The organism is Effusibacillus pohliae DSM 22757 (assembly GCF_000376225.1).
GTDB lineage: Bacteria > Bacillota > Bacilli > Tumebacillales > Effusibacillaceae > Effusibacillus > Effusibacillus pohliae.
In genome coordinates this window covers 1-56,001 of sequence record NZ_AQXL01000117.1, presented here as the reverse complement: position 1 = coordinate 56,001, position 56,001 = coordinate 1, and the positions used below count along the sequence as shown (strand labels likewise).

General features: G+C 54.7%; 62 protein-coding genes, 4 pseudogenes and 1 riboswitch (1 of these 67 only partly in view). Of the genes and pseudogenes, 47 read left to right on the top strand and 19 right to left on the bottom strand.

Going from position 1 to position 56,001, the window contains the following annotated elements:
• A protein-coding gene (locus tag C230_RS0108570) for a nitroreductase family protein (RefSeq protein ID WP_018131622.1) crosses the window boundary here: on the bottom strand, positions 1-341 show its 5' portion. The gene continues 181 nt to the left of window position 1, outside the view; the window shows 341 of its 522 coding nt (coding positions 1-341); its start codon is at positions 339-341; the stop codon falls past the left edge of the window.
• Positions 342-360: 19 nt separating this feature from the next.
• A complete protein-coding gene (locus C230_RS22970) occupies positions 361-567 on the bottom strand; it encodes a DUF1450 domain-containing protein (RefSeq protein WP_018131621.1) in 207 nt (68 codons plus the stop codon).
• A 233-nt stretch (positions 568-800) separates the two neighbouring features.
• Here C230_RS22970 and C230_RS0108560 point away from each other — a divergent pair, with 233 nt between their 5' ends.
• On the top strand, positions 801-1,493 hold the full coding sequence (locus C230_RS0108560) for a Crp/Fnr family transcriptional regulator (protein WP_018131620.1): 693 nt from the start codon (positions 801-803) through the stop codon (positions 1,491-1,493).
• Positions 1,494-1,557: 64 nt separating this feature from the next.
• Here the strand turns inward: C230_RS0108560 and C230_RS0108555 are convergent, their stop codons facing one another.
• Positions 1,558-1,911 carry a hypothetical protein gene (locus C230_RS0108555; RefSeq protein WP_156807400.1) on the bottom strand — a complete coding sequence of 118 codons (354 nt, stop codon included), beginning with the start codon at positions 1,909-1,911 and terminating at the stop codon, positions 1,558-1,560.
• Positions 1,912-2,649: 738 nt separating this feature from the next.
• Between C230_RS0108555 and C230_RS0108545 the strand changes: the two genes are divergently transcribed.
• The 11 genes from C230_RS0108545 to C230_RS0108500 all read left to right on the top strand — a co-directional run bounded on the left by C230_RS0108545 (position 2,650) and on the right by C230_RS0108500 (position 8,288).
• Positions 2,650-3,039, top strand: a complete 390-nt coding sequence (locus C230_RS0108545; protein WP_245533975.1) for a rhodanese-like domain-containing protein — start codon at positions 2,650-2,652, stop codon at positions 3,037-3,039.
• A gap of 82 nt (positions 3,040-3,121) precedes the next feature.
• On the top strand, positions 3,122-3,451 hold the full coding sequence (locus C230_RS0108540) for a rhodanese-like domain-containing protein (RefSeq protein WP_018131616.1): 330 nt from the start codon (positions 3,122-3,124) through the stop codon (positions 3,449-3,451).
• Between the two features lie 31 nt (positions 3,452-3,482).
• Positions 3,483-3,878: a DsrE/DsrF/DrsH-like family protein gene (locus tag C230_RS0108535; RefSeq protein WP_018131615.1), complete on the top strand. Its 396-nt coding sequence runs from the start codon at positions 3,483-3,485 to the stop codon at positions 3,876-3,878.
• Positions 3,879-3,951: 73 nt separating this feature from the next.
• Positions 3,952-4,734: a sulfite exporter TauE/SafE family protein gene (locus C230_RS0108530; protein WP_018131614.1), complete on the top strand. Its 783-nt coding sequence runs from the start codon at positions 3,952-3,954 to the stop codon at positions 4,732-4,734.
• Positions 4,735-4,768: 34 nt separating this feature from the next.
• Complete coding sequence (locus tag C230_RS0108525; RefSeq protein WP_040393256.1) at positions 4,769-5,332, top strand: sulfurtransferase TusA family protein; 564 nt, start codon at positions 4,769-4,771, stop codon at positions 5,330-5,332.
• Between the two features lie 35 nt (positions 5,333-5,367).
• On the top strand, positions 5,368-6,498 hold the full coding sequence (locus tag C230_RS0108520) for an MBL fold metallo-hydrolase (RefSeq protein WP_018131612.1): 1,131 nt from the start codon (positions 5,368-5,370) through the stop codon (positions 6,496-6,498).
• A 29-nt stretch (positions 6,499-6,527) separates the two neighbouring features.
• Positions 6,528-6,758 (top strand): sulfurtransferase TusA family protein, encoded by a 231-nt coding sequence (locus C230_RS0108515; RefSeq protein WP_018131611.1) that lies wholly within the window; start codon positions 6,528-6,530, stop codon positions 6,756-6,758.
• 17 nt (positions 6,759-6,775) lie between these two features.
• Positions 6,776-7,162: a DUF302 domain-containing protein gene (locus tag C230_RS0108510; protein ID WP_018131610.1), complete on the top strand. Its 387-nt coding sequence runs from the start codon at positions 6,776-6,778 to the stop codon at positions 7,160-7,162.
• 28 nt (positions 7,163-7,190) lie between these two features.
• Positions 7,191-7,298 carry a YbbN family protein gene (locus C230_RS23880; RefSeq protein WP_407635575.1) on the top strand — a complete coding sequence of 36 codons (108 nt, stop codon included), beginning with the start codon at positions 7,191-7,193 and terminating at the stop codon, positions 7,296-7,298.
• A gap of 111 nt (positions 7,299-7,409) precedes the next feature.
• A complete protein-coding gene (locus C230_RS0108505) occupies positions 7,410-7,670 on the top strand; it encodes a metal-sensitive transcriptional regulator (RefSeq protein ID WP_018131609.1) in 261 nt (86 codons plus the stop codon).
• Positions 7,671-7,718: 48 nt separating this feature from the next.
• Positions 7,719-8,288, top strand: coding sequence for a class I SAM-dependent methyltransferase (locus C230_RS0108500; protein WP_018131608.1), 570 nt, complete (start codon positions 7,719-7,721; stop codon positions 8,286-8,288).
• Positions 8,289-8,377: 89 nt separating this feature from the next.
• On the opposite strand, the gene C230_RS22965 is transcribed toward C230_RS0108500, so the two are convergent.
• The 3 genes and pseudogenes from C230_RS22965 to C230_RS0108490 all read right to left on the bottom strand — a co-directional run bounded on the left by C230_RS22965 (position 8,378) and on the right by C230_RS0108490 (position 9,458).
• The gene (locus C230_RS22965; protein ID WP_026174225.1) at positions 8,378-8,806 is read right to left on the bottom strand and encodes a glycosyl hydrolase family 18 protein; all 429 of its coding nucleotides are present in this window, start codon (positions 8,804-8,806) and stop codon (positions 8,378-8,380) included.
• 59 nt (positions 8,807-8,865) lie between these two features.
• Positions 8,866-9,072, bottom strand: a pseudogene (locus C230_RS23875) (glycosyl hydrolase family 18 protein); the annotation flags it as partial.
• On the bottom strand, positions 9,069-9,458 hold the full coding sequence (locus C230_RS0108490; RefSeq protein ID WP_018131607.1) for a LysM peptidoglycan-binding domain-containing protein: 390 nt from the start codon (positions 9,456-9,458) through the stop codon (positions 9,069-9,071). The pseudogene C230_RS23875 and the gene C230_RS0108490, both read right to left, overlap by 4 nt.
• Positions 9,459-9,553: 95 nt before the next feature.
• Here C230_RS0108490 and C230_RS0108485 point away from each other — a divergent pair, with 95 nt between their 5' ends.
• From C230_RS0108485 to C230_RS0108470, 3 genes are all read left to right on the top strand, one after another.
• Positions 9,554-9,928, top strand: a complete 375-nt coding sequence (locus C230_RS0108485) for a YidH family protein (protein WP_040393254.1) — start codon at positions 9,554-9,556, stop codon at positions 9,926-9,928.
• A gap of 505 nt (positions 9,929-10,433) precedes the next feature.
• Positions 10,434-11,018 carry a TlpA family protein disulfide reductase gene (locus tag C230_RS19860; protein ID WP_018131604.1) on the top strand — a complete coding sequence of 195 codons (585 nt, stop codon included), beginning with the start codon at positions 10,434-10,436 and terminating at the stop codon, positions 11,016-11,018.
• Between the two features lie 144 nt (positions 11,019-11,162).
• The gene (locus C230_RS0108470; RefSeq protein ID WP_211208012.1) at positions 11,163-11,738 is read left to right on the top strand and encodes a prolipoprotein diacylglyceryl transferase; all 576 of its coding nucleotides are present in this window, start codon (positions 11,163-11,165) and stop codon (positions 11,736-11,738) included.
• Between the two features lie 351 nt (positions 11,739-12,089).
• On the opposite strand, the pseudogene C230_RS21950 reads toward C230_RS0108470, so the two are convergent.
• A pseudogene (locus C230_RS21950) lies at positions 12,090-12,324 on the bottom strand (nitric-oxide reductase large subunit); the annotation flags it as partial.
• Between the two features lie 117 nt (positions 12,325-12,441).
• A complete protein-coding gene (locus tag C230_RS0108455) occupies positions 12,442-13,194 on the bottom strand; it encodes a YwiC-like family protein (protein WP_018131602.1) in 753 nt (250 codons plus the stop codon).
• A gap of 160 nt (positions 13,195-13,354) precedes the next feature.
• On the opposite strand from C230_RS0108455, the gene C230_RS23355 reads away from it, so the two are divergent.
• The 12 genes from C230_RS23355 to C230_RS0108395 all read left to right on the top strand — a co-directional run bounded on the left by C230_RS23355 (position 13,355) and on the right by C230_RS0108395 (position 23,556).
• A complete protein-coding gene (locus C230_RS23355) occupies positions 13,355-14,284 on the top strand; it encodes a hemerythrin domain-containing protein (protein WP_018131601.1) in 930 nt (309 codons plus the stop codon).
• A gap of 338 nt (positions 14,285-14,622) precedes the next feature.
• Positions 14,623-15,048: a universal stress protein gene (locus tag C230_RS21325; RefSeq protein WP_018131600.1), complete on the top strand. Its 426-nt coding sequence runs from the start codon at positions 14,623-14,625 to the stop codon at positions 15,046-15,048.
• A gap of 138 nt (positions 15,049-15,186) precedes the next feature.
• Positions 15,187-15,306 carry a respiratory nitrate reductase subunit gamma gene (locus tag C230_RS22475; protein WP_018131599.1) on the top strand — a complete coding sequence of 40 codons (120 nt, stop codon included), beginning with the start codon at positions 15,187-15,189 and terminating at the stop codon, positions 15,304-15,306.
• A gap of 210 nt (positions 15,307-15,516) precedes the next feature.
• A complete protein-coding gene (locus C230_RS19850; RefSeq protein ID WP_018131598.1) occupies positions 15,517-15,978 on the top strand; it encodes a GAF domain-containing protein in 462 nt (153 codons plus the stop codon).
• Complete coding sequence (locus C230_RS0108430) at positions 15,962-17,086, top strand: TIGR04053 family radical SAM/SPASM domain-containing protein (protein WP_018131597.1); 1,125 nt, start codon at positions 15,962-15,964, stop codon at positions 17,084-17,086. Before C230_RS19850 ends, C230_RS0108430 begins: the two co-directional genes overlap by 17 nt.
• Positions 17,087-17,116: 30 nt before the next feature.
• Positions 17,117-18,211 carry a PAS domain-containing sensor histidine kinase gene (locus C230_RS0108425; RefSeq protein WP_018131596.1) on the top strand — a complete coding sequence of 365 codons (1,095 nt, stop codon included), beginning with the start codon at positions 17,117-17,119 and terminating at the stop codon, positions 18,209-18,211.
• Positions 18,183-18,839 (top strand): response regulator, encoded by a 657-nt coding sequence (locus C230_RS0108420; RefSeq protein WP_018131595.1) that lies wholly within the window; start codon positions 18,183-18,185, stop codon positions 18,837-18,839. Before C230_RS0108425 ends, C230_RS0108420 begins: the two co-directional genes overlap by 29 nt.
• Before the next feature lie 128 nt (positions 18,840-18,967).
• Positions 18,968-19,396, top strand: coding sequence for a cupredoxin domain-containing protein (locus tag C230_RS21320; protein ID WP_018131594.1), 429 nt, complete (start codon positions 18,968-18,970; stop codon positions 19,394-19,396).
• A gap of 282 nt (positions 19,397-19,678) precedes the next feature.
• The gene (locus C230_RS0108410; protein WP_018131593.1) at positions 19,679-20,971 is read left to right on the top strand and encodes a methyl-accepting chemotaxis protein; all 1,293 of its coding nucleotides are present in this window, start codon (positions 19,679-19,681) and stop codon (positions 20,969-20,971) included.
• 248 nt (positions 20,972-21,219) lie between these two features.
• Entirely contained in the window at positions 21,220-21,387 is a 168-nt protein-coding gene (locus tag C230_RS23715; protein ID WP_018131592.1) for a cytochrome c oxidase subunit 2A, read from the top strand.
• A 32-nt stretch (positions 21,388-21,419) separates the two neighbouring features.
• Complete coding sequence (locus C230_RS0108400; RefSeq protein WP_018131591.1) at positions 21,420-21,887, top strand: cytochrome c oxidase subunit II; 468 nt, start codon at positions 21,420-21,422, stop codon at positions 21,885-21,887.
• Between the two features lie 28 nt (positions 21,888-21,915).
• Positions 21,916-23,556, top strand: a complete 1,641-nt coding sequence (locus C230_RS0108395) for a b(o/a)3-type cytochrome-c oxidase subunit 1 (protein ID WP_051074233.1) — start codon at positions 21,916-21,918, stop codon at positions 23,554-23,556.
• A 62-nt stretch (positions 23,557-23,618) separates the two neighbouring features.
• On the opposite strand, the gene C230_RS0108390 is transcribed toward C230_RS0108395, so the two are convergent.
• The 3 genes from C230_RS0108390 to C230_RS0108380 all read right to left on the bottom strand — a co-directional run bounded on the left by C230_RS0108390 (position 23,619) and on the right by C230_RS0108380 (position 25,903).
• A complete protein-coding gene (locus tag C230_RS0108390; RefSeq protein ID WP_018131589.1) occupies positions 23,619-24,983 on the bottom strand; it encodes a PFL family protein in 1,365 nt (454 codons plus the stop codon).
• Between the two features lie 12 nt (positions 24,984-24,995).
• Positions 24,996-25,271: an ACT domain-containing protein gene (locus C230_RS0108385; RefSeq protein ID WP_018131588.1), complete on the bottom strand. Its 276-nt coding sequence runs from the start codon at positions 25,269-25,271 to the stop codon at positions 24,996-24,998.
• A gap of 100 nt (positions 25,272-25,371) precedes the next feature.
• Positions 25,372-25,459, bottom strand: a riboswitch (glycine riboswitch).
• Positions 25,460-25,588: 129 nt separating this feature from the next.
• Positions 25,589-25,903: a P-II family nitrogen regulator gene (locus tag C230_RS0108380; protein ID WP_018131587.1), complete on the bottom strand. Its 315-nt coding sequence runs from the start codon at positions 25,901-25,903 to the stop codon at positions 25,589-25,591.
• Between the two features lie 99 nt (positions 25,904-26,002).
• Here C230_RS0108380 and C230_RS19840 point away from each other — a divergent pair.
• A pseudogene (locus C230_RS19840) lies at positions 26,003-26,194 on the top strand (globin domain-containing protein); the annotation flags it as partial.
• Positions 26,195-26,233: 39 nt separating this feature from the next.
• Here the strand turns inward: C230_RS19840 and C230_RS0108370 are convergent.
• Together C230_RS0108370 and C230_RS0108365 are read right to left on the bottom strand one after the other, a co-directional pair.
• On the bottom strand, positions 26,234-27,160 hold the full coding sequence (locus C230_RS0108370; protein ID WP_018131585.1) for a DMT family transporter: 927 nt from the start codon (positions 27,158-27,160) through the stop codon (positions 26,234-26,236).
• Between the two features lie 15 nt (positions 27,161-27,175).
• The gene (locus C230_RS0108365) at positions 27,176-28,501 is read right to left on the bottom strand and encodes a sigma-54 interaction domain-containing protein (protein WP_245533974.1); all 1,326 of its coding nucleotides are present in this window, start codon (positions 28,499-28,501) and stop codon (positions 27,176-27,178) included.
• Between the two features lie 261 nt (positions 28,502-28,762).
• Here C230_RS0108365 and C230_RS0108360 point away from each other — a divergent pair, with 261 nt between their 5' ends.
• The 5 genes from C230_RS0108360 (at position 28,763) to C230_RS0108340 (ending at position 33,337) form a co-directional block, all read left to right on the top strand.
• A complete protein-coding gene (locus tag C230_RS0108360; protein WP_018131583.1) occupies positions 28,763-29,920 on the top strand; it encodes a branched-chain amino acid ABC transporter substrate-binding protein in 1,158 nt (385 codons plus the stop codon).
• Positions 29,921-29,997: 77 nt separating this feature from the next.
• Positions 29,998-30,891 carry a branched-chain amino acid ABC transporter permease gene (locus tag C230_RS0108355; protein ID WP_018131582.1) on the top strand — a complete coding sequence of 298 codons (894 nt, stop codon included), beginning with the start codon at positions 29,998-30,000 and terminating at the stop codon, positions 30,889-30,891.
• A 1-nt stretch (position 30,892) separates the two neighbouring features.
• Positions 30,893-31,861: a branched-chain amino acid ABC transporter permease gene (locus C230_RS0108350; protein WP_018131581.1), complete on the top strand. Its 969-nt coding sequence runs from the start codon at positions 30,893-30,895 to the stop codon at positions 31,859-31,861.
• Positions 31,848-32,621 carry an ABC transporter ATP-binding protein gene (locus tag C230_RS0108345; RefSeq protein WP_018131580.1) on the top strand — a complete coding sequence of 258 codons (774 nt, stop codon included), beginning with the start codon at positions 31,848-31,850 and terminating at the stop codon, positions 32,619-32,621. Before C230_RS0108350 ends, C230_RS0108345 begins: the two co-directional genes overlap by 14 nt.
• Positions 32,618-33,337: an ABC transporter ATP-binding protein gene (locus tag C230_RS0108340; RefSeq protein WP_018131579.1), complete on the top strand. Its 720-nt coding sequence runs from the start codon at positions 32,618-32,620 to the stop codon at positions 33,335-33,337. The genes C230_RS0108345 and C230_RS0108340 overlap by 4 nt, the downstream gene beginning before the upstream one ends.
• A 127-nt stretch (positions 33,338-33,464) precedes the next feature.
• Here the strand turns inward: C230_RS0108340 and C230_RS0108335 are convergent, their stop codons facing one another.
• Positions 33,465-34,844 (bottom strand): sigma-54 interaction domain-containing protein, encoded by a 1,380-nt coding sequence (locus C230_RS0108335; protein ID WP_018131578.1) that lies wholly within the window; start codon positions 34,842-34,844, stop codon positions 33,465-33,467.
• Between the two features lie 240 nt (positions 34,845-35,084).
• On the opposite strand from C230_RS0108335, the gene C230_RS0108330 reads away from it, so the two are divergent.
• Both C230_RS0108330 and pruA (C230_RS0108325) read left to right on the top strand, forming a co-directional pair.
• Entirely contained in the window at positions 35,085-36,005 is a 921-nt protein-coding gene (locus C230_RS0108330) for a proline dehydrogenase family protein (RefSeq protein WP_026174221.1), read from the top strand.
• Positions 36,006-36,025: 20 nt separating this feature from the next.
• A complete protein-coding gene (pruA, locus tag C230_RS0108325) occupies positions 36,026-37,567 on the top strand; it encodes an L-glutamate gamma-semialdehyde dehydrogenase (protein ID WP_018131576.1) in 1,542 nt (513 codons plus the stop codon).
• 249 nt (positions 37,568-37,816) lie between these two features.
• On the opposite strand, the pseudogene C230_RS19835 reads toward pruA (C230_RS0108325), so the two are convergent.
• A pseudogene (locus C230_RS19835) lies at positions 37,817-39,033 on the bottom strand (amino acid permease).
• A gap of 396 nt (positions 39,034-39,429) precedes the next feature.
• Between C230_RS19835 and C230_RS19830 the strand changes: the two are divergent.
• From C230_RS19830 to C230_RS0108305, 3 genes are read left to right on the top strand one after another with little or no spacing between them, the layout of a single operon-like run.
• Positions 39,430-40,032: a TetR/AcrR family transcriptional regulator gene (locus C230_RS19830; protein ID WP_018131574.1), complete on the top strand. Its 603-nt coding sequence runs from the start codon at positions 39,430-39,432 to the stop codon at positions 40,030-40,032.
• Positions 40,033-40,084: 52 nt separating this feature from the next.
• Positions 40,085-41,680 (top strand): acyl-CoA dehydrogenase family protein, encoded by a 1,596-nt coding sequence (locus tag C230_RS0108310; protein ID WP_018131573.1) that lies wholly within the window; start codon positions 40,085-40,087, stop codon positions 41,678-41,680.
• A gap of 31 nt (positions 41,681-41,711) precedes the next feature.
• A complete protein-coding gene (locus tag C230_RS0108305; protein ID WP_018131572.1) occupies positions 41,712-43,223 on the top strand; it encodes a class I adenylate-forming enzyme family protein in 1,512 nt (503 codons plus the stop codon).
• A gap of 413 nt (positions 43,224-43,636) precedes the next feature.
• On the opposite strand, the gene C230_RS0108295 is transcribed toward C230_RS0108305, so the two are convergent.
• Positions 43,637-45,010: a sigma-54 interaction domain-containing protein gene (locus C230_RS0108295; protein ID WP_018131570.1), complete on the bottom strand. Its 1,374-nt coding sequence runs from the start codon at positions 45,008-45,010 to the stop codon at positions 43,637-43,639.
• A 214-nt stretch (positions 45,011-45,224) separates the two neighbouring features.
• Between C230_RS0108295 and C230_RS0108290 the strand changes: the two genes are divergently transcribed.
• The 3 genes from C230_RS0108290 (at position 45,225) to pruA (C230_RS0108280) (ending at position 48,962) form a co-directional block, all read left to right on the top strand.
• A complete protein-coding gene (locus tag C230_RS0108290; RefSeq protein ID WP_018131569.1) occupies positions 45,225-46,454 on the top strand; it encodes an ornithine--oxo-acid transaminase in 1,230 nt (409 codons plus the stop codon).
• A gap of 5 nt (positions 46,455-46,459) precedes the next feature.
• Positions 46,460-47,359 (top strand): arginase, encoded by a 900-nt coding sequence (gene rocF, locus C230_RS0108285; protein ID WP_018131568.1) that lies wholly within the window; start codon positions 46,460-46,462, stop codon positions 47,357-47,359.
• A gap of 61 nt (positions 47,360-47,420) precedes the next feature.
• Positions 47,421-48,962, top strand: coding sequence for an L-glutamate gamma-semialdehyde dehydrogenase (pruA, locus tag C230_RS0108280; RefSeq protein WP_018131567.1), 1,542 nt, complete (start codon positions 47,421-47,423; stop codon positions 48,960-48,962).
• Positions 48,963-49,193: 231 nt separating this feature from the next.
• On the opposite strand, the gene C230_RS0108275 is transcribed toward pruA (C230_RS0108280), so the two are convergent.
• A complete protein-coding gene (locus C230_RS0108275) occupies positions 49,194-50,234 on the bottom strand; it encodes a DUF2334 domain-containing protein (protein WP_018131566.1) in 1,041 nt (346 codons plus the stop codon).
• A gap of 138 nt (positions 50,235-50,372) precedes the next feature.
• Between C230_RS0108275 and C230_RS0108270 the strand changes: the two genes are divergently transcribed.
• The 5 genes from C230_RS0108270 to C230_RS0108250 all read left to right on the top strand — a co-directional run bounded on the left by C230_RS0108270 (position 50,373) and on the right by C230_RS0108250 (position 52,876).
• Positions 50,373-50,756, top strand: a complete 384-nt coding sequence (locus C230_RS0108270; protein ID WP_018131565.1) for a VOC family protein — start codon at positions 50,373-50,375, stop codon at positions 50,754-50,756.
• Between the two features lie 6 nt (positions 50,757-50,762).
• Positions 50,763-51,188, top strand: coding sequence for a DUF4760 domain-containing protein (locus C230_RS0108265; RefSeq protein WP_018131564.1), 426 nt, complete (start codon positions 50,763-50,765; stop codon positions 51,186-51,188).
• A gap of 152 nt (positions 51,189-51,340) precedes the next feature.
• Entirely contained in the window at positions 51,341-52,228 is an 888-nt protein-coding gene (locus tag C230_RS0108260; protein WP_018131563.1) for a PhzF family phenazine biosynthesis protein, read from the top strand.
• Positions 52,229-52,240: 12 nt separating this feature from the next.
• Positions 52,241-52,456 carry a hypothetical protein gene (locus C230_RS0108255; RefSeq protein ID WP_018131562.1) on the top strand — a complete coding sequence of 72 codons (216 nt, stop codon included), beginning with the start codon at positions 52,241-52,243 and terminating at the stop codon, positions 52,454-52,456.
• 84 nt (positions 52,457-52,540) lie between these two features.
• Positions 52,541-52,876 carry a L,D-transpeptidase gene (locus tag C230_RS0108250; RefSeq protein WP_018131561.1) on the top strand — a complete coding sequence of 112 codons (336 nt, stop codon included), beginning with the start codon at positions 52,541-52,543 and terminating at the stop codon, positions 52,874-52,876.
• Positions 52,877-52,999: 123 nt separating this feature from the next.
• Here the strand turns inward: C230_RS0108250 and cbpB are convergent, their stop codons facing one another.
• Complete coding sequence (gene cbpB, locus C230_RS0108245; RefSeq protein WP_018131560.1) at positions 53,000-53,443, bottom strand: cyclic-di-AMP-binding protein CbpB; 444 nt, start codon at positions 53,441-53,443, stop codon at positions 53,000-53,002.
• On the bottom strand, positions 53,440-54,198 hold the full coding sequence (locus C230_RS0108240) for a DUF1189 domain-containing protein (protein WP_018131559.1): 759 nt from the start codon (positions 54,196-54,198) through the stop codon (positions 53,440-53,442). The genes cbpB and C230_RS0108240 overlap by 4 nt, the downstream gene beginning before the upstream one ends.
• A gap of 183 nt (positions 54,199-54,381) precedes the next feature.
• Here C230_RS0108240 and C230_RS21315 point away from each other — a divergent pair, with 183 nt between their 5' ends.
• On the top strand, positions 54,382-55,692 hold the full coding sequence (locus C230_RS21315; protein WP_018131558.1) for an LCP family protein: 1,311 nt from the start codon (positions 54,382-54,384) through the stop codon (positions 55,690-55,692).
• Positions 55,693-56,001 lie beyond the last annotated feature (309 nt).

The following is a 56,001-nucleotide window of genomic DNA, read 5'->3' as shown; positions in this document are numbered from 1 at the left end:
GCCCCCCATGCTGCCCCCAGTCCGAGCGAGACGGCTGTCAACCAGAGAAAACCGCCGGCGATCGACGCATCTTGCAGCCAGTATTTGCTGAGTTGCGGGTCGGACACGATCACCACGGCGGCTGCGCTTTGTTCCAGCCATTTCATGTAAGGGGTGGTGGCGGCCAGTGTCCGCAGCGTTTTCCGATCGGTGACGAGAATAAATTCCCGCGAAGGCAGGTTGTTGCCGCTCGGGGCCAGATAGGCAGCGCGCATCAGTTTGTCGAGTAACTCCGATGGAATCGGATCCGGCTTAAAATGGGTGATTTCCCGGCGTTTCTCAATCGCTGACAAAACGTCCATTCGTACACTTCCTTTCCGGTTATCGGCAAGCCTTGATTTTGTCCAGCAACTGTTCCGGCGAATACGCCTCCAGCAATTCGCCGTCCACAAACGCGAACAGGGCCAGGAGGCAAGCGTTGCAGCGGTTGAGGCAAGGGTGAACAACGATGTCGGCCGTCGGATGGGACGCCCGGATTTGCCCGATCAGTTCACGTGCCTCATTGGTTTCGCACAGTTCTATCACCATCGCCGCTTCCCCCTTGTTCCTATCTTCCTGCAATAGGTTGCGGGAGTCAATGCCAGATATGTCTGAACGATCGCGGGGAACAACAGACGTCTCTACGTTCAACAGATGTGAGGGTATTTCAAAAGATTGATACAAATTGGTTGCCCGGTCTTCCTGACAGGTTGGTTGGTTTCCGGTACAATACATAAAAAGAGTGGGTTGCTTACCAAATGAAAACGTGAGGAGAATGCGGTTTGCCAGTTCACAATTCGCTGGACCTGTTGCGGAAAATCGCTTTGTTTTGCGACCTGTCGGAGGAAGAGCTGGGCAAAATCGGCCGGTTGCTGATCCGGCGCACGCTTGCGGAACGGATGGTGGTGTTCATGCAAGGCGAGCCGCTGGAGCATATCTATTTTATTGCGAGCGGCAAGGTGAAAATCTACCGGACGGATGAACAGGGGCGGGAACAGATCGTCAATGTGCTGGACGCCGGGGACATGTTCCCGCATATCGGTTTTTTCCGGCAGACGGTATATCCCGCCCACTCCGCGATGCTGGAAAAAGGGGTTTTGCTGGTACTGCCGATGGCCCGCTTCCGCTTGCTTTTGGAATCCAATCCCCAGTTGTGTCTGAAGATGATGGCTGTAATGGAGGGCAAAATCATCGAGTTGCAGGACCGTCTGGAAGAGATGGTGCTGCATGATACGTTCGGCAGGATCGTAACGCTTTTGATCCGGCTTGCCCGTCTGCACGGCGTCCCGGACGGCCCTTGGATCCGCGTCGACGTACCGCTGACCAATCAGGAGTTGGCGAATATGATCGGCACTTCACGGGAAACGGTCAGCCGCACACTCAGCCAGTTGAAAAAAGCGCAAGCGGCAGAAACCACGCCGGATCATTATTTGCTGCTCGATCTCGATCGGTTGGAGAAACAGCTTCGCATCTAGCAAAGTGACGCGGTTGCGGTATTGGTTGAATAGCGGCGGCGATTTCAATCGACCGCCGATTTTTCTACCTGTTGACCGGTTTCCGTGCACGGCGGCCCTGGAGATTTTGAATGTTCAAAATCGGGGCAGATGGTGGTTTGGACGGTTGGAAGATCACCAGCGGCACCTGCCGGATGGTTTCACCGGGCACGGACAATTGTTGTTGCAGGTGGACGTTCGATCCAGGTGGTAAGTCTATCAACCATAACCGGTACGTATTGGTTCGCCGTTGCAAATTTTCAATTTCGATTCTGCCGATGTAAAGATAGACACCATTCTGTTGTTCCGCCAGACGGGTGATCCGTACGTCGAACCCTGGATGCGCCAGTGCGAAGCAGACGAGCAGAGCGAAGTTCAAAGCCAACAGCAACAAGGGCAATCGTCTTCCCCATCGGTTGCTTGATTGCAACGCGGCTGGATCTCGGAACACCATTTGGAAAAATCCGTAAGGGCACGCGCTTCGGCAGAACCGGTAGCGAAACACTCCAAACAGCAGGAACAGGCTGACTGCAAAAATCAGATAGACACCGAATAGAGAAGCGGGTTCAAGCGATATGAGGGAATGCCGGAGCGAATCGGGATCCACAAAATAGGACAGCAAAAAAAAACGCGACAACGGGTGCGAGCAATGAGGCCAGAAGCCAGTCGATGCCTTTGTATGTTCGCCCGAGCCGGATGAGAAACCCTGCCAGCGTATTGTGTGGGCACATGTACGTGCAGAAAAAACCGGTGCGATAATTTTGCGCCAAATGCCACCGCAAATACCAGAAACAAAACGGCCAACAGCAGAATGTAGCCGTCATCCTGTATTGTGAATTTTTTTCGGAACACATAAAAATGGAGCGTCGGTACATCAATTCGGAATATGTCCAAAACCGGTACCAGGAAAAAAGCAACGAATACGGCCGGGCGCGTCAGCGGGTGAATCCGTTTGATTTGCATGTTGCCTTCACTTCCTTATTCCCGGTAATTGCAATTTCTTGGCGAACCTCAATCAGCATATGGGAAGTGACTGCAAGTTGTCCGGTTTTCATGTACCCGTAGGATGTGTTGACAAAACGATCGCGCCGCGTTTATAATACCTACCAGGGTATATACCATCAGGGGTATAAAGGAGGTGATCATTGACTTGGAATGGGTGCAATACCTGGTTGTCGCTCTCATTTTTTGGTTCCTGGCCAGCCGGCTGATGCCGGTCAAGGGACTCAGGAACCTTTCGGCGGAGGAGGTGGTGGAGCTTTTAAAACGTCCCGCAGAACATATTTTTCTTGATGTCCGGGAAAAACACGAATACCGGCAAGGGCATATCAGGGGATTCAAAAATGTGCCCCTGAGCGAACTGAAGAATCGCTTGGGCGAAATTGACCCGGAGAAGACTGTGATTCTGGCTTGCCGGAGCGGCATGCGGAGCATGCAGGCAGCGAAGATTTTAAAAAAACACGGGTTCACAAGGATCGGCCATCTAAAACATGGAATCATGGGATGGCATAAAGGGTTAACCGAATGAGCACAAAAAAGGAGAGGCGTTCCGTCCGGAACTGCTTCTTTTAAAAAATATATACCCATATGGGTATTATGGGGGTGAAAACATGTACCAAACTGCCGCGAGAGTGATCAACATCTTGCCCCACGACGTGAACGAGAGGCTGAAACGCGGAGAACAATTGAACATCATTGATGTTCGCGAGCACCAGGAAGTGGCACGGGGCAAAATTCCAGGAGCAAAACACATTCGTTTGGCCGAACTGCCGGACCGGTTGCATGAGATCGATCCGGACAAGGAAACGATCCTGGTTTGCAGAAGCGGCAACCGGAGCGCCAAGGCTTGCGAATATTTGATGAGCCGCGGATACCGGAACGTGAAAAACATGTTGGGTGGAATGAACGCCTGGCAAGGCGACATTGAAGTTTCATTGTAATGAGATTCATTCTGAAAAGGAGAGATGGAAAATGGCAAGACGTGTAGCAATCATCGCATCAAACGGCGGATTGGAGACCGCCTACAAAGTGTTGAATATCGCAACCGCTGCGGCGGCGACCGAGGCGGAAGTGGCGATCTTTTTCACCTTTGAGGCGTTGGCGATCATTCACAAGGATGCAGCCAACATGCTGACGATGGGTGCCGGAAAAGAACATTACATGGAAGGATTCAAGCGCGCCAATGTTCCGTCCATTCCGGAACTGGTTGAAATCGCAAAAGAATCCGGCGTCAAACTGATCGCATGCCAAATGACGATGGATGTCACAGGCATGAAAAAAGAGGATTTCATTGACGGGGTCGAAGTGGGCGGCGCGGTAACATTCCTGGATTTTGCTTACGATGCCGACGTAACCGTCACCTTCTGATCACCCGAAGGAGCCGACCTCCCCTTGGAGCCGGCTCCCAGCAACATTACAGCAGAAAAAGGGGAGGATAGGTATGACGGTTGGTTTGGTAGCCACTTTGTTTCTGATCGGTTTTGTCGGCTCATTTATTTCGGGCCTTGTGGGGATTGGAGGATCCATTATCAAATATCCGTTGCTGCTGTATGTTCCTCCGGCTGTCGGAGTGGCCGCTTATACGGCGCACGAGGTGTCCGGGATCAGCGCCGTACAGGTTTTCTTTGCCACGATATCCGGCGTTCTGGCGCTTCGAAAGGAAAAGGTGATCAACTACAAATTGGTCGCCTACATGGGGATTTCCATCATCATCGGCAGCTTTGTTGGGGGATACGGCGGAAAGTTTCTGTCGGGAGCGACGATTAATTTTGTCTATGCTCTGCTTGCAACGATTGCGGCCATCATGATGTTCGTCCCGAAAAAAGGATTGGACGAGATCCCGCTTGAACAGGTGCAGTTCAACCGGACGATTGCGGTCATCTCCGCTTTTGTGGTTGGCGTCGCTTCCGGGATTGTCGGGGCGGCCGGGGCTTTCATACTGGTCCCGATCATGCTTTTGGTCCTAAAGATCCCGACCCGTATGACGATCGCTTCCTCACTGGCGATTACGTTCATATCGTCAATCGGTTCAACGGTGGGAAAAATTATGGCGGGCGACGTGCTGTTTTGGCCATCGGTCATCATGGTGGTCGCCAGCATTTTGGCGGCACCCCTCGGTGCCAAGCTGAGCACCCGAGTCAACACCAAAATTTTACAGGGGATTTTGGCGGTATTGATCGTAGCAACAGCAATCAAAATTTGGGCTGATATTTTGCTGAAATAAGGGGGAACCCGCGGTGAATACGACGAACTCGTTGATGGCGGATAAATCGGTCGACTGTAAGGGGCTGTCGTGTCCCATGCCGATTGTCCGGACAAAGAAGGCGATTGAAGAGATCGAACCCGGTCAGGTGTTGGAAGTTGTGGCAACCGACCCGGGATCCGTTTCTGACATAAAGAGTTGGGCGGAGCGAACGGGACACCAGTTCGTTGGCACAATCAAGGAAGAAGGTGTCTTTAAACACTATATTCGCAAATCCGATCCGAGCGAATTGAAACCAGAGAAGAGGTACCCGCATGTGGTTTCAAATGAGGAACTGCTGCAACGGCTGACCGACAATCCGGTCATTGTGGATGTGCGGGAACCTGCCGAGTATGCGTTTGGCCACATTCCGGGGGCCATCTCGGTTCCGTTTGGGAAACTGGAAGAAACAATCGGCGAATTGAAAAAGTTCGCGGATCAGGAAATCCATGTTGTCTGCCGAACAGGAACCCGCAGTGATATCGCTTGCCAAATTTTAAGCGAAAAAGGTTTCCCAAATGTCAAGAACGTAGTCCCCGGTATGTCCGAATGGACGGGACCCGTTGAAAAACGTTCATAATATAGGACAGTAACAGGAAAGGATGATATTGGATCATGGCGGTCACCCGAATCAACGCGAAACAGTTGCATGACAAAATCAACAGCGGAAAACGGGTGTTTATTCTCGATGTACGGAACCCGGACGAATATCACGATTGGAAAATAGAAGCAAAAAACATTCAATCGGTAAACATTCCGTACTTCGATTTTTTGGATGACGATCCCAAAAATTACGAGGATCTTCCGAAAGATACGGAAATCGTCGTGATTTGCGCGAAAGGCGGCGCTGCCGAAATGGTGGCCGAGATGTTGGACGAAAAAGGGTACCAGGTCAGTTACCTGGGCGAAGGCATGCTGGAGTGGAGCCAGTTTTACCATCCGGTTACCATTGCGGTCGACGAAAACATGAAGCTGATTCAAATCAACCGACTGGCGAAAGGTTGTCTGTCGTACATGGTGATCTCGGAAGGGCAGGCAATGGTGGTGGATCCCAACCGGCACGTGGAAGAATACACCCGGCTTGCCGAGCAAGAAAACGTAAGGATTGTGCACGTGATGGATACGCATCTGCATGCAGATCATATTTCCGGGGGCCGGGAACTGGCCGACAAGACAGGGGCAACGTACTATATCTCCTCAAGCGAAATGCAAGGCTCCGACGTGCCGTTCGAACCACTGGAAAAACACAACGAAATCAACTTCGGAGCGGTTCACGTCAAAGTCCTGGCCATTCCGACCCCGGGCCACACGCCGGGAAGCGTGTCGTTCCTGGTGAACGACAAATATTTGCTGTCGGGCGACACCATTTTCGTAGGTGGGCTCGGGCGGCCCGACCTCGGTGGCAAAGCCCGCGAATGGGCGCAGGCGCTGTATGACACCGTGTTCAGGAAAATCGCCGCGTTGTCGGATGATATCATTGTGTTGCCGACTCACTATGCCGATATTCAGGAAATCAACGAAAACGGCTATGTGGGGGCGACACTGGGTGACATCCGCAGAAGCAATGAAATTATGCGGACGCAGGACCGGGAAGTGTTCACCGAAAAAGTGGCCGGAACGGTTGGAGCAACGCCTCCGAACTATGAGGAAATCGTGGAAATCAACCGGGGAACCGTCGAAGTCACGCCGGATAAGGCAACAGAGCTCGAAATCGGACCGAATCGTTGCGCCATTCATCACAGTTGAAAACAAATTTTGACGAGGAGGAATGAAACATGCAGGCAGATGTTGTGGTTGACGCAAAGGGTTTATCGTGCCCGATGCCGATCGTAAAAGCGAAAAAAGCGATCGACAGCATGCAACCCGGGCAAATCATGGAGCTGCAGGCAACCGACAAAGGGTCGGTTAACGATTTTCAAGGATGGGTGAAACAGACGAAACACGAACTGGTCAAAATGGAAGAAGACAACGGCGTGTTCCGTTTCTTTGTCAAGAAAGGACAGTGAGCGGGGAGGCGAACAAGGTGTTTCATTACACGGTCGAAACGAACAAGAGCGTCGACGAAGCGGTCGCCGCGGTCGAAGAAAGCCTGAAAAGCCGCAAGTTCGGTGTATTGTGGCAGTTTGACATCACCGCCAAACTGCAGGAAAAAGGAATCGATTTTACCCAGCCCTACAGGGTGCTTGAGGTCTGCAATCCGGTGGAAGCGGCGCGGGTGCTTTCTCAGAATGGTTTGATGGGATATTTCCTTCCCTGCAAAATTGTGGTCTACCATGAGAACGGGACAACGAAAATCGGTTTGCCCAAACCGACCGTCCTGGTTGATCTTGTTGATGATCCGGCTCTGCAAGAGATTGCAAAACGCGTGGAAGATACCCTGATTGAGGCTGTAAACGAAGCTTGCAACTGACGATCAGCCGGGTTTGCCGCAGCGGTATATGGTGATGGGGTTGCCCACCCTGATTCTTTTCAAGGAAGGTAAACCCGCAAGGCCGTTGGTCGGATTTCAACCTGAAGCGAGCATCCGGTCGTATCTCGAAGGTTGAGTTGACTGACGCCCGTATGATACGGGCGTCGTTTGCATGTCCTCAAGTATCGTTGCAATTTTTTACGCATGGGGGTATGGTTAGAAGTAAAAGAAAAAGGGGATGACTGCATTGGATTACAATGATTCGGTCAAAAACCGCCTGCGGCGGATCGAAGGGCAGATTCGAGGCGTTCACGCCATGATGGAACAAAACAAGGAATGCAAGGATGTCGTCACACAATTGCAAGCGATCCGTTCGGCCGTCGATCGCGTCATTGGACTGATTGTGGCAAGCAATTTGGAGCAATGCATTCGTGAAGAGCTAAAAAACGGACAAAATCCTGATGAAGTGATCAAAGAGGCTGTCGATCTGCTCGTCAAGAGCCGGTAGCGAATCATCGAGCCTGAAATGGGGCCTAGAATGGGAGGGGATCTCACCATGAGTGAGAGACGTTTTGATCCAGAAAAAATGGAAATGTTGGACAACCCTGAACGAAGAAAAGCTCTCCCGCCCGACCAGCTATTGCAATTGTCGGCGATTGGCAGAGACGATGTGGTTCTCGATTTGGGGGCGGGCACCGGATATTTCACATTGCCGGCAGCAAACATGACGGACAACAAAGTCTATGCGTTGGATATCGAACCCAAAATGCTTTCCGTTCTCAAGTCCAAACTGGAAGAACTGCATATTGAAAATGTCGAACCGGTCGAAGGGAAAATCGAAAATATTCCTTTGCCGGACTCCTCCGTCGATCGGGTGATCGCCTCGTTTGTTTTGCACGAGGTGGAACCTCTTTCAAAAGGTTTGGAGGAAATCCAACGCGTCTTGAAAAAAAACGGTACATGTTTTTGCCTGGAATGGGAAAAGAAACCGATGGAACAAGGTCCGCCTCTCCATCATCGAATCCACTCTACCGATATGAGAAAAGCGATGGAGACAGCGGGATTCGAAATTGTAAAGAGCCTGTTTCCAACCGATTTCCATTACATTCTGGTAGTACGGAAATAAAAGCGGAGACACAGACGTGCACAATGGCTGCCCATCAAAATGGTACCGGGGCCGTATCGAGCCCCGGTCATTACAAAGAATGTGTCTTGTCAAGGTTTCACGATTGAAAACATGCGGGGAAGCATTTCTTCCGCTTGCGGAAAGGAAAGTCCCAGTTTCCATCCGCCCATACCCCGGATGCCGTATTCATGAACAAGCCGGTATTTTTTGATAATGCTACGGGCATCTTCGAACCAAACCTCATGTTTATGACCGGAAGAATCGGTATAAACAAAATGGGGGGATGCCGACCGCCCATCATATTGAACAGGAGCCCAATGTTGTGTAGCGATCTGAATCGCCCTGTTCTGGGAGTAGGCGGTTCCTTTCGTTTTGCCGTCAGGAAAATAGGTCCAATCATAGGCGTACATGGCAATACCGAGAAACAGTTTTTGTTTTGGAACCGTTTTGACGGCATAATCCAGAGTAGCGCGTACCTGGTCGATCGGAGCGATCGGCCGGGCGGTCCGCCGGGCCAATGCCAGTCATATGTCATCAGAAATACATGATCGGCTGTCGCTCCCAATGTGGCATAATCGTAGGCGGCAAGATATTCCGGCGATCGATCCCCCTGTTTGGCGGGTACTGCAATGGAAATCGTGAATCCGGAAGGTTTTAGCCGACCGGACAGCTCTTTTATAAATTGGTTAAATGCATCGCGGTCAACCGGTTTTATTTGTTCAAAGTCAATATTTACACCTTTGAATGGTTGCGAGGTGACCAGACGTTCAATACTCCGGATCAAGTTGTTTCTGGCAGTTTTGTTTCAGACTGAAGACGGTTTGGATCGCCAATTCGGTTTGCTTTTATGAGTTCATCTACAGAGATTCCATGTCGGTCAGCGATTTTCCAAAGCGAATCGCCTTTCATCACCAAAAACGTGTGGCCTGGGATTAATAGGGATTGCCCTGGAACAATCCGATCCGTTGTGAGACCGTTTATCTGTCGGATGTTTTGAATCGATTGCCCGTAACGCCCCGAAATGGAATAGAGTGTTTCTCCACTATGCACTTCATGAATCACGAAAGATGCTTTGGAATTCGCGGTATTGGCCCGAACGGGAGCGAAATGGCCGAATAGAATCAAGTACAGGATAAAAGAAATGAATAAGGCGGTCCATTTGTTTTTCATCTTTTCACCTCGCATCAGCTGGGGATTCGTTATATAACGTATCCAAATCGTGTTGTTTAAAGCTGGAGAAATATGGAGAAAGGTTGAAAGACATGATGAATGAAGAACGGAAAAAAACAGTGGATTCCAAATATGTGCAGCAACATCTTGCGAATGAACGAACTTTTCTCGCCTGGATCCGAACCAGTATCACCATTGTGGGACTTGGATTTTTGGCGGCTGGAGTGGTTTTCCGTTCCACACCCTTCACTCATTTGGCGAATACGATTGCGGCATTTGTCGGCATAGGATCGGTGGTGCTCGGCGGACTTGTATTTGGATTTGCGACCCGAAATTTTTTTGTCAATCGTAAAAAGATAAATGAGGAAACGTTTCAATCGCCTCGCGCAATCATGTTTGTGATCTTTGCGTGTTTGGTGCTTCTTGATTCTTTTTTGTTGGTGATTATTGCAATCCTGCTGCTCTTTTGAGAACCAGGAAAAGCTTGACAAAGCAGATGTGAAACACTACCATAATACCTATAGGGGTATTTTGCCCAATCTCAGAAGAAGGGTAGAGAATATAATGCTGCAAGTCACTCCTGAAGCGGTTGCGAAATTGAAAGAAATACTCAATTTTCCCAAAGGACAGATGATCCGATTGTATATCGCGGGCGTTGGCTGAGGCGGACCGACTTACGGCATGGCTCTGGAGGAGTCAACAAACGAACACGATCAAAAAGTGGAAGTAGACGGAATTCAATTCGTTTATAATTCAGGATTAGCTTCCTATATGGAAGGGCTAAAAATTAATTATAAAGATTCTTGGTTCGGAAAAGGGTTCCAAATTTATAGAGATTCAATTTGTTGAAGTGCCATTGGTTAGGATTTATGCTAGTGGAGATGGGCTTTTTTCGCAGGTTGGATCCACTGCATCGGCCCGATCCTCGCTTCCGTGCCGGTATACGAGATACAAACCTGTTGCTGGGAGGCCACCATGAAAAATTGGCAAATAGGTGTTGGTGCATTGGTCATTGTGGGATTGGCCATATGCGCGATTTTCGGGAACGCGGGTTCAAATACGACAGCACCCAACAGTTCAGCGGGAACCGCCGCAACTGGTCAACCGAGTACGGAACAAAAGGCGGAACTTCCGCTTCCCGGCTACCAGGCCCCCGATTTTACATTGACTGATATGAACGGAAAGACTGTAAAATTGAGCGATTTTCGGGGAAAACCGATATTGGTCAACTTCTGGGCTTCCTGGTGTCCGCCATGTCGCGCCGAAATGCCGGACCTTGTAAAAAAATCGGAACAGTACGGAGACAAGGTGATTTTCCTTGGCGTGAACATGACCACGAGCGAACAGGATCCGGAAGGACCGAAAAAGTTTCTGAAGGAATTTCACGTCAAATATCAAAATTTGCTCGATGACAAAGCAAAGGTGGCAGAACTTTATCAAGCTGTCGGGATTCCGACAACGGTAACCATTGACCCGAAAGGAATCGTTGTGGATCGCTTTCAAGGCATGATGAATGAATCCACCATGGAGCGCGCGATTCAAAAATTATTAAAAAAATAGGTGTTGAACATGCTGGATACGGCACTCCAACTCGGAATCTTGACGATTCCAATCCATTTGCTTGCCCTTGTGGCAAGTTTTTTCTTAGCGACGCCAATCTTGCGTCGCGATGTGGACCGCGTTGGAAGTAACGGCAAGCTGGTTGTGGATTTAGTATGGACCGGTTTGTTGATCGGATGGTTCGTGCAGCGATTTGGCCAGATTTTGTTTGACCCGGTTCTGTTGTTTCAAGATTCGTTTCGGGCAATTATGGCTGTTCCTGCACCGTACATGGCGTTGGTGGGGTGGATTGCCGGGGGCCTGTTTGTGGGATGGAAGATGTGGCGGGCGAAGCTGGTTTCCGAAACAAATTTTCTGCAATTGCTAAACGCATTTGTACCAGGAATTTTGATCGGCCTTGGCGTGTCTCAACTCCTGATGGTGGATCTCGGAAAACCGACCTTGCTTCCTTGGGGGGTTATGGCCGGAAACCATGCGTATCATCCGTTGCATTTTTACCGGGGACTGGCGCTTGTCCTGCTGGGGATGGGGATTCGCAGGAGATCGGTTCCGACAGTACAGCGTTTGGGCTGGTCTCTTTTTGGTGTGGGTGTGATTGGGATATTGGTCTCGTTTCTTGACTTTCCCAACCGGCAGTGGATGGGGATGTCGACGGTGCAAGCGGGATCTCTTGTGCTGGCGGTTTTTGGGCTGCTGTTGCTGTGGAGAAAACGGTTATGACACAAATCTTTTTTTTTTGGATCGTGCAACAACAGACCCCGGACGCCTGCCAAGCATGTGGCTGATTGTCGCAGAACCATGCGTGGCATGCAGCAGCCGGGGCAGATTTTTACCATGATGTGAATGTCCGTTGGCTCACTATTCTTTGCTCACAGGGCGCAGGTCCGCATTCCTTTCAGGACCAGGAAGACCAGCGCAATAACGCTCAGCAGGAAGATCGAATCGGGGATCACTCGCTGCCAGAGGAGCAGGTGAACAATTTTGCTAGTAGAATGTAAACTGGCGCGCCGCCCAGAATCCATCTGTGTAGGCTTTTTGCAATTGCAGAAAACCTACCGGTTGCAAGGTGATCAGGATCATACCGGCGAGACCGATGTTGAGCGCCCAGGACAGGAGATCAACCAGTATTCCCTGGCCCTTCGGTTCACGGCCAGACAAGCGGCGCCACGTAAATCCCCATCGCCAGCCAGGAGGTTGCAATCCAAAAAATTGCCAGTTGCAGATGGTAGCCTTTCGCCACATGAAACGGAAGCAGCTTCGACACATCGAATCCGTAAAATCCGTTCCTTTCGACATAGTAGTGGGCGGGCCAGCTTGCGGATCTTCGTTCCGAGGAAACGAAGGAGCGTGACAATGGTCAACCGGTAATGTGATTTTTCTCACAAGGTGATGCAAGCGTGCGAGCTTCTGCCATCGCCCGATTTTACGGGATATGCGGGAGAAGCGACACAACCAGCACAAACCAGACGGTGTTGGCGATCTCGATGAGTCCCACCGCCAGAGGCCGCATGACCGAATCAAAGCGGGTGAGCCAGGCCCGTCCGGCGGCGAACGCATAAGCGGCCGCCCACATGCCGACCGGCAGCGCTGCCGGGTACAGCCCGTTAGCCAAAAGCGGCAGCAGCACAAGCATTGTGTGATAGAGGTTGCAGGCGATTTTGATTTTGCGGTTCCCCCGTTCGCGGATCAAGCTCTTAACGTACAGGGCACTGCCAAAGAACAGCAGCACACAGGAAAGCCAAAGCGCAAACGCGGTGAAATCGAACACCTGCCGCCCGACAAAGTAGGAAGCCATCGCTCCCAACGACAACCCGCAGATCGCCGCCAGATCATTCAGCAGTTGCCGTTCTCTTTTGCGTTTTGCAAAGCGGATGTTGACCGCCAGCAGCAGACAGGCAGGCGCGGCCAATGCCAGGAGGGCCGGAAATCGCCACAGCAACGGGAGGGAGAAGCATCCGGCAGCAACTACGTACCCCGCCGCCCAGCGCTTCATGTGCCCGTTACGCCGGGGATTTTTGATCCACATCAGCAGCGGGTAGGTCGCCAAATAGGCGGCCAACATGGCAAGCAGCAACCACACATGGGACGCCTGCCACCCTCCGTGGCTAGCACCCACCAGCCAGGGCGCGAGCAGCATTCCCCAAGCCCCATGTTCACGAGGCAGCACGATTTTCATCCGAATCACCTTTACTTTGGGGTATAATCAGCCGCTTTTATCATACAACGGATGTTGAGAGACAGGCATGACAACGATCACAAGCCCGGCGTGATTTTCGTCACTGCGTGTACAGCCGATTCATCGTATGGTGGAGACAACAAAGAGGAGGGGATTCGCCATGCTGGTCACAGAACCGTTGGTGATCGACATCAACCGGCACATCGAATGGGAGGAGCGCAAGCCTTCTTTCAAACAGTTGCTGGACACCCCGGACTTGAAACTGGTGATGATCCGCATGCGGCGGGAACATGCCGTCGCCTGGCACCGGTCGAGCGTGGCCATCACCGTTTTTGTCCACCAGGGGGAGATCGATTTTGGCGTTCGCGATTCCGGAGAAGAACAGGTGTATCGCCTGTCGCAAGGAATGAGCATCACGTTGCCGGCCGGTCTCGATCACCAGCTTGCGGCTTTGCAGGATTCGGTCGTTCTCGTATACAAGACGCCCAATCCGGAAAAGCCGTGCCAATTTACTAACAGGACACAGGAGGTATCGGCCATGATACAGCAAAACGGCGGCTGCATGGGACATGTCGGCGGTGCAAAAACACAGGCATCGTATTGCGCAGCCATTCAGCAACTGTTCAATGAGCACCCCCCGCTGCGGCAACAGATGGAACAACTGGTGCAGAAAGCCCAGCAACTTGCGGAAAGCGCGGATGAACAAGCGGCTGCCGCAATTCAGCAACTGGTTGGGTGGGAAGGTCATTTCAGGCGGGAACTGGAGATTCACTCGGAAAAGGAGGAACAGGGGTTGTTTCCGCTCCTCGGCCGCCATATCGGAACGGAAACGGGGCCGATTGCGGTGATGGAATATGAACACAGCGAGGCGAAGCGGATGTTGGCCGAATTTGAACGCCAGGCGGGACAACCGGAAGGGCCATGGACGCCTGAGCGGTTGCAAGCGGTTACGGCTCCGCTGGTTCGGGGATGCCAAATTTTGTTTGAGCACTTCCTGAAGGAGGAAAACGTTCTGTTCCCGATGGCGGAAACAATTCTCAGCCAGCAGGAGAAGGAAGAGCTGCTGCGAATTGTCGAAGCGAAGCGTTGAGGAGAAACTCAAGAGGAACCAATTCCGGTTTGCCAACTGGAGAGGCTGAGGGGCGCGCCTCAGCCTTTTTCACGCCCGATTGCGAAACGCTGTATCTTGCCGCAACAGTCGATTGCGGCAGTAGCATCAATAACCGGTTAACTGATCAAATTTCCGAATTGAAGCGAAAATTGAGATTGTTTGCGTCTGATATTACCCCTTTGTGCCCGACGATCCAGCAGTTTAGACAGATGGGGATTTTTTCCCGGCAAAATCAGGGAGTTCCCCGACAGACGGTCAACGTATGAACCGGTACACTGGAAGCGAAGGGAACAGAAGACGGAAGGGGAGTGAGGCGTATGTTTCAACGCGTGCTGCTGGCGGTCGACGGTTCCGATGATTCGCAAAAAGCGGTGGATTGGGCGATTGGCGCTTACCGGCAGATGCCGGATACCCGGTTTACCGTGTTGCACGTATGTCTGCCGTATGTCATCCCGGCTGGCGAAGGCGGCGTATTTTACACCTACGAACAAGCGGAAACCAACGACCCCAAGGAAACGGTCGCATACCAGACATGGAGCCGGTTCCCTGACCGCGAGCGGGTCAACTATCTGACGGTGACCGGGAATCCGGCGAACGAAATTTGCGAAGTGGCGAAAGACGGAGCTTTTGACCTGATTGTGCTGGGAAGCAGCGGGCATGGCGCGGTTGCCTCGGTGCTGCTGGGCAGTGTGAGCGCCAAAGTGCTGCATCGTGCACCTTGTTCTGTGCTGGTTGTACGCTAAAGCTACGACCGCATTTTTCCGGAAAAAACCCTCACGCGGGCGGTGTGAGGGTTTTCTGATCATTCTACAACATGCTTCCTTTTTGCTGAAACCGGATGTGTGGCGTGATCATAGTCTCGCAGCGAGGTGAAAGAACCGGTGCTGCGGTTTCTTGCCTACCTGGAAAGCAAAAGCGTGGTGCATGTCTGGAGCGTTCCGCTTGCTTATTTTCGTCGAAGTTACATCGTCTATCGAAGCCGGGATATGAAAATTCGGTAGGCGGGACCACCTGCAGGAGTCCCACCGGGAAAAACGGTTCAGGGGAGGGGCCGCGATTGGCCGACTGGGATTTTGAAAGCGGGTTCTTTCCCAGATCGGGGGAGTTGTGGCTGAAACTCAGGGAATTCCCCGATAACAGGTCGGATGGGATTTCGTTATACTGGGGGGGTACAGACCAGGCAATTTTGATGGATTTGGGGGCATGCGGCCATGGAAAGCCTACAGGGGGGCCTTCAGGCGAGCCTCGACGAGCTTCGGCGCTTGACAAATACCGAGTTTGCTGCGCTTGCGTGGATGGATCCGAAAGAACCATTGATACGTTGGAAACATGCTTCCGGAAGCCGGAATGGACGATACAAGCGGATTGCGTTGCCGCCCGGAAAAGGGGAGGCCGGGCAAGTGATGAGGTCAGGCCGCCCCCTGGTCATCACCTCTTTTTCTCCGCGAAGCGTCGACGATCCGTGGCAGTATCCGATTTTGCTGGCGGAAAATCTGAAAGCGATCGTCTGCGTTCCGGTCATCGCCAAGGAGCACATCCGGGGCGTGTTGCTCGTCGGCTGCAGGCATCCCCGCGACTTTCCGCCGGAGGTGGTCGAATTGGTCGGCCATATGGCGGAACAACTCGGCACCTTGCTGCGATGGAGGGGGGACGGAGATGCGGCCATTCGATGAATCGCCGTTTCTTGTGATTTGGGAAGTTACACGGGCATGTGAACTGGCCTGTATACACTGCCGGGCGGAAGCGCAACCGAAGCCGGATCCCCGGCAGTTGAGCACCGAGGAGGGATTCCGGCTGCTCGACCATATCCGGGAGTTCGGCCATCCCACTGTGGTTTTCACTGGCGGGGATCCGCTGTTGCGGCCGGATGTATTTGACCTGATCGCGTACGGCGTCAAACAGGGCCTGAAGATCTCGATGACACCTAGTGCCACCCGAAACGTGACGCGGGAAGCGATTCGAAAAGCGAAGGAAGCGGGCCTGTCCCGCTGGGCGTTTTCCCTCGACGGGTCGAACGCTGCGATTCACGACGCTTTCCGCGGTGTGGAGGGATCGTTTGACTCGACCCTTGCGGCGATCAACTGGTTGCATGAACTGGGACTGCCTCTACAAATCAACACCACCGTCAGCCGCTACAACCTGCATGATTTGGGGCGCCTGGCGCTGCTTGTCACTCGTTTGAACGCCGTGTTGTGGAGCGTTTTTTTCCTCGTTCCGACCGGCCGGGGGAAACCGGAGGACATGATTACGCCCGAACAGCATGAAAAGGTGTTTGATTGGCTGTATGACCTGTCAAAAACCGCTCCGTATGACATCAAGACAACGGCCGCCCCGCATTACCGCCGCGTCGTCTTGCAGCGGCGAACGGCGGAAGGGGAACCGGTGCCCGATCAAAAATGGCTCGGGATTTCACACGGGAAAGAAGGGGCTGACGGAATCGGGCGTCCGCGATACGGAGTGAACGACGGCAACGGACTGGTCTTCATCTCCCATCTGGGCGACGTGTATCCGAGCGGCTTCCTGCCCGTGAAGGCCGGTAATGTACGTTCGCAGTCACTACCGAAGATCTATCGGGAGTCGCCCATTTTTCAACAGTTGCGGAATCCCGACCTCTACCGGGGGAAATGCGGTGTGTGTCCGTTCCGATATGTGTGCGGCGGATCCAGGGCGCGCGCTTTTGCGGTGACGGGGGACTATCTCGCCAGCGAACCTTGCTGCACATATCGTCCGCCAAATTTTTACAAAAAGTTCAATCATTTGGTGAGGCAACCTCCGGTATAATGAAGAAAACGAGCAGAGGGGAAGTTGCCGATGGCTTGGGGTACCGAGGGGAAAACAGCCGATGCCACAACTTCATTCTTGCAGTCGATTTTTGAAAACGTGACGGACGCGATTTTCATCATCGACCACAAGGGCTATGTGAGTGGGGCGAATCCGGCCGCGTCCAAAATGACCGGCTGGAGTCTGGAGGAACTCACGGGCAAGGTTCATTTTTGCGAGATTTGCAGGGGTATGGCGACTTGCACGGCAGAGGCTACCTGCGTCGATTGTTTCGGGAAGCAATTGAACTTGCCGGCGTTCGAGATGAAAATCCGCACGAAAGACGGTCGGGAGTATCCGGTCGTCGCCAGTTCGACCCGGCTGGGCGACCGGGAGGGGAATGCGCTGATCGTGATTTTGCGTGACATGTCGGAACAGCAACGGATGGAACGGGAACGGTTTCAGCGAATGATGACCAATTATGTGATTCAGGCGCAGGAGGAGGAGCGCAAACGGGTGTCGCGCGATCTGCATGACGGAGTAGGGCAGGCGCTGTACAGCATTCTGGTGGGGCTGAAAGTGGTCAACCAGTTGGATCTGGCGGAACCGGTGAAAGAGCATCTGCTGGAAGTGCAGCTAGCCACCGCACGGGCGTTGGAAGAAGTCAGGAATATGGCGGTGGAGTTGCGGCCGGCGGCGTTGGACGACCTTGGGCTGGTGCCCGCCATCCGATCGTACGTGAAGCGGTATGAACAGACGTTTGGGATCAACACCCGCCTGTCGGTAGTTGGCCCCAGACGGCGCTACGCTTCTTCCGTGGAGACAGCGCTGTACCGAATCTGCCAGGAGGCAATGACCAATGCGGCCAAATACGCCGACGCCGACCGGATCGACATTCGGCTCGAGGACACCGGCGACCGGATTGAACTGGAGGTGGCGGATGACGGGTGCGGATTTGATCCAAATGAAATCCGCGTGCAGGGAACCGGTCTCGGTCTGTACGGAATGCGCGAACGGGCCCATCTGCTTGGCGGCTCGTTGCAGATCCGATCCGCCCCCGGTGAGGGAACCGCGATCCATGTGGTTATACCATTGACGGAAGAGGGGGAACCGTTGCATGTCGATCCAGGTTCTTATCGCGGATGATCACGCGATTGTGAGATCCGGCCTGTCGATGCTGATCAATGCCCAGAGTGACATGGAAGTTGTCGGTACGGCGGCGGACGGCAAAGAAGCGGTGGACAAGGCGTTGCAGTTGCAACCGCACGTGGTATTGATGGATTTGAGCATGCCACCGGGAGAGAACGGGCTGATCGCCACGGAGCGGCTGAAACAGGCGGCGCCGGGGATCGAGATCCTCGTCCTGACCATGCATGATGATGAGGAATATCTGTTCCGCGTGCTGCAGGCCGGCGCCTCCGGGTACATTTTAAAAAGTGCTCCTGATGTCGATCTGATCAACGCGATCCGGACCGTCCACCGGGGAGAGGCCTATCTGTACCCGTCGGCCGCCAAGGCGCTGATCCAGGAATTTTTGCAGCGGGTGCAAAAAGGGGACGATGTGGACGGCTTTCACGTGCTGACCGACCGGGAGCGGGAGATTCTGGCGCTGATCGCCAAGGGATACTCGAACAAGGAGATTGCGGAACAGTTGGTGGTGTCCGTCAAGACGGTGGAAACCCACAAAATGAAGATCATGGAAAAGCTGCATCTGAAAACCCGCCCGGAACTGGTGCGGTATGCGGTGAAAAAAGGTCTGCTGGATTTTGAATAGTCTCTTGGGTGACGCTGTCACACAACGTTTGCAAATTGTGTGAGATTTGTCACGGTTCAACCGTTGAAAAGGGTCTACCATGATTCCTGTAGGGATCAGTGTGAAGAACAGAGCAAGGAGGAAGCATCATGAAAAAAATGGTAAAGATCATAGGCATAGCAGCTGTCTCGTTTGGGTTGGTGGCCGGTTGCGGGAGCGGCAACACTTCCGGTCCGTCGTCCGATTCGTCAGTTCCCAAGAATTCCCAACCCTCATCCAACAGTTCGACTGCCGGTAACGCGAAAGAGGTCAAACTGCAGGCTTCCAATTGGAAGATCGACGTCAGCCAGCCGGAGATCAAAGCGGGGGACAAGGTAAAACTCAGCTTCTCAGTGAAAGAGGGAGCCCACGCATTCGCGATTCAGAATACCAACGTAAAGGTCGACACGATGACGGCCGGAGAAAAAGTGGTGGAATGGACGCCCGACAAGCCGGGTGAATATCAAGTCTATTGCACCCAGATTTGCGGGCCGACCGATAAGCACGAATCGATGAAAGCCACAATCGTGGTGAAATAGCAGGAGGAGGGGTGAGCACCGGAATCGTGCACACCCTTTCGATTTTTGATCAGGACGACGCAGGCTTGGGCCCCAGCAAATTACTCGGAGTAAGCTGTGAAGTGCAGCGTTACTTTGCACCCAGGGGGCACAAGTCTCGCCGAGGCGATAAAGCGCCGGGTCTCGCTTTGCTGGGTGAAGTCCGGGATTGCACACGGAGCAATCAGGGAATTCCCTGATCCCATTTTTGCATCCCGCACGATATACTGACGGCGTATACGAACGACCGGGAGGAGGAGCGTGTTGGAGAAACAGCAATCCGTCTACAGATTCAGCCTCACCAAAAAAATCGTCTTCGGCATTGTCGTGCTGGCGCTGGTGACCTATCTGACATCCGGATTTTTTATCTTTGTGCTGAAGGATTGGATCGCTCCCGATATGCCCGAGGAACTGTTCGTTGCAGGCACCCTGCTGTTGGGGATTGTCTGGTCGGGCATCCTGGGGTATTGGGCCGCCAAGGTGATCACCAAGCCGCTGGTTTCATTGGAAACGGTGGCCCGACAGGCAGCGACGGGCGATTTGCGATGGCAGGTCGAGGTGTCCAGATCGGATGACGAACTGCGGGCGTTGGGCGTCGCTTTTAACCAGATGCTGCAAAACCTGCGGGCGATGGTTCACAACATCGACGGCAATTTCCAAAAAACGCAGGAAAGCGTAAAAGAAATAACCGCCGCATCGGAAACGGCCGCCCACAATGTCGAGAGGATCGCCATCACCATGCAGAAAATCGCCAGCGGCGCCGAGCGACAATCGGAACTGGCGGTGGAAACCACCGCTGCCATTTCGCAGGCACGGGAGGTGACGGAACAGGTTGACGAACATGTGGTGCAATCCAACCGATTATGCGGCCAACTGGTAGAAACATTGCAGTCCGGATCCGCCGTGGTTCGCGCACAGGTGGAAGGGCTGCGCAACATCGCCCAGACAAACCGGGAGACGATGGAGGTGGCGGACAGTCTCGCCCAAAACGCGGGCGAAATCGGGAATATTATCGAAGTGGTTGGCAAAATTGCCGAACAGACCAATCTGCTGGCTCTCAACGCTTCGATTGAGGCGGCAAGGGCCGGCGAGCATGGCCGAGGATTCGCCGTGGTGGCCGACGAAGTGCGCAAGCTGGCGGAACAAAGCCGGGCCTCCGTAGAGGAGATCTCCCGGTTGATTCAGAGCATGCAAGCCCAGGTGGGGCACGTCGTCGAACGAATGTCTCGACAGACTCGGATGGTGGTGGAAGAATCGGAGAAAAGCGAGGAGACGCTGCAGGCGATTGAACAAATGCGGCTGTCGGTGCAACGGGTGGTGGATTCGGTTGCGTCGATTGGCGAATTGACGAAAGTTCAGATGGACGCGGTCGAAAAGACACTTGCCATCGCCGAGCATGTTGCGGACATTTCCGGAGACACCTGCAGCGGCGCACAGGATGTGTTTGCATCCGTACAGGAACAGACCGCGTTCCTGCAGCAAACGGCGGCCACGGCGAATATGCTGCGGGAATCAGCCGGGCAGTTGGAGAGATTGATCGCGTCGTTTCGCATCTGATCGAGGGCCGCTGTGACACCGGGTTGGCGAAGATCAGGGAGTTTGCCAATTCGGATCAGGGAACTCCCCGATGGTTCGCAGCCGCTTGTGAAACTATACTCAAACCTAGAAGAGGCAGCCCTTGCACCCAAAGGGCACAAGTCGCGTCACGGCAGTCAAGCTGCCGGATCGCGCTATGCACCCAAAGGGCACAAGTCGCGTCACGGCAGTCAAGCTGCCGGATCGCGCTATGGAAAGGAGGAGCCTGTATGTCGTATCCATCGCCAGAATTCAATGAGCAGTCTGTCCACGCGACAAGCCGGAAGCAACCGGAGGAAACCGCCTTGAACGGCACGTTGGTAGCGGTGCTGGTGCTGGGTGGGCTGATTGTGCTCAGCTGGCTGGGGGTATTTTCCCTGTATCTCAGCCGCAACTGACCGATCTGGAGAGGCAGAAAGGGTGAAAACCGATGCACATCCATCGTTATGAAAAAATTTGGCTGCTGGTCGGCGGCGTAATTGTGGTTTCGTTTATTGTGGCCCTGTTTGTCAATGCGTTTGCGATGGGCATGCACCCGCCCAGCCACATGCAAACCATCGATCCAAAACAGGTGGACGCGACACCGCCGTTTGACAAACCGGGGGTGCACAAGGTGGGGGACAACGAGTATGAGGCTGTGATGACCGCTTTCGTGTTCGGATTTAACCCGCCGCAAATCGAAGTGCCTGCCGGTTCCAAGGTAACTTTTATCAGCACGAGCAAGGATGTGGTGCACGGTTTTGAAATTCCGGGCACCAACGTGAACATGATGGTGGAACCGGGCCATGTGAATAAAGTGACGCAGACGTTCAACAAGCCGGGCGAGTATCTGATTTTGTGCAACGAGTATTGCGGAGCCGGCCACCATATGATGATGGGCAAAGTGATTGTCAAATAGAGGAAAGGAGTGTGCAGCCGTGACACCGATGACTAGAGTGGACGAGCGATCGTCGAGACTGAGCCTCGCCTACGTTTTGGTCGCCTTTGCCGCGTTTGGGCTGGCTGCCATTTTTGGAGCGCTGCAGGGAATGGACCGCGGCGGTGTGATCACGATGCCTTCGTGGCTCACCTATTACCAGATTTTGACCGCCCACGGCGTGCTGATGGCACTTGTCTTTACCACATTTTTCATTGTCGGTTTTCTGTTTTCGGGGATTGCCAGGACGAATGGCGGATCGCTGACCCCCGCCGCCCGCCGGCTGGGATGGACCGGGTTTTGGATGATGCTGGCCGGGACGTTGATGGGGGTTGTCACCATCCTGACCAACCAGGCCAGCGTGCTGTACACGTTTTATGCGCCGATGAAAGCCTCTCCCTGGTTCTATGTAGGCGCCGCTCTGCTGGTGGTTGGCAGTTGGGTGGCAGGTTGGGGGATGTTCGCTTGCTACCGGGCTTGGCGCCGGGCTCATCCGGGCCAACATTCTCCGCTGTTTATGTTCGCGGCAGTGGCGACGATGATCCTCTGGCAGATCTGTTCGGTCGGCGTTGCGGCCGAGGTCGTGCTGCAACTGATCCCTTGGGCGTTCGGATGGGTCGATACGGTGAATGTGGTGCTCAGCCGCACGCTGTTCTGGCTGTTTGGGCATCCACTGGTCTATTTTTGGCTGCTGCCCGCCTACATCACCTGGTATGTGGTGATGCCGAAGATCATCGGCGGCAAGGTGTTCAGTGACGCGATCACGCGCATGGTGTTTGTGATTTTTGTGGTGCTGTCGTCGCCGATCGGGTTTCACCATCAGCTGATGGAACCGGGAATCGATGAAAAATGGAAATTTCTGCATGTGGCGTTGACCCTGTCGATCGCGATTCCTTCCATGATCACGGCGTTCACGATGTTTGCCACATTTGAGACGGCCGGACGGGCCAAAGGGGCGAAGGGGCTGTTCGGCTGGTTCCGCCATCTGCCGTTTCGCGACGCCCGCTTCTTTTCGATGTTTCTGGCGATGGTCTGGTTCGTTCCAGCGGGGATCGGAGGCATCATCAACGCCAGCAACCAGCTGAATGCGGTGGTGCATAACACCATTTGGGTGACCGGCCATTTTCATTTGACGGTCGGCACGACGGTGGCGCTCACGTTTTTTTCCGTCAGTTACTGGCTGATTCCGCATCTGACCGGCCGCAAATTGACGCCGGTGCTGAACGATCTGGGGAAATTGCAGGGCTTTTTGTGGTCGATCGGCATGCTGTTTATGTCGGGCTCGATGCACACGCTCGGGTTGTTGGGAGGACCGCGGCGGACGGCGGGAACGACCTACATGAACGATCCGACCGCTCTCAGTTGGCTGCCGTGGCACAAATTGACCGCGATCGGGGGCGGTATCCTGCTGGTGGCCGCCATGCTGCAAATTGCCATCGTCTTCTATCTGACCTTCAAGGCGCCGAAGGGGGAGGAGGAATACCCGATCGGCGAAGTGGCGGAGGAAGCGGAGGCGACGCCGGCGATTCTCGAACGCTGGCGGGTTTGGGTGCCGGTGGCGGTGGTCCTGATTCTCGTCGCCTATGGTTACCCGATTTTCGAGATGATCCAAAATCCGCCGCCGGGAGCACCCGGTATCAAAACCTGGTAAACGGCCGAAATGTGAGCGGCATGCTTCTTCGCATGCCGCTTTTGTGACATTGGTCCGCCCCGCTAGTTCATCAGCGATTGGATGGGGGCCGGAATGCGGCCGCCGCGCCGGGCAAATTCCGCCGATGAGAACCGATTGATCTCCATTACCGGCGCGCGGCCCAGCAATCCGCCGAATTCCGCCATTTGCCCTGCCACGGCCCCCGGAACGGGGATGACACGGACGGCCGTCGTTTTTTTGTTCATCATGCCAATCGCCATCTCATCGGCGATCAGCCCGGCCAGCGTTTCGGCGGTTGTCTCGCCGGGCACCGCGATCATATCGAGCCCGACCGAGCAGACGCAGGTCATCGCTTCCAATTTGGCCAGGCTGAGTGCGCCCGCTTCGACGGCAGCGATCATCCCGTTGTCCTCCGAGACCGGGATAAAAGCGCCCGACAGCCCGCCGGGATACGAAGTGGCCATCGCGCCGCCTTTTTTTACCGCATCGTTGAGCAGAGCCAAGGCGGCGGTGGTGCCGTGCGCACCGCACCGTTCCAGGCCCATCGCCTCCAGAATCTGCGCTACGCTGTCCCCCATCGCGTTGGTCGGCGCGAGCGACAGATCGACGATGCCAAACGGCACGCCAAGCGCCGCGGCCGTTTTGCGCCCCACCAGTTCGCCGACCCGCGTGATCTTGAATGCCGTCCGTTTGATCGTCTCTGCGATCATACCAAAATCGGCTCTTTTTTCCAGCCGCTCTAACGCCGACAGCACGACCCCCGGCCCGCTCACGCCGACGTTGATCACCGCATCCGGTTCGCCAAAGCCGTGGAAGGCCCCGGCCATGAACGGATTGTCGTCCACCGGGTTGCAGAACACGACCAGTTTGGCCGCTCCGATCCCGCTCCGGTCTGCCGTCCGTTCGGCGACATGCTTGATCGTGCACCCCATCCGGTACACTGCGTCCATGTTAATGCCGGCTTTGGTCGATGCCACCGCCACCGAGGCGCACACCCGGTTTGTCTGCGATAAAGCATCCGGCAGGGAATCGATCAACGCCTGCGCCGAGGGTGTCATGCCCTTGTGGACCAGAGCCGAATAGCCCCCGAGAAAATCGATTCCCAGTTCTTCCGCCACCTCGTCCAACTCGACGGCAATTTCCACATACCCGTCCTTGTCAAAACCGGGCAGCGCATGAGCAATCGGTGTGACCGCAATCCGTTTGTTGACGATCGGGATGCCGATCTCCCGTTCAATCCCGTGTACCACCGGGACAAGCCGCGATGCGTGGCGCAGCAGTTTGTCCCGCACACGGGTTTTGGTGGCGGACAGGGTGTCCGCCCGGCAGTCGTCGAGATGGACTCCCAGAGTCACGGTCCGGATGTCGAGGTGTTCCGTTTCCACCATGCGGATCGTTTCCAACACTTCGCTTTCCGTATAGCTCATGCCGCCACCTCCTCAGATCCGGTGCATCGAGCGAAAGAGTTCTTCGCTCTGCACCGTGATTTTCACGCCAAGCCGCAGCCCCACCTCATCGAGGCAGCTTTGCAATTCCTGCAGCGAGCGGACGGCTTGCTGCAAATCGACCACCATGATCATCGTAAAAAATTCACCGACGATCGTCTGCCTGATATCCACAATGTTCACCCGGTTGTCCGCCAAGGCGGTGGTGACGGCCGCAATGATGCCGATCCGGTCGATCCCCACCACCGTGATCAATGCCCGTTGTTCCATCGGTTTCTCTCCTTTTTTCTCGATCAAAAAAAAGACCATTCGGGAGAATGGTCAGGGAAGCCGCACTGCAATCACAACCGCCCAAAAGCGGTTGGCGTCCCGCGCTTCCTCTGTCCTTTTGCCTGAGAGTTTCGCGATGATCGCTTGCCCCTTCGGCGCCCTGGCAGGGTCTCTCCAGAGGTTCGTCCGGTTGCGGTGTCACCCGCAACTTTCATCCGGCTGGATCGATTTTTTCCTATAGTAGCAGGACGGCGCGGTGCGCGTCAATCGCGGAGTGCCGTTTTCAGAAACGGGCAGCCACAGGAGGGAACCGTTTTTCATCCCAAACGGCTAGGTGGGAAATGTTCTGACACCAGAATCCTGTCCTTCTCTTTATTGCCTGTGTAAGTGAGTGAAAGAATCCTTTTGACCGCATTCTCCACCTGCTCTTCTTCCACAATGAGTTGCAGTTTTGCTTTGATGTGGGTTTGAAACGGCATTCGAATCTGTTTGGGGAAGGGGGAAACACCAAACAAACTGAATTCTTTCACATTTGTAATGTTGTAGTTTTCGATTTGCATGCGCGTGAGCGAGCGGACGACAGACTCCACCAGAGCAGGATCGAGAATCGTTTCAATCACTTTTTTCCCCATAGCCGGTCTTCCCCTCTCCGATATGTTCTTGTACCCGATTGTAGAACGGAGAAGGGACCGCCACAACAGTCAATGTAACCAAGTCTTACAAGAGGCCCGCATGCAGGAAAAATTCCTGCTAAGCTACGGTTGAGACCCCAACATGAGGGGATGAATCTGCATCCGGAGCATTTTGCGGCGGTCGCCAAACATTTGCAGGACGCGCTGGCGCATTTTGGCGTCGATCAGCGCGACATTGACCAGGTGTTGAGCCATATTGAATCGCTCAAGGACGATGTGTTGTACAAGTGACTCTGCAACCCCCTCTTTCTTTTTCAGGCGAAGAGGGGGTTACTTGTGCCCTTCCGCAGTCCCGAGCGCGGGCGGCTGAGGCGTCGGTTGATGGTGCGTAGTGCAGAGCACGATCCCGGCCAGCAGCAGGATGCCGCCTGCCACCTGCTGCAGCGACACCGTCTCGCCAAACACGAAATAGGCGAGGATAGAGGAACCGACCGCTTCCCCCAGAATCCCGACGGACAAAATCGAGGCGGGGATCCAGCGGATCACCCAGTTGAAGATCGAATGGCCCAGAAGCGTCGGAAACACGGCCAGGCACAAAAACCACAGCCAGTCGAGCGGCGGCGGCGAGAGCAGCTGTTCATCGTGAATCAGCACATAAGCGAATAATGTGACTGTGCTGATCCCGTACACCAGAAACGTGTAGGCGGCGGAATCGGCCCGGGCCCGGACATGTTGTCCGATCAGCCAGTACACCGATACCAGAAACGCCGAAAGAAGCGCCAAGAAATCGCCGAACAGGACGTTCGGCCCGGACGTGAAATCCCCCCAGCCGATAATGACCGAGCCGATGATCGCCAACAGCCCGCCCAGCCAGGCATTCCTCGAAAGCTGTTCTTTAAAAACCCAGATCGATCCGGCGAACGTAAACAGCGGCTGCAGCGACACCAGCACCACCGAACTGGCGACAGACGTGTACTGGAACGACATGAACCAGTAGATGAAGTGAAACGAGAGCATCACGCCGGACACCGCACAAAGCAGGTAGTCTCGCCCCGTCAGGCCGGTGAGCGATTGCCGGAACGCATTCCGCCTGGCCACCATGAACGGGATCATCAGCATCACCGTAAAAAACAGCCGGTACGCGGCCGTCAGTCCGGGCGACGAAGCGGACAATTTAACGAAGATGGCCGACGAGGAAATCGATAAAATGCCGATGACAAGCGCCAGATAAGGCGGAAAAAAAGGCCGGTTTGGCATGCGCAACCCCCGTTTCTATAATCCGTATTGTTTGATCTTGTAGTACAAAGCGCCGCGCGAGATGCCCAACAGCCGGGCCGCTCCCGCTTTGTTGCCGCCCGTTTTCCTGAGTGCGTCCTCGATTTTGGCCCGTTCCATCTCCTCCGAGAGAGCGGACAGCGGCAACGCGTCTTCCGCCAACTGGGACAAAGTGGTCAGCCGGATCGCCGGCGGCAGGTGCTCCAGCGTCACTTCCCTACCGTCCGCCACGATTGCCAGATACTCCATCACATTCCGGAGCTGCGGCAGATTTCCCGGCCAATCGTAAGTGGTCAATGCCGCCATCACTTCCGAACTCAGGCGGGGGACCGGTTTTCCGACGGTTTGTGCCGATTTGCTGAGAAACAGATGGCAAAGCTCCGGCAAATCCTCTTTTCGCTCCGCCAGCGCGGGAACCGCAAACGTATGAAACCGGTAAAACAGTTCTTGCAAAAAAACGCCCTTCGCCACCAGTTCTTCAACTTCCGGCACGGAAGAGGCGACGATTTGGCAGCGCAAAGGAATCGGATTCATCCCGCCGGTCCGGAAAAAGTGGCCTTCGCCAAGCGCTTGCGACAGCTTGGATTGGGTCGGCAGCGGCAGGGCATGCACATTTTTCAGATACACGGTTCCGCCGGCCGCCAGTTCCAATTTTCCCGGCCGTTCGTCTTCGCCGCCAAACGTTCCCCCTTGGTAGCCAAACAGTTCGGCGTCCAGCAGGCCGCTCGGAATGGAATCGCAGTTGATGGCGATAAACGGGCCGGACTTGTTGCCGGTCCGGTGAGCGAGAGCCGCCAGCGTTTGCTTGCCGACACCCGCTTCGCCGGTCAGCAGAATCGAGAACGACTGTTTGGAAGTGTGTGTTAAAAACTGTAAAATTTGCTGCATCGACCGGCTGCGATGCACCAACTGCCGGCCGGGGGGTGCGTCAATCGGGCTGTCCGGCCGATTGTACAGTTCCTCGCTTAATTTTACCGTGTGCGTGATGTCCTGCTCGATCGCGACCGCTCCCAACAGTTCCCCATTTTCATCGTAGATCGGGACGGCATTGATAAACACATGCTTGTCGGGCCGCGGACGATGGTACACCTGGTAGACCGGACAGCCGGTCTCCATCACCTGAAACAGCATCAGCGAACCTTTCTGAAAAAAGTTCCCGATCGGCTTCCCGATAATCTGCTCTTTCGGGATGCCGTAGAGCCGTTCCGCCACATTGTTCCAGTAGAGCACCGTTCCGTCCCGGTCCACGCCGGTCACCGCATCGTTGACCGAATCGAGCAAAACGTCGAAGAATGCTTTGATCTTTCGAGATTGGCTATCCATCATACACTCCCACCCCAAAGGCTATCTCTATTATTCAAGTTTTTGTATAAATACGCAAATTGGGTGTTGTCGAAACTGAGTCAGGTAGTGTAGAATTATGGCGTGGGTGTTCAAGATTTGGACACATTATCGCTGATATGTCTAATTTTAAACACCTATTCACCGTTTCGTCTACTACCAAACAATCGGTAGTTAGATGTGCCTGCGTCTAAGCGGCTAACGCGGAGTAAATCATCCATGATCAAAGGGGGTCTTACAGAAATGAAGGTGTGGAGGAAAATTGGGATTGGACTGTCCGCCGCATCGCTTTTTGCATTGACGGCGTGCGGAGCGGGCGGTTCTTCCGGATCGTCCGGGCAGGGAGGCGCTTCCGGCAGCGAGATTTTGATCGGCGTGCAATCGCCGACTACCGGTTCGGAAGCGAAAATGGGCAAGGACATCAACCAGGCGATCCAACTGGCAGCCGATGAAATCAACGCGAAAGGCGGCATCAACGGCAAACAGATCAAATTGGTGTTTGCAGACGATGCATGCGACCCGCAAACGGCGACTGCAGCTGCCAACAAGCTCGTGTCGCAAGGCGTGGTGGCGGTTGTTGGCGGCTATTGTTCCGGGGCTACGCTGCCGGCGTCCGGCGTCTATCACAACGCGGGCATCCCGATGGTTGTAACCGCTGCCAACTCGGCAAAAATCCCGGCGCAAGGCTATAAGGAAATCTTTTTGATCAACGGAACGACGCTCCATCAGGCGGACAAAGCGGCCGACTACATGGTCAACCAGCTGAAGGCAAAACGGATCGCGATCGTCCATGACAACTCCGCTTTCGCCAAGGATCTGGCGGAAAGCACCAAGCAGGCCGTGCAGCAAAAAGGCGGGGAAGTGGTCGCGTTTGAAGCGGTCAATCCTGACGAGAAAGATTTCACCTCGCTGCTGACCAAACTCAAAGCGGCCAAACCGGACGCCACCTATTGGACCGCGTACTATGCGGCCGGCGGACTGTTGATCAAACAGTTCAAGCAGTTGGGCGTTCCGGGTGCGATCGGCGTGGGTGACGGAGCAAACGACAAGACGCTGATTGACATTGCCGGCAAACAGGCGGCGGAAGGAACGTTTGTCACGACCAGCCCGACGCCGGAATTCATCCCCGGTGCGAAATCGTTCATTGACTCGTACAAGGCGAAATTCAAGGAAGAACCGGGCCCTTACTCGGCTCTCTCCTATGACGGTATGCGCCTGCTGGCCGACGCGATTACCCGCGCCAACTCGACCGACAAAGCGGCGATCGTGAAAGCTCTGCAAGAGACGAAAGGCTTCAAAACGTTCGGCGGCGACCTGTCGTTCAAGCCGGATGGCACGTTGGAAAAATCGAACTTCATCGTGATTCAAGTGAAAGACGGTAAGTTTGCACTTCCGCAATAACGGTTTCAGACAGCGAGAATCCCGGGGATTAGCCCGGGATTCTTACTGAAGGGACGGGCATGGAAAGGAGTGGAATGATGGATATTTTCATCCAGCAGTTGGCGAACGCCATTGTGGTCGGCTCGTTTTACAGTTTGATCGCCCTCGGGTATTCGATGGTGTATGGAATCATTAAACTTTTGAATTTTGCACACGGTGATCTGTACATGGTGGGTGCGTTCGCCGGCTTTACCGTGTTGTCGCTTTTTACGGGCGAAACGGGAGTGCTCGGCATCGCGGCGGCGTTTCTGGCGGCGATGCTGGTGACCGGGTTGCTCGGGATCGGGATTGAGCGGGTCGCTTACCGGCCGCTGCTGTCCTCGTCCCGGCTGACCATTTTGATTACGGCGGTCGGTGTATCGCTGGTCCTGGAAAATGGGGTGATGCTGTCCTACGGTCCGAGTTTCAAGGTGTTCCCGGCACAGCTTCCGATCTCCGGGTTCCAGTTGGCCGGAGCCACCATCACGTATTCTCAGATCGGGCTGATCCTGATTTCGGTCCTGTTGATGGTCGGCTTGCAGTGGTTTGTGAACGGCACATTGTACGGCAAGGCGATGCGCGCCATTGCGATCGACCAGACAGCCACTTCGCTGATGGGGATTCCGGTGCACCGGATCATTAGCCTGACGTTTTTTATCGGTTCGGCGTTGGCGGCCGCGGCTGGCATGATGGCGGGGCTTTATTACGGTCAGATCAACTTTTTGATGGGATTTATCGTCGGTTTGAAAGCATTTACAGCAGCGGTGATCGGCGGCATCGGCAGCATCCCGGGAGCGATGCTCGGCGGGCTGGTGCTGGGGGTGCTGGAGACGTTCGGCACGGTTTACGCCGGTGGCGAATGGAAAGATGTGTTTGCGTTTGCGATTTTGATTCTCATTCTGACTTTGAAGCCGACCGGGTTGCTCGGCGAAAAAGTGACGGAGAGGATGTAGGATGCGAAACAACAAGCAACAGGCCAATCGCTTTGCGCTTGCCGGATTGGCCGCGATCGCGCTGCTGTTTCCGGTTTTTAGCAACAACTACTGGATGGACGTCGCCACGATGGCTCTGTTTTACATCGTGCTGGCGCTTGGTTTGAATGTGGTGGTCGGTTACGCCGGATTGCTGGATCTCGGGTATTCCGCCTTTTTTGCGGTGGGTGCCTATACCACTGGAATTCTGATGACGCAGTACAAGCTATCGTTTTGGGTGACATTTTTGCTGGCGGGCATTCTGGCCGGTTTGGCGGGCGTCATCATCGGCGCGCCGACACTCCGGCTGCGCAGCGACTACCTGGCGATCGTCACCCTCGGGTTTGGCGAGATCATCCGCATTTCCGCCAAAAATCTACAGATCACCGGCTCCGCGTCCGGCATTTTCGGCATTCCGCGGCCGCAAATCGGCGGCTATACGCTATCGACGATCACCGATTTTTACTATGCGATGCTGGTGCTTGCCATCGTTACGCTGTTTGCAGTCTACCGGCTGGGGCACTCGCGGATCGGCCGGGCGTGGCAGTACATCCGGGAAGATGAAGATGCGGCGGAAGCGATGGGCATCGACCGCGTGCGGCTGAAACTGCTGGCGTATGCGATCGGGGCGGTGTTCGGCGGGTTTGCCGGATCGCTGTTCGCCGTCAAAATGTCGGCGATCGCACCGGAAAGTTTCAACTTCATGCAGTCGGTGATGATCCTGCTGGCGATCGTCCTCGGCGGACTTGGCCGTTTGCCCGGCGTTGTGCTGGGGGCGGTGCTGGTCATCCTGCTGCCGGAAGCGATGCGCAATTTTTCCGACTGGCGGTTCTTGTTGTTCGGGGTGGCGCTGGTCTTGATGATGCTGTTCCGCCCGCAAGGCTTGTGGCCTGTCCGCAAGGATATCCTGATCGAGCAACCGGAAAGGGGAGGATCCAATGTCTCTGCTTAAAGTGGAGCATCTGACGTTACGGTTCGGCGGCCTGACGGCGGTCAACGACCTCAGCTTTGAAATTCCGGAGCGGACGATCATCAGCGTGATCGGACCAAACGGAGCCGGCAAAACCTCCCTGTTCAATATGATCACCGGTTTTTACAAGCCGACCAGCGGTGATATCCAATTCAACGGCGTCCGCATCGTCGGCAAAAAGCCGAGCCAGATCACCAAGCTGGGAATGGCCCGCACGTTTCAAAATTTGCGGCTGTTCCCCAACCTGTCGGTACTGGAAAACGTGATGAGCGGCATGCACAGCAAAACGTCGCAGGGAGTATTTGGCGCCCTGTTCCGGACACCGGCGCAAAAGCGGGAAGAAGAGCTGATCCGCTCGGTCGCCGAGTCCTGCATGGAGTTTGTCGGAATCAAGCAATATGCCGGGCGATTGGCAAAAAATCTGCCGTACGGCATCCAGCGGCATGTGGAAATCGCCAGGGCGCTGGCGACAAAACCGAAGCTTCTGTTGCTGGACGAGCCGGCTGCCGGATTGAACCACAGCGAGAAACTGGAGCTGGTCCGGCTGATTCAACGGATTCGGGAGGAGTTCGATCTGACAGTGGTGTTGATCGAACATGACATGGGACTGGTCAATCAGGTGTCGGAACGGATTCTGGTGTTGAATTACGGACAGAAGATTGCGGAAGGATCACCTGCCGATGTGTTGAACAATCCGCTGGTGATCGAAGCCTACCTCGGGAAGGAGGAGGATGCGGTGTGAGTGTATTGCTGGAACTCTCCCAGGTGGATGCCTATTACGGCAAGATCCAGGCACTCAAAGGCATCGACCTGACGGTGCGGCAGGGGGAGATCGTCGCGCTGCTCGGCAGCAACGGGGCGGGCAAAAGCACGACGCTGAAAACGATCTCCGGACTGGTTCGCGCCCGCAGTGGCAGCATCCGGTTTATGGGGCAAGATATCAGCAAGCTGTTGCCGCACCAGATTGTGGAGCTTGGGATCGTGCACGTGCCGGAGGGCCGCCGGATTTTTGGCGGGATGACCGTCACGGAAAATCTGGAGCTGGGCAGCTTTACAAAACGGAAAGACCCGAAGTTCATCAAACGGACGATGGAACAGGTGTTTGAGCTGTTTCCGCGGCTGAAAGAGCGGCACAAGCAGAAGGCGGGGACACTGTCCGGCGGCGAACAGCAGATGCTGGCGATCGGCCGGGCGCTGATGAGCGACCCGAAGCTGCTTATGCTGGATGAGCCGTCGATGGGACTGGCACCGATCGTCGTGCAGGGGATTATGAAAATTATTAAACAGATCAATGAACAGGGGACGACCGTTCTGCTGGTCGAGCAAAATGCGAAAGCGGCACTGAAACTGGCGCACACCGGCTATGTGATCGAAACCGGCCGCATCACGATGCAGGACCGCGCGGAAAAACTGCGGGAAGACGACCGGATCGTCAAAGCGTATCTGGCAAGTGTGTAACCGCTGCCCGAAGTTGGGCCGTGGGGCAGGGTGCTGCGGCCGCGGTCGGGTGACAGACGGGCCAATCATCGGACGGGGTCCGCAATCGTCGACTCCATCGGCGGCCGCAGGAGAGCGGCTCGCTCCCTTACCGCAGCCCGTACTTGCGCAGCTTGTTGTACAGAGTACCGCGCGAGATGCCGAGCAATTTTGCCGCCGCTGCCTTATTGCCGTAGGTGGTTCGCAACGCGCTCCGAATCTGTTGCAATTCCGACTCGGGTTCCGTTGTTTCCCCTTGGTCAAAATCGGGTGCGGCTGTAGGGGGAATATCGGCGTCGAGGCGCGGTGCCCGGATCGAGGACGGCAGATGCTCCCGCCGGATGCGGCTGCCTTCGGTGAGAATCACCAGCCGCTCGATCACGTTGCGAAGCTGCCGGATATTCCCCGGCCACGGATAGTGCATCAGGCTGACGACCACTTCCGGATCGTATTGTGGAACCGGTTTTCCGTATTGAAGGGCGATTTCCTTTGTAAACAACTGCACGAGTTCTGGGATGTCCTCGATGCGCTCCCGCAAGGGAGGGATCTCGAGTGCGACGACATTCAACCGGTAGTACAGATCTTCTCGGAAGGAACCTTGCGCGACTCGCTCTTCCAGATTACGGTTGGTGGCCGCAATGATGCGGACATCGACTTGCACCGGTTCGGTGCCGCCGACGCGGTAAAATTGCCGTTCCTGCAGTGCGCGCAGCAATTTGACCTGCATGTCGAGCGGCAGTTCGCCAATCTCGTCGAGAAACAGGGTGCCGCCGTCGGCGAGTTCCATTTTTCCCGGCTTGCCTTTACGGTCCGCTCCGGTGAACGCGCCGGACTGGTACCCGAACAGCTCGCTTTCAAACAGAGCAGCCGGAATGGCCCCGCAATTGATGGCGACAAACGGTTTGCCGGAACGGCGGCTGGCCCGGTGGATGGCGTGAGCGAACAGTTCCTTGCCGACACCCGATTCGCCGGAGATCAAGACGGTCGCATCGGTCGGAGCGACGCGGCGGGCGATCCGGATCGTGCGAGAAATGGTCGGACCGTTTCCTTTGATCGGATGAAACGGATCGTCGGTCGGTGCATACTGTGTCATTTTTTCCTCGAGCGTTCGCAATTGGGAAGTCGTCGCGAACAACTCGTTGCCGAGCCGGACGAGTTTGGTGACATCCTGCTCGGAGGAGATGGCGCCGATGATCCGGCCGTCTGCGACAACCGGCGAAGTGTTGACCAGGACGTGCGTCCCCGGGCGCGGTTCATGGTAGGCTTGCCGGATCGGCCGCCCTTCCTGCAGGATCTGGGCGATCATTAACGAGTTCCAGCGAAAATCGGCGATGTTCCTGCCGACGATGGCGGCTGCCGGGATGTTGTACAATTCTTCCGCCGCCCGGTTCCAATGGGTGACGGTGCCGTCCTCGTCGACGATGGTGATCGCTTCGTTGACTGTATCAAGCAAGGTTTGCAGGATACACTCGGTTCGGGAAAGTGGCATTGCGAGATCCCCCGTTTTCAGTCGTAGTGGATTTGAGCTGTGCCGCTTGTCAAGCGTATTGTACAAGATGAGACAAAAATGTTCAAATATGTTCAATGTTGAACAACTGTGTATCCGGATGTTAAACAAATGTGTTCAAGTTGATTTTGTCCAAGCCGCATTCCAAGCCGGATATTTGGTTGGCACGAATATTGCTTACACATAAGGGTGAGAAACATGGGCAAGAAAGGGGATTTTGGTTTGGAGCAACTGATGCGCAATACGTTGCTGTTTTTGTCGAAGAACCGGACGGCCAACCGGGCGGCGAAAAAATACGGACTCCGCTTCGGCGCCAGCCGGTTTGTGGCGGGCGAGACGATCGACTCGGCAATCGCCGTCGTACGCGAACTGAATGCGCAAGGGATTGTCGCAACGCTCGACCATCTGGGTGAGTTTGTGTTCAGCCGCGAGGAGGCGATTGAGTCGGCCGATTACTGCATCCGTACGCTCGATGCGATTCACAGAGCGGGGGTGCGGTCCAACCTGTCCCTCAAGCTGACGCAACTGGGACTCGATATTTCGAAAGAACTGTGCATGGACAACATGCGGCGTATTCTCGACCGCGCGAAACAATATGATAATTTTGTGCGGATCGATATGGAAGATTACGCACACAACGAGGTCACGATCGAGATTTTTAAGGAGTTGCGGCGGGAGTATGGCGCAACGGTCGGCCTTGTGATTCAGGCGTACCTCTACAAAAGCGAGGCGGATCTCGACGATTTGGACCAGTTCAAGCCGAATCTCCGTCTGGTCAAAGGGGCGTACAAGGAATCGCCGGAGGTTGCGTTTCCCAACAAAGAGGATGTCGACCGCAACTTCATTAAACTGATCGAAAAACACCTGCTGTACGGCAATTATGCGGCGATCGCGACCCATGACGAAAAAGTCATCGAGCACGTGAAACGGTTTGTGAAACAACACAACATCCCGAACTCTCAGTTTGAATTCCAGATGCTATACGGGATTCGCGTGCAACTGCAGCAGCAGCTGGCGAACGAAGGCTACACGATGCGCGTGTATGTGCCTTACGGCAACGACTGGTACGGCTACTTCATGCGCCGTCTGGCGGAACGTCCCGCCAACGTGGCGTTTGTTTTGAAGTCGATGTTGAAAAAATAACGTTGGGAGGATGCAGGAACATGATCGAATTCCGCAACGAACCGTTCACCAATTTTGCCGATCCGGCAAACAAGCAGGCGATGCAGGCCGCACTGGCCAAGGTGAAGTCGGAGCTTGGCAAGGAGTATCCGCTGGTCATCGGCGGCGAGAAGATTTTTACGGAGAAAAAAGTGAAGTCGATCAACCCGGGCAATCTGGACGAAGTGGTCGGCATCCAGTCGCAAGCGGACAGGAATCTGGCGGAAAAGGCGATCCAGGTGGCGCTGGAAACGTTCAAGACCTGGCAATACGTCGATCCCGAGACGCGCGCCGGCTATCTGTTCAAGGCAGCGGCTGTGATGCGCCGCCGCAAGTTTGAGTTTGCCGCCTGGATGGTCTATGAAGTGGGCAAAAACTGGGCGGAAGCGGATGCCGACGTGGCCGAAGCGATCGACTTTATGGAGTTCTACGGGCGCGAGATGATCCGCTTGGGCGGTCCGCAACCGTTGGTGCCACTGCCGGGCGAAGACAATCGCTTGTACTACATCCCGCTTGGGGTCGGCATCATTATCCCGCCGTGGAACTTCCCGCTGGCGATCATGGTGGGGATGACCACCGCCGCGATCGTTGCCGGGAACACCGTGCTGCTGAAGCCGGCTTCCACGTCGCCGATCATCGCGGCCAAGTTTGTGGAACTGATGGAAGAGATCGGTCTGCCGCCGGGTGTCATCAATTTTGTTCCGGGTTCCGGATCGGAAATCGGCGATTTTCTCGTGGAGCATCCGAAAACCCGCTTCGTTTCGTTCACGGGATCGCGTGACGTGGGCTTGCGGATCAATGAACGGATCGCGAAAACGGCGGAAGGTCAAATCTGGATCAAGCGGCTGGTGGCGGAAATGGGCGGCAAGGATGCGGTCGTCGTCGACGCGTCGGCCGATATCGAAGAAGCGGCTGTCGGCATTGTGCAATCGGCGTTCGGTTTCCAAGGACAAAAATGTTCGGCCGGCTCCCGCGCGATCGTACATAAGGACGTGTACGACGCGGTGCTCGAGAAAGTAGTGGAAAAAACGAAAGCGCTGCAGATCGGTCTGCCGGAAGAAAACTATCCGATCGGTCCGGTGATCGACGAGAACGCCTACAACAAGATTCTCGAATACATCGAGATCGGCAAGGGCGAAGGTCGCCTGGTGCTCGGCGGCGGCAAGGCGGAAGGGAACGGCTATTACATCCAGCCGACGATCATTGCCGATGTGAAGGAAGACGCCCGCATCATGCTGGAAGAGATCTTCGGACCGGTGCTCGCGTTCTATAAAGCGGACAGCTTTGAAAAAGCGATCGAAGTGTTCAACAACACCGAGTACGGCTTGACCGGGTCGCTGTACAGCAATGACCGGGAGCATCTGGAATACGCGCGCAAACATATGCACTGCGGCAATCTCTACTTCAACCGCAAGTGCACCGGCGCGCTGGTCGGTGTGCACCCGTTCGGCGGATTCAACATGTCGGGCACCGACTCGAAAGCGGGCGGCCGCGACTACCTGCTGCTGTTCACGCAGGCGAAAGTCGTGTCCGAGCGGTTCTAAGCAGTCAACGTATCCCATACCAAACCAAACGATCCCGTACCCCCTTTCACAGGGTACGGGATTCTTGTATCCTGGTCCATGTTAGGGATGGCGGACATCCTGCGGGGCTTGCTCCGTCAGCCTGCCGTCGGCGGGGGGAGGGGGATTCCAATCTGTTTGTTTGGAAAATAGGAGATTGGAAAAGGCTGCCTTGTGGTAGCGAGGCAGCCTTTGTGCCGGCAAGGGGTTGGTGCCCGCGGAAACGGCTGATCAACCGGCGGTTTCCGGGCGTACAACAGTTTTTTGGTTTTCCCGCTTTTTCACGATCAGATGATAGTACAAGTAACAGGCGGCGGCAAACGGAATGCCGCAGTTCAAGCCCATTCGCTGGTCCGGCACGAAGGCGAGACTACTCACAGTGATCAGGTTGAGCGCCAACCCCAGCAGCGGGACAAGCGGATAAAGCGGAGTCCGGAACTTCAAATCTTCCAGCTTGCCGCCTTTCGCCAGAAAGCGCTTTCGCAACAGGTACTGGCTGAGCGTAATCGCAATCCACCCGGAGATGGCGGCCATGCCGGCGATCGAGATCAGCCACAGGTAAACGGTTTCGGCAGCAATCACGCTGGTCAGCAGCGATAATGCACCAAATGCCAGGGCGTTCATCGGGACGCCTTTTTGGTTTACTTTGCCGAAAACTGTCGGTGCCATTTCATCCTTTGCCATCGACCACAGGATACGGGTGGCCGCATACGTCCCGGAGTTGGCCACAGACAACATGGCGGTAAGAATAATGAAATTCATAATATCGGCCGCATATGGAATGCAGATGTTGTCAAACACGTGGACAAACGGGCTTTCAATTACGCCGGCCTGCTGCCAGGGAATCAAGCCGGCCAGCACAAAGATCGCCAGGATGAAGAATACGATCGTCCGCCATACCGTATTGCGGATCGATTTGGGGATCGTCGTTTCCGGATCCCGTCCCCCGTAAAATGGCTGAGCAAAGGCGCGGGCTGGCCGTCTTTTAGCGGGATCAGACGGAACATCGCCGCTCCGCCGAGCACGATAAACAGCAGAATCACCAGCACCTTGATGCCTGCGAACCAGAACTCCGCTTCCCCAAATGCTTTCACCGACAACGCGTTGAGCGGAAACAGGGCGATGCCAAACACCAGGCACCATACCCAGACGGGGATGTCCGGGAACCAGCGCTGCATCAGCATGCCGGAGGAAGTCAGTTCCAACCCGAGCGTGACGGGCCAGCTTAGCCAATACAGCCAGCCGACCGTAAATCCGGTGGCCGGTCCGATGTACCTGGTTGCGTACGTCTGAAACGAACCGGACACCGGCATGGCAACCGCCAGTTCTACCAGACAAAGCATGACCAGGTACATGACAAATCCGCCGACCAGGTACGCCAGCACCGCCCCACCTGGACCCGCCTGGTTGATCGTGTAACCGGAACCGAGGAACAATCCCGTGCCGATCGCGTTCTATTTCAGAATGTAAGCAACAATCGTGCCAATCCGGGAAAAGCGCAAAAAACATGCGAATCGCTGGCGTGAATCAGGAACCATACGATGCAGCAATCAGTGAATCGTCCCTAAAACGGGCTGGTTGATAGAATAACTGGAGACAGGTGTACAAAATTTTTGCGGAACTGCAAAGACATCGTGCAACAAATAAGGAATGTGCAAACAGATTTTGCGTTTTGCTAGGCAGCACACTGTGAGTCACAAACGCTATCTGGTGGATGGCGAATTGAGACGCCCGTTGATCGATGCCTTGTCGGTACTGCCGAACTGGCAGAATATTGACAACGACAGCTGCGATCCATAAAATATAAGTAAGTACTTACTAAGAAATGTGTGGCGGGGGATCATATGTCTCGTTTATCTGCTGAGGAACGTGCAAAGCAAATTTTGCAGGCTGCAACCGAGGTTTTTGCCCAATTCAATTATCAATCGGCGACAACTAGCGAAATCGCGCGACATGCCCAAATCTCCGAAACATTGATCTATCACCACTACGAAAGCAAAAAAGATTTATTTCTCGCCATTCTGAAGACTGTGTCGGAAAAGATCATTCACCGATGGGATCACATTTGCCGACAATTCCCATCTTCTTTGGATCGCCTGTGGAACATCGGCATTTCTTATATTCGGGAGCAACGAACCCATCCCAATGAACTAAAAGTCCTGTTTCAAGCGGTGTCCGAAGTGAAAGATCCGAATGTGCAGGCGGTCTTGCAGCAAACGTACAGAAGTTATGTGGCTTACCTGGAACAAATCATCCGTGAAGGTCAGCAACTGGGGGAGATATTGGAATCCATCGATGCGAGAAGAACCGCTTGGGAGTTGGTAGGCAGCGGCGCCACCAATAGTCTGTTTTTCATCCTCGGACTTGAAGAGTGGACCTTGGAAGATCAGGCGGATCGCTTAAAGAACTTGCTCCGGCAGATTGCTAAACACCCGCTTCTTTGGTGAATTCCATTCATCTGTCGGAGAATGGCTTACATAATGAAAGGAGAGAGGATCGATGACGCTGTCAAGCTGGCAGAATCCCTACTCATTCGATGCTTTTTTGGAGAAACGGGAGGCGTTTGATTTTTACCGCGACGACTTTTTCCTGCAAAAAGCGGTCCGAAAATACGCGGGAGCGGAGTGGGAAAGCCTGCATGAAAAACTTCTTGCATTCTCGCCGAAAGTTTCCTTCCGCTGGCGGAAAATGACCGAGCGGATCGCCCGCCCGGATGTCCATCCGACGATTCTCCACTATGACGCTTTTAATCATCGCATTGACCGGATTGTCAGGCCGCATGAGAGCCTTGTGCTGGAAAAGGAAATTTTTTCTGAAGGGCTCTTCTCGGATCGGGTTACTTCTTGGGAAAGTTTCACAAAACGCCTATTGATTCATGAGTTGGGCGAATTTGGCGTTACCTGCCCTATCGCATGTACCGATGGGTTGATCGCTCTGATTGAACATTTTCACGGTCATGGGATCGCGGAGCTCGACTCCATTTTGCTGCATTGTAAAAATGGGATTAACGGAGACTTTGGGATTGGTGCCCAGTTCATGTCGGAAATCCAGGGGGGGTCGGACATCCCAGCCAATCTTGTGGCCGCGGTTCCCGATGGACGTTTTTACCGACTGTACGGGACCAAGTTTTTCTGCTCCGCGATCCATGCTGACTATTCGGTAGTCACCGCAAAAGTGTCAGGGAGTGAACACGTGGGCACCTTTATCGTGCCGTCGTGGTTGCCCGGTGACAAAGACCGGGAGCGGCGAAACGGGTATGCGATCAACCGAATCAAGTGGAAAATGGGAACTTGTGAACTGCCGACGGCGGAAATTCATTATGACGGTGCGGTTGCCTACCCGATCGGGCCGCTCGATCGAGGTGTGGCAACGGCTGTCGGGATCGTTTTGACCCTTTCCCGTTTGTCCATTGGCTCGGCCAGTTCCGCTTTCATGCTGCGGGCGGCCAGAGAAGCGCAGATGTACAGTGAATTCCGGGATGTGTTCGGAAGAAAAATTGAACAGTATCCGTTGGTAGCACGCCAGTTGAGGTACCTCAAACATGCGGCCGAACGAACGACCGCAGGAGCTTTCAAGATTTATGATCTGTTCCTTCGCTTGGGCAAAAGGAATCAACCCGGATTGGCATCCGATGAACCCCTCGAGATCCGGAAACGCCGATTCGATTTTCGAGAACTGGTTCTCCTGCAAAAGATTTGTACAGCGCAGGAGACGGTGGATGTGGTGCGAAAGGCGATATCCATTCTTGGCGGACACGGAGTGATGGAAGATTTCTCCGCCTTGCCGAGACTCTTGCGTGACGCGATGGTGAACGAATTGTGGGAAGGCCCGAAAAATGTGTTATTGACGCAAATTTTCCGGGATCTGCAAAAAGCCGCTTCCTGGTATGCACCGCAAGAATTTGTTGCCAACAATTTGGCGGGAGCGCCCGCCGATAAAATCAAACAATTGTCAGAGGCACTCACAAAGCTGATGAAACGCCCGGTTCTTGGCCACCCGGATGACCAGTCGATCCAGGCGGCTGAAGATTGGGAAACATTTTGCGCCGACTTCTTTAGAACGTACCAGGAGGTTGCGTTAGCGGAAATTCAATGATAATTCATGTTGGACCTGGGAGGTACCTGTGATGGAAGCGACAATCGGCGAAATTCTGTCCCATCGAGCCTATCTGTCACCCAATCTGGAAGCGGTGGTGTGCGGCGAAAAGCGGTTCACGTACGAGCAGCTGAATGTGCGGGTCAATCAATTCGCAGCATTCCTGTTAGAGCGAAACTGCCGGATTGGGGATCGAATCGGCCTTTTGTGCAAAAACCATGATTCATTCCTGATCGCTTTCTATGCAGCCGCCAAGATCGGTGTGATCACAGTGCCGATCAATTGGCGACTGCATCCCTCAGAGATCGACTATATACTGGAAAACTGCGAAATTTCCGTTCTAATTTACGATTCCGGTTTTTCCGGGGTGGTGGAGCAACTTTCGGCTGTCCAATCGGTTCACACGTTTGTTCAAGTGGGGGATACCGCAGGCAAACATATCAAATTTGAAGCCAGTTTGACGGGCAGACCTACCAGGGAACCGGATGTGGATATAAAAGGCGAGCAGCCTGCTGTCATCATGTACACTTCGGGAACCACCGGAAAACCGAAAGGAGCCATTCTTTCCCACAATAACTTTTTTTCCACATCAGTTGGAACGGTACGAACCATCGATTGGCGGTACGGGGATCGTTTTCTTTCGATGACGCCCGCGTTTCATATTGGGGGGGTGATTCCGCTGGTTACCTGCGTGCATACAGGCAATACTATCTGTTTCATGCCGGATTTTAACCCCATACAAGTCTGGCAAACCGTGCAGGATGAGAAAATCAATTTAATGATGTCGGTACCGGTGATGCTACAGGTCATGTTACAAGTTCCGCAGTTGGGCTCTTTTGATAAATCATCAATTCGATCCATTATCTGCGGTGCCTCCCCGGTCCCGGAAACCGTGATCCGTACCTACTATCGGTTGGGGATCAAAGTGGAACAAGTTTATGGAATCACAGAATATTCCGGAGCCGTTACATTCTGGACGCATGAGATGGGACTGGACAACTGCGCTTCGATGGGAAAATCGGTGTTTCACGGTACTGTCAAAATTGTGGATCCAGTGAGCGGAGCGGACTTGCCGGCTGGAAAAATTGGTGAAATTGTATGCAAAGGCCCACAGGTTTTTTCCGGGTATTGGAGGAATCCTGAGGCAACCGAAAAGACGATCAAAGACGGATGGCTGCATACGGGGGATCTTGGCAAGCTGGATGAAAAGGGATTTTTGTATGTCATCGACCGGTTAAAAGACATGATCATTAGTGGCGGAGAAAACATCTATTCGGCAGAATTGGAGGCTGTCATTGCCGCTTTGCCGAACGTCGCCGAAGTTGCGGTGATCGGGGTGGTTGATGATACATGGGGAGAGGTACCTAAAGCGTTTATTGTCAAGGTACCTGGAACGAACTTGAACGAGCAAGAGGTACTGGCATTTTGTGCCGAACGGTTGCCGAAATTTAAAATTCCCAAATACATCGAATTCATTGATGCACTTCCGCGAAATGCTGTAGGCAAAATCCTAAAAACCGCGCTGCGAAATCGTGCGCGCTAAAGCTTGTGACCGGAAGCCGACTGTCCTTCCCTGCCGGTTCCGGATGCATCCGGCGGGGTAAAACAGCATGGACGCATAAGTCTCTGTATGTTAGAATATCCTTAGGAAATAGCAGGAGGGAGCTAAAGCCCCCTCCTGTGGAGATTAGTGTTGGCCCCCGCGATCTTTGCCGGATCGGGGGCCTTTGCCTTTGTTTAGAGCTTTGATAGCCAGCGCGAGTCCTTTCAAGAAGGCCCCTGCGGCTGCCAAAAGCTCGGCAAAAGTATGCCAACTCATCCCACATCACCTCCTTTCCTTGGAGGTGAAAGGAGAGGGAAAGTCCCTCCAAATTTAGTCTACCATAAAATTGATAGGTATAGTATGTGGTACCAGAACTCGTGTTTTGGGAGGAATTGGTGAAGAACGATTCCGGCTCACCGAATCTTGTATTTACGCAACCGGTATTGCAGATTTTGCCGGCTGATGTTTAATTCCTGGGCGGCGCGGGTGATGTTGCCGTTGTGTTTGGCCAGCACCTGCCTGATATATTGCGCTTCGTACTGGCGGATCGCCTTTTGCAGGCTTGGCGCTTCGCCATCGGTTCCCGGCAAGCCCTGCGCGGACCCGGCTTTGTCCGGCTGCAAGTTCACTCTGCGGCGCAGATGACCGGGCAGATGGTCGAACGTGATGACCGGTTCGTTGCCCATCAGGTTCATTGCGCCTTCGATCACATGTTCCAGTTCACGGACATTTCCGGGCCAGTCGTAGGAATCGAACAAATCCATCACCTGCTCGCTCGCCGACCGGACGTCCATTTGAAACAGCCGGTTGTATTTGCCGATAAAATGGTCTACCAGCAGCGGGATGTCCTGTTTCCGTTCCCGCAACGGCGGCACAAACAACGTGACCACGCTGAGCCGATAGTACAAGTCTTTGCGCAACCGGTTGTTGGCGATCATGTCGATCGGATCCTCGTTGATCGTCGCGATAATCCGCACGTCGATTTCCTTTTCCTTCGTGTCGCCGATCCGCCTCACCGTTCTTTCCTGAATCACACGCAACAATTTGGCCTGCAGCCCCAGGCTGAGGGAGTTGATTTCGTCCAGCAGCAGGGTGCCGCCTTCCGCCTGTTCAAACAGACCGGGCCGGTCGACCGAACCGGTGAAAGCGCCGCGCTTTGTGCCAAACAGCAGGCTTTCGATCAGCGTGTCCGGCAAAGCGGCGCAGTTTTGCGAAATAAACGGTCCGGCTGCGCGGGAACTTTCATTGTGAATGCTTTGCGCAAACAGTTCCTTCCCGGTTCCAGTTTCGCCCACGATCAGGATGGATGAGGAGGTACGGGCGGCCCGTTTCGCGTTTTCGATCACTTCCAGAAAGTTGTCGCTGTTGCCGATGATGCTGTCGAATGTATAGCGGGTGCCTTTTTTCAGGATGTTTTCGCGGAGCATCCGTTCCATTTTGGTGACGTCTTTCGCAATTTCGACCGCCCCGATAATCTTGTTCTCGTGAAAAATCGGGAACGTGTTGTTGACGGTCGTAATTTCATTGCCCTTGAAGTTAAAGTAGGTCTGCTTGACGTTCTTGCTCGATTTCCCCTCGTGCAGCGCCTGCAGCAGGGTGCTGTGCTGGTTGTCCGGAAACTTGAACACATCCAGCAGATTTTTGTTCAGCACATCTTCCTTTTGCATCGATTCGATCCCCGCCATTTTGCGGTTGTAGATGATTGTCTTCCCCGTTTCGTCCACCACGTGCACGCCTTCGTCCAACTCTTCCAGCAGATGCTCGTAGATTTTCAGCAATCGGTTCATTGAATTCCCACCTTCCATTCAAAATGGTACTCGATTTTCATTTGGAACTGCAAATATTTTTTGCGTGATGGATGCAAAAGTAAGATTACGTGCAAAAAATTTGTTCTGAACGAGCGGTGCAACCCGCCCAATTTCCGCTGAATCTAGCGTTGGCATCAAAATTGCAGACAGACATAACAGGAAGATTTTCATCAACCGATGGGAGGTTGCTTGCATGTTGCCAGCTGCAGAAGGAGCAATTTTCAGTTCTGCTGATGTGATCGAACGGGAAGAACGTTACGGGGCGAAAAACTATCATCCGTTGCCGATTGTGATTGCCAAGGCGGAGCGGGTATGGGTGGAAGATCCGGAAGGAAACCGCTACATGGATATGCTGAGCGCGTATTCCGCCGTGAACCAGGGACACCGACATCCGAAAATCATTCAGGCTTTGAAAGAGCAGGCAGATCGGGTGACGCTGACGTCCCGCGCTTTTTACAACGACCAGCTGGGGCGGTTCTACGAAAAGGTGGCCCGGCTGACCGGCAAAGATATGGTGCTACCAATGAACACCGGGGCGGAAGCGGTCGAAACGGCGATCAAGGCGGCCCGGCGCTGGGCGTATCAAGTCAAAAAAGTGCCGGAAAACCAGGCGGAAATCATCGTCTGCGAAGGAAATTTCCACGGCCGGACGATCACCATCACCTCTTTTTCCTCCACCAACGAGTACAGGCGGGGATTTGGGCCGTTCACGCCGGGGTTCAAGGTCACTCCGTATGGGGACATCGAGGCGTTGAAGCGGGCGATCACCCCGAACACGGCCGCCTTTTTGGTCGAGCCGATCCAGGGGGAAGCGGGTATTGTGATTCCGCCGGAAGGGTTCTTGCGGGAAGCGAAACGGCTTTGCGAGAAAAACAACGTGCTTCTGCTGGCCGATGAGATCCAAACGGGCTTTGGCCGCACCGGGAAGCTGTTTGCGTGTGACTGGGAAAACGTGGTGCCCGACATGTACATCATGGGCAAAGCGCTTGGCGGAGGCGTCTTCCCGATTTCCGCGGTGGCAGCCGACAAGGAGATTCTCGCCGTGTTCGAACCCGGATCGCACGGTTCCACGTTCGGGGGCAATCCGCTCGGCTGTGCGGTGGCGGTGGCGGCGCTGGAAGTGATCGAAGAGGAGGATCTGGTCAACCGTTCGTTGGAGTTGGGCAACTATTTTGCGGAAAAGCTGCGAACGATTCAAAATCCGGACATTCGCGAAATCCGCGGCAAAGGGCTGTTCATCGGCGTCGAATTGACCGGCAAGGCCCGCCCGTATTGCGAACAACTGAAGGAACTCGGGGTGCTGTGCAAGGAGACGCACGAAACGACGATCCGATTTGCGCCGCCGCTGGTCATCACCAAGGACGAACTGGATTGGGCGTTTGAACGGATTCGCAAAGTGCTGTGTCCGGCAACCGGGAGGTAACTTGCATGAAAAAAACGGTATCGATCATAGGAGTCCCGCTCGATCTGGGACAAGGCCGGCGGGGAGTTGATATGGGAGCGTCGGCGATTCGCTATGCCAACTTGCATCAGCGGATGGCCAGGCTCGGGTATGAGGTGGTCGATTTGGGGAATGTGAACGTGCCGACTCCCGAATCGCACCGCGTCACCAACACAAAACTGAAGTACATGCCGGAAATTGTCACCGTATCGAACGAACTGGCGCGATGGGTGGAGAGCGAAATGCAAGCGGACCGTTTCCCGATCATTCTCGGCGGCGATCATTCGATCGCGATCGGCAGCGTTGCCGGTGTCGCGAAAGCGGTCGAAAAATTGGGCGTGATCTGGTTTGACGCACACGGCGACATGAATACGGAGGAAACGACGCCTTCCGGCAACATCCACGGTATGCCGCTGGCAGTCGCGCTCGGCCTGGGCCATCCGGAACTGACCGGCGTGGCTGGGTTCTCGCCGAAATTGGAGGCAAAAAATGTGGTGATCGTCGGCGCCCGTTCGCTCGATCCGGAGGAGAGGCTGCTCATCAAGCAGACGGGTGTTTCCGTCTTCACCATGCACGAGATCGACAAAATGGGCATGTCGGCCGTCATGGAACAGGCGATTCGGATCGCATCCGAGGGAACGGACGGTGTGCATTTGAGCCTCGATCTGGACGCGTTTGACCCGCGGGAAGCGCCGGGAGTCGGCACGCCGGTGCTCGGCGGCGTCACGTATCGCGAGGGTCATCTCGCGATGGAGATGCTGGCTGCTGCCGGTGTGCTGACCTCGGTTGACGTGGTCGAGGTGAACCCGATTTTGGATGTGGAGAACCGGACGGCCCGGGTGGCGGTCGACATGATCTGTTCGCTACTGGGCGAAACGGTTTTATAATCATGTGCAAATACGGGAATTCTTGAGAAGAAGCCGGAAAAATCAATGGAGGAATCACACGATGATCGAATTTCGCAACGAACCGTTCACCGATTTTGCCGATCCGGCCAACCGGCAGGCGATGGAAGCGGCGCTGGCCAAGGTGAAAGCGGAGTTTGGCAAGGTATACCCGTTGGTGATCGGCAGGGAGAAAATGTTCACCGACAAACGGGACCAATCGGTTAACCCCGGCAATCTGGATGAAGTGGTCGGCATCCAGTCGCAGGCGGACAAAAAGTTGGTGGATCAAGCGATACAGGTCGCGTTGGAAACGTTCAAGACCTGGCAGCATGTGGACCCGCACACGCGGGCCGGCTATCTGTTCAAGGCGGCGGCGGTGATGCGCCGGCGCAAGTTTGAGTTTGCCGCCTGGATCGTGTATGAAGCGGGGAAAAACTGGGCGGAAGCGGATGCAGACGTGGCGGAAGCGATCGACTTCCTGGAATTTTACGGACGCGAGATGATCCGCCTGGGCGGTCCGCAGCCGTTGGTGCCGCTGCCGGGTGAAGATAACCGTCTGTACTACATCCCGCTTGGCGTCGGTCTCATCATCCCGCCGTGGAACTTCCCGCTGGCGATCATGGCGGGGATGACTGTGTCCGCGATTGTGACGGGCAATACGGTATTGCTGAAGCCGGCATCGCAAACGCCAATCATTGCCGCCAAGTTTGTCGAGCTGATGGAGGAGATCGGTCTGCCGCCGGGCGTCATCAATTATGTGCCGGGTGATCCGGCGGAAATCGGCGATTTTATGGTCGAGCATCCGAAAACCCGGTTCATCTCGTTCACCGGCTCGCGCGACACGGGGCTGCGGATCAACGAGCGGGCGGCCAAGGCGGCACAAGGCCAAATCTGGATCAAGCGGCTGGTGGCGGAGATGGGAGGCAAGGATGCGGTCGTCGTTGACGCATCGGCCGATCTGGAGGAAGCCGCCATTGGCATCGTACAGTCCGCATTCGGGTTCCAGGGACAGAAATGTTCCGCCGGCTCGCGAGCGATCATTCACAAAGATGTGTATGACGAGGTGCTGGCGAAAGTGGTCGAGAAGACGAAACAGTTGCGGATCGGGCTGCCGGAACAGAACTATCCGGTCGGCCCGGTGATCGACCAGAAGGCGTTTAATAAAATCATGAGCTATATCGAAATCGGCCAAGGCGAAGGCCGGCTGATGCTGGGCGGCGGCCGGGCGGAGGGCAACGGCTGGTACATCGAACCGACGATTTTTGCCGATGTAAAAGAAGACGCCCGCATCATGCGGGATGAAATTTTCGGGCCGGTCGTGGCGTTCTGCAAGGCAGACAGCTTTGAACACGCGGTTGACATCTTCAACAATACGGAATACGGCTTGACCGGATCGCTTTACACCAACAATCGCGAGCATCTGGAATATGCCCGCAGACATATGCACTGCGGCAACCTGTACTTCAACCGGAAATGCACCGGCGCTCTGGTCGGCGTCCACCCGTTCGGCGGCTTCAACATGTCGGGCACCGACTCGAAAGCGGGGGGCCGCGACTACCTGCTGTGGTTCATGCAGGCGAAAGTGGTATCCGAGCGGTTTTGATCCGTTTGCGGGAAGGCAGCACATCCAGGCTTGGCACGTCGCCAGGCCTGTTTTTTTGCTTGGCCCACCAGGGAGCCGATTTTTCACCGGCGGTCCGGACGCTATAGATGACTGAAACGGGGTGCCATCCCCTTCTTTCGATCGTGGATCCTGATCGGCTGGCGACTGAGATCGCGGGGCGTACAGGGACTGGCCCCTGCCAAACCCTGCAGCCTGGAAAATCCGCAGTGCTCAGTCAACCGTGTTCCACACCACTGGTTGGGGGAGCAGGCAACCGGCTCCAAGGGGCCAAATCGGTTCTGGCAACAGCTGCACGGGTGGGCGGGGCCAGAACGGCAGCGGATAGAAAACCACCTGCGACTGGCCGGGCGACACCCGCTGCTTGGGCAGCACATAATACAGCGGCACCCAGTCAAATCCCCGTTGCCGGAACCCGTGAATCAGCTTCTGCAGATCCGATTGTGTGTCCCGGCGGTATTGAAACACCGGCAGCCCGTTGCGGAAGACAGGTTTCCCGGTCTGACCGGTGGCCCGCTCTAAAAATGGAAATTCGCGAAATGGATGATAAAACAGGGAGGCTAACCCGTCGAATCCTTCCAGTCGGGACAAGACCCGCTCGACCGTGTTCCGCTCGTCGATATAGCCGAGCGGTGTCGGAATGTAAAAAACGCCCGTTTCCGACATAAACACGTTTGTGGCTGCCCGGCCTTCCACGTCCGGCTGATAGATTACGCGGCTGAACAGTTCAAAGATCCGCTCCTGCTGGCGGGTGTGCGTATAATGGGGCGACTCCCAAAAATGCGGGTAGAGGCCGGCACGCCGAAACGCGGCCCAACTTTTGGTGACCCGCTGGACCGCATAGGCGGGCGTTTTCGTTTCCGGCGCATTTTTTATGTCAAATTCGAAACCGGTTGCCGTATCCTGATTGTCATCCTTCATTTTCCGGTTGCCGTACTGGTGGGTATAGCCGTGCATGCCAAACAAAGCGCCCTGCTTCTGGGCGGTTTGCAGCAGACCGATGAGCTTTCTCAAGTATTCGTCCGGATATGGATCGTCGATTCCTTTTTCATACCAACTGCCGTCCGATTCGATGTTCTTCCAGCGGGGGATGAGTGCCACGTGAAACGGCACCCGTTCCGCAAACAGATATTCAAAAACGGCGCGTAACCGCCCGAGATCCTCAAGCGTCCGATACGGCCCGCCTGGTCCGACATCTTCCAGGCGCAGCAAAGCGGGACGCATGTTGGCAAACGTTTCGCTGCGAACAAGCAACAGAACCCCCTCCCGGATCAGGCTTCTGTAGCATATGCCCAATCTCGGCGAAGAGACGCTGCCAGCGGAAAAATTGGGTGACGGATGGCGAATTTTGCGAGAACGTAGTACAATTTTCCATTGTGAGGAGGAGTTCAGATGATCCAAAAAGTCGAACATGTCGGTATCATGGTGTCGGACGCAAAACGATCGATCCGGTTTTACGAAAATGTGATCGGGTTGGAAGTGATCAAGCGGGAGAAGTTGAACGATCGGGTAGAATTGATCTTCATGGGATTTCCGGGACAATCGGACGTGCAGATCGAGTTGGTGGCCGGAACCGGCGAAACCTATCCGGTGAAAGGCGTGGTCAACCATGTGGCGTTCACCGTGACGGATATTGAAAAGGAATGGGAGCGTTTGAAAGAACTGAACGTGGAACTGATCGACGACGAACCGCGGACGATTCTGGGCGGCGTCAAGGTCGGTTTCTTTTACGGCCCGGACAATGAGCGGCTGGAATTTTTCCAACCGAAGGAGTGAGCGGCTGTGAACAAACCGACCCGTCAAGATGCCGATTTGATGCTCAAACTGTACCAACAGTTTGAGGCGGACCGGATGCGTGCCGCCAGAAAGTGGATGGCGACCGAATTTCAGGTGTCCACTTACGAACGGTTTGTCGAGCGGCATCCGCGCGGCAGCGAAGGCTTTGACCATTTTACCGGATTCTGCGGATTTTTTGAGATGATCGGGACGTTTTTCAAGCATGGGTTGCTGCATCCTGACCTGATTTTTGAGATGTGGTACATAAACGGTTTTTACGGCCCGGTGTATCCGATCATCGACGGCTGGCGCAAACAAGGCGACAAGCATATCGCGGAGAACTTCGAAATCCTTGCGCTGGCAGAGCTGGACTGGATTGCGAAAGTCAAGGGAGAGCAGTACGTGCCGACCGTCCCGTATCGGAAGAGATAACTGATTGCTGCCGAATCGCCTATTTCAAAGTAGCGGTGGAATTGAAATGCTCGTACCGATGGGTACGGCATATTTTTTTGTTGCGTAACCCGCGGTGATGCCGTACAATCTTCTAAATATGCCAGTTGCTGGGGGATAGGAGGAGTGGTGCCATGCATCGATTGCCCTTTTTTATCGTCGATGTGTTTGCGGAAGCAAAATATGCCGGTAATCAGTTGGCCGTATTCCGGGGGGCCGGCGGCCTTTCCACGGCGGAAATGCAGAAAATCGCCAGAGAGATGAACTATTCGGAGACGACCTTTCTCCTGTCGGACGAACAGCAAAACGGCGGATATGACGTGCGGATTTTTACGCCGGAGGAGGAGGTTCCGTTCGCCGGCCATCCGACGCTTGGCACCGCCTTTGTGATTCAACGGGAGATTGCCGGGAAGGCGGCCGATACGATTGTGCTAAACCTGCGGGTCGGCCAGATTCCGGTGACATTCGGCGGCGCGGGGGGAGAGAACGATCTGCTGTGGATGAAACAAAATCAGCCCGTGTTTGGCGAAACGGTCGATCCGCAGCGAATCGCGAAAGTGCTGAGCATTGAGGAGGAAGACATCGATCACCGATTCCCCGTGCAGGAAGTGTCCACCGGGCTGCCGAGCCTGATTGTTCCGTTAAATTCGCTGGACGCTGTCAAGCGGAGCCGCACCAATCGGGACGAGTATTTTGCACTGGTCGACAAGCTGCAAGCGAAAGCGATTCTCGTCTTTTGTCCGGAGACGTACAGCAGCCAAAATCAGGTAAACGCCAGGGTGTTCGGCGACTATTTCGGAGTGCCGGAAGATCCGGCGACTGGGAGTGCCAACGGAAACCTGGCCGGTTATTTGGTGAAACACCGGTATTTTGGCCGGACGCAGATCGATTTGAGGGTCGAACAGGGGTATGAAATCGGACGGCCTTCTCTGCTCTATCTACGGGCTGAGGAAAAAGCGGCCGGGATTGAGGTGTCCGTCGGAGGCCATGTGGTGATGGTGGCGAAGGGAGAATTCGTATAAGGGGGAATCCGGATGCATCAATCCTTGTACAAGCTGAAGCAGTGTCCGAGCTGCGGCAAGTCGCAGCCGCAACTGGACTGGGTCACGTGGTGTTCGAAATGCGGCATGGTCGTCTGTTCCAACTGCGTGCATCAGGTGCACCGTTGCCGGGATGGATTCTCGTTTGGCATTCCGGGACGCGGCACCCGCTATTTCGAGACGATCCGTTTGCATGAAAACGAATTTTGAACGGCCATGCACCAGCCGCTAGGTATTCGCATACCTTGTAACAGCGAGACGGTGTCGCTATGCAGGCGGCGAAGGGGATGCGAAATGGCGTATCGAATCACCGTTGATATGTCGGAACGAAAATTGTATCTCTATCAGGACAGCGAACTGGTGAAAACGTATCCGGTCGGGATCGGCCGGGTGCTGAGCCAAACGCCACAGGGCGAATTCATGATCGTCAACAAGGTGCCGAATCCAGGCGGGCCGTTCGGTGCTTTTTGGATGGGGCTGTCGAAAAGGCATTACGGCATCCACGGAACCAACGATCCTGCGTCGATCGGTAAGCGCGTGTCGCACGGCTGTATCCGGATGCACAACAAGGACGTGCTGGAACTGGCAAAGCGGGTGCCGTTGGGGACGCATGTGACGATTCGGCCGTAACATCAGGCAGGCGGCTTGGCGGTAGCCGGGAAGGCCGCCTGCCGCCTGGCAGTTGTGACCGCAGCAAACAATGGCGTGGGAAGCGTGTCCCGCGCCATTGTTATTGTCGTACGCCCAATCCGATCAGACGTTTCGAAAGTGCCGGTAGACCAGGGCAAGGATTGATCGGCGGGTGAGAATCCCGGCGAACACCCCGTCCTGGTTCTCGATGCAGATGAATGGGTTGTTGATCGACAGCTCGAGCGCCCGGAAAAAGGTGTCGTTTTCTTTCAGGCGAGGCACTTTGCGGTTCATGATTTGTTCCACTTTGAGATCGCCCAATTTTTCATGTTCGATCCGTTCGATCCCGAGGATCGTATCGAAAATCAGCGTCGTACTGATCAGTCCATGGATGCGAAAATGCAGGTCGAGCACCGGTACGGCCGAATAGCCGGATTTGGTCAATACGAGCAGGGCGTGCTCCAACGAATTGCCCAATTGGACGTGCGCCACATTGTCGGCCGGTATGATCAGCTCCCGGATTTCCTGTTGCAGAAGCAGGCTGTCTCTCATGTTTATGGTCGTCATTCCACACCATCCCCCTTTTTGAAACTCCCCATTCCATGGTGCATGTATGTCAACACGGCCACCCAGAAAGCAAGCGACAGGTAGTGGGACTGTAGAAAAAAGTTGAGCAAATCGATCAGCGACGCCGGTATCAGTGAAAATGCCGCGATCAGCCACGCCTGCCGGTAGCTGAGGCGGATTCTTTGCAGCGAAGCGATCAGCATGGCCAAAAACGAGAACAGGGTGATCTGGACAAAGCTCCATCCGATCATGCCAAGTGACCCGATGACCAGTGCGATCAGCAAGAGAGGCTTCAAAAACGGAACCATCCTGATGATATCGTGTTTTGTCAGTGGATTCCGCAACATCAGTTGGTTTTTGTAGGAAAAACTTTGCTGGACGCCGCGGTTGAGGACGTACAGTTCCGTTTTTCCGAAAACAGCGCCCGAGTTGATTTGATTAAGCGAATCGCGCGGGACGGGAGCCGAAACGTCGACGATTACAGAATACCCGTTTTTCGCGGTTAATGTGACTGGGGTCGGCCCGTCAACCAGCAGCTCGCTTCCATTGTAATGGAACGGCGGCATCTTGGCGGGAAACTCATTTTGCATAAACCATACAAACTGGTTGATCGAATTCGCCATCATCAGCGCTTTCACGCCGGTGACCGATGTGAAAAAAACGAACAGAGTCAGGATCAGCCGCCACAGTTTCTGCTGCGTCAGCCGCTTGTAGGAAGCAGGTCTGCGAATGCTGTGCCAAATTGTGTAGATCAAGTGATTCCCTCCTAATACAATTTATTGTAGCCGTTTGCAAGCGGTTCGTACAGTGGCGGACCTGGAGGATGGAAAAGATTGTTGATCTGGGACTTTCGCAATCTTCCCCGGCAACGGAACTGCATGGTACAATAAATCTGCTACGGGAGCGGAAGGCCGAGGCAAGGATAAAGGAGCGGTAGGATGGATATTCGGGAGACCAATCAACCTGCACAACAAGAGTCAATCGGCCGCCGGGTGCGCGCTCCAAAACGGCGCGGCAAGGGACTTCGCAGAATTTTGCTGTTGCTGGCCGCGTTTCTGATCGGCTTGCTTGCCTACGACCTGATTGCGGTGATGAAGTTTTTGGATCGGGCCAACCACAATCATTTCACACCGATTGGCAACACGGTATCCACCGACAAATGGGAAGGCAAGGAACGGGTGAACGTCCTGCTGCTTGGGGTGGACAACCGCGACAAGGATACGGCGCCGCGGTCCGACACGATGATGCTGGTGTCGATCGATCCGGCAACCGGTCATGCCGATCTGCTGTCGATCATGCGGGATACGTACGTCACCGTTCCGGGGCACGGAAAAAGTAAAATCAACGCGGCGTTCGCCATCGGCGGGCCGGAGCTGGCTGTGAAAACGGTGGAAAACTTTTTGCAGATTCCAATCCATTACTATGTGGTGACCGATTTTAAAGGATTTGAGGGAGTGATCGACGCGATCGGCGGCGTTGACATGAACGTTGAGATTCCGATGAAGTATGTGGATGACGGCGTGTACGACATCAACCTAAAACCGGGCCAGCAGCATCTGAACGGACGTGAGGCCCTGCAATACGTGCGGTATCGGGGAGATGCGAGGGCCGACTTTGCCCGGACCGAACGGCAGCGCAAGCTGGTGAAAGCGGTGTTGGCCGAGATGAAGACGCCGCTCACTTTGGTACGCTTTCCCGCTATGTTGAAACAGGCGGAACCTTATGTGCAGACGAACATGACGGTGAGCGACCTGACTCGCTTGTCCACCGACCTGCTGGCGATCGATTCGGCATCGATGAAAAGCTATCAGATCCCGCCGGACGACCTGTTGACGGAAACGTACAACAATCTCGGTGAGTCGATTCTCGAACCGGATGTGAAAGCGGTGCAAAAATTTGTGCGGGAAGCTTTGGGGAACAGCGGCGGCTCATCCGTCCATGCGGGCTCCGGCTTGTCGACCAACGCTTCCGCCGCTGGCGGAGATGCGGCGAATTCCGGTGGCAGCATGGGGACGAATGCGGCGGCCGGTTCCGGCACAGGCGGCAAAAAAACGGGCCAGCGGACGGCGACTGTGACCGATCCGGTCAACGTTCGCCAGGGGCCTGGCACGAATCATGCGGTGATCGCCTCCGCCTCACCTGGTGAAGAGGTCACTGTGCTGGGCGAAGAGGGCGGCTGGTACAACGTCAAGCTGCGCAATGGAACGGTCGGCTACATTTTTGGGCAGTACTTGACACTGAATCAATAGCGGAACGGCAAACAGGCAATCGTCACGGCGATTGCCTGTTTTTAGTCGTACGCCCAGCATGGGCGTCATCTCTAGGGTGAGAGTCCCGAACGGGGGCTGGCGAGCGCCTACCGTAGCCAAGGGCAAGGGTGTCCGTCGCGAGGCGGAATCTGAAGGAAGCCGGAGGCAAACGCACGGCTTGAGGTACACGAACCCAATTTGAGGCCGTTACAGTCGGATGAGTTGCCTACACACAACGAAATCCAAAGCCGCCAAGGGCTGTAACGGTAGACTTGGGCAAGCGCGGGCGGAAAGATGACGCTCTTATCT

Coding starts and splice junctions, on each gene's coding strand:
- C230_RS0108305 (WP_018131572.1), top strand. CDS start 41,712: ATGGAAGCGACAATCGGCGAAATTCTGTCCCATCGAGCCTATCTGTCA.
- C230_RS0108485 (WP_040393254.1), top strand. CDS start 9,554: ATGAATGAAGAACGGAAAAAAACAGTGGATTCCAAATATGTGCAGCAA.
- C230_RS19830 (WP_018131574.1), top strand. CDS start 39,430: ATGTCTCGTTTATCTGCTGAGGAACGTGCAAAGCAAATTTTGCAGGCT.
- C230_RS0108400 (WP_018131591.1), top strand. CDS start 21,420: ATGCACATCCATCGTTATGAAAAAATTTGGCTGCTGGTCGGCGGCGTA.
- rocF (WP_018131568.1), top strand. CDS start 46,460: ATGAAAAAAACGGTATCGATCATAGGAGTCCCGCTCGATCTGGGACAA.
- C230_RS0108255 (WP_018131562.1), top strand. CDS start 52,241: ATGCATCAATCCTTGTACAAGCTGAAGCAGTGTCCGAGCTGCGGCAAG.
- C230_RS0108360 (WP_018131583.1), top strand. CDS start 28,763: ATGAAGGTGTGGAGGAAAATTGGGATTGGACTGTCCGCCGCATCGCTT.
- C230_RS19850 (WP_018131598.1), top strand. CDS start 15,517: ATGGAAAGCCTACAGGGGGGCCTTCAGGCGAGCCTCGACGAGCTTCGG.
- pruA (WP_018131576.1), top strand. CDS start 36,026: ATGATCGAATTCCGCAACGAACCGTTCACCAATTTTGCCGATCCGGCA.
- C230_RS0108355 (WP_018131582.1), top strand. CDS start 29,998: ATGGATATTTTCATCCAGCAGTTGGCGAACGCCATTGTGGTCGGCTCG.
- C230_RS21325 (WP_018131600.1), top strand. CDS start 14,623: ATGTTTCAACGCGTGCTGCTGGCGGTCGACGGTTCCGATGATTCGCAA.
- pruA (WP_018131567.1), top strand. CDS start 47,421: ATGATCGAATTTCGCAACGAACCGTTCACCGATTTTGCCGATCCGGCC.
- C230_RS0108520 (WP_018131612.1), top strand. CDS start 5,368: ATGGCGGTCACCCGAATCAACGCGAAACAGTTGCATGACAAAATCAAC.
- C230_RS0108370 (WP_018131585.1), bottom strand. CDS start 27,160: ATGCCAAACCGGCCTTTTTTTCCGCCTTATCTGGCGCTTGTCATCGGC.
- C230_RS0108295 (WP_018131570.1), bottom strand. CDS start 45,010: ATGAACCGATTGCTGAAAATCTACGAGCATCTGCTGGAAGAGTTGGAC.
- cbpB (WP_018131560.1), bottom strand. CDS start 53,443: ATGACGACCATAAACATGAGAGACAGCCTGCTTCTGCAACAGGAAATC.
- C230_RS0108500 (WP_018131608.1), top strand. CDS start 7,719: ATGAGTGAGAGACGTTTTGATCCAGAAAAAATGGAAATGTTGGACAAC.
- C230_RS0108390 (WP_018131589.1), bottom strand. CDS start 24,983: ATGAGCTATACGGAAAGCGAAGTGTTGGAAACGATCCGCATGGTGGAA.
- C230_RS0108420 (WP_018131595.1), top strand. CDS start 18,183: ATGTCGATCCAGGTTCTTATCGCGGATGATCACGCGATTGTGAGATCC.
- C230_RS23715 (WP_018131592.1), top strand. CDS start 21,220: ATGTCGTATCCATCGCCAGAATTCAATGAGCAGTCTGTCCACGCGACA.
- C230_RS0108535 (WP_018131615.1), top strand. CDS start 3,483: ATGGCAAGACGTGTAGCAATCATCGCATCAAACGGCGGATTGGAGACC.
- C230_RS0108395 (WP_051074233.1), top strand. CDS start 21,916: ATGACTAGAGTGGACGAGCGATCGTCGAGACTGAGCCTCGCCTACGTT.
- C230_RS0108425 (WP_018131596.1), top strand. CDS start 17,117: ATGGCTTGGGGTACCGAGGGGAAAACAGCCGATGCCACAACTTCATTC.
- C230_RS0108380 (WP_018131587.1), bottom strand. CDS start 25,903: ATGGGGAAAAAAGTGATTGAAACGATTCTCGATCCTGCTCTGGTGGAG.
- C230_RS0108525 (WP_040393256.1), top strand. CDS start 4,769: ATGGCGGATAAATCGGTCGACTGTAAGGGGCTGTCGTGTCCCATGCCG.
- C230_RS21315 (WP_018131558.1), top strand. CDS start 54,382: ATGGATATTCGGGAGACCAATCAACCTGCACAACAAGAGTCAATCGGC.
- C230_RS0108260 (WP_018131563.1), top strand. CDS start 51,341: ATGCATCGATTGCCCTTTTTTATCGTCGATGTGTTTGCGGAAGCAAAA.
- C230_RS21320 (WP_018131594.1), top strand. CDS start 18,968: ATGAAAAAAATGGTAAAGATCATAGGCATAGCAGCTGTCTCGTTTGGG.
- C230_RS0108385 (WP_018131588.1), bottom strand. CDS start 25,271: ATGGAACAACGGGCATTGATCACGGTGGTGGGGATCGACCGGATCGGC.
- C230_RS19860 (WP_018131604.1), top strand. CDS start 10,434: ATGAAAAATTGGCAAATAGGTGTTGGTGCATTGGTCATTGTGGGATTG.
- C230_RS0108250 (WP_018131561.1), top strand. CDS start 52,541: ATGGCGTATCGAATCACCGTTGATATGTCGGAACGAAAATTGTATCTC.
- C230_RS0108335 (WP_018131578.1), bottom strand. CDS start 34,844: ATGCCACTTTCCCGAACCGAGTGTATCCTGCAAACCTTGCTTGATACA.
- C230_RS0108430 (WP_018131597.1), top strand. CDS start 15,962: ATGCGGCCATTCGATGAATCGCCGTTTCTTGTGATTTGGGAAGTTACA.
- C230_RS0108310 (WP_018131573.1), top strand. CDS start 40,085: ATGACGCTGTCAAGCTGGCAGAATCCCTACTCATTCGATGCTTTTTTG.
- C230_RS0108515 (WP_018131611.1), top strand. CDS start 6,528: ATGCAGGCAGATGTTGTGGTTGACGCAAAGGGTTTATCGTGCCCGATG.
- C230_RS0108490 (WP_018131607.1), bottom strand. CDS start 9,458: ATGAAAAACAAATGGACCGCCTTATTCATTTCTTTTATCCTGTACTTG.
- C230_RS23355 (WP_018131601.1), top strand. CDS start 13,355: ATGCTGGTCACAGAACCGTTGGTGATCGACATCAACCGGCACATCGAA.
- C230_RS0108350 (WP_018131581.1), top strand. CDS start 30,893: ATGCGAAACAACAAGCAACAGGCCAATCGCTTTGCGCTTGCCGGATTG.
- C230_RS0108290 (WP_018131569.1), top strand. CDS start 45,225: ATGTTGCCAGCTGCAGAAGGAGCAATTTTCAGTTCTGCTGATGTGATC.
- C230_RS0108365 (WP_245533974.1), bottom strand. CDS start 28,501: ATGGATAGCCAATCTCGAAAGATCAAAGCATTCTTCGACGTTTTGCTC.
- C230_RS22970 (WP_018131621.1), bottom strand. CDS start 567: ATGGTGATAGAACTGTGCGAAACCAATGAGGCACGTGAACTGATCGGG.
- C230_RS0108540 (WP_018131616.1), top strand. CDS start 3,122: ATGTACCAAACTGCCGCGAGAGTGATCAACATCTTGCCCCACGACGTG.
- C230_RS0108455 (WP_018131602.1), bottom strand. CDS start 13,194: ATGAAAATCGTGCTGCCTCGTGAACATGGGGCTTGGGGAATGCTGCTC.
- C230_RS0108530 (WP_018131614.1), top strand. CDS start 3,952: ATGACGGTTGGTTTGGTAGCCACTTTGTTTCTGATCGGTTTTGTCGGC.
- C230_RS0108345 (WP_018131580.1), top strand. CDS start 31,848: ATGTCTCTGCTTAAAGTGGAGCATCTGACGTTACGGTTCGGCGGCCTG.
- C230_RS0108270 (WP_018131565.1), top strand. CDS start 50,373: ATGATCCAAAAAGTCGAACATGTCGGTATCATGGTGTCGGACGCAAAA.
- C230_RS23880 (WP_407635575.1), top strand. CDS start 7,191: ATGGTGATGGGGTTGCCCACCCTGATTCTTTTCAAGGAAGGTAAACCC.